Source organism: Streptomyces sp. NPDC001530 (assembly GCF_042894545.1).
Taxonomy (GTDB): Bacteria; Actinomycetota; Actinomycetes; order Streptomycetales; family Streptomycetaceae; genus Streptomyces.
Genome location: NZ_JBIAVS010000017.1, coordinates 1 through 54,805 on the forward strand (window position 1 = coordinate 1; position 54,805 = coordinate 54,805).

Genomic DNA, 54,805 nt, shown 5'->3' on the forward strand with positions numbered 1-54,805 from the left:
AAGGAACGGACGCTTCCTTTGTACTCACCCGAGAGACTCTCTCAGGCTTTCCTCCGGGCGCTTCCCTTCGGTCTTGCGTTTCCGACTCTATCAGACTCTTTCGTGTCCGATTCCCTGTCGGTGAGGGGTTTGTCTTCCGGCTTTGAACGCTTTCGCGTCGCGGCCTTTCGACATTCACTACGCTAGCCGATTCCCTCGCCGATTCATAATCGAGTTCCGCGAGTTTGAATTCAGGCATGCGGACATGCCGAATTCGCCCCCGCTGAGGGGAGGTCGTAGGTAGTGGGTTGGCCACTTCCGGCTGCTGGCTGAACGCAGTACCCGGTTCAAGCGGCTCGGGCTACATTACGGATCCTCCAGGGGCGCGTCAAGTTGAGCGACGGCGGGGCGTATGTGCCCGATAAGGGCTCACCGTCGAGTCGTTGGCGATCCAGAAGCGCCATGGGTGGACGCCTCCGTCGCCGGAGACACCGGTGCGGGGACCGCTGCGTACCTGGTCGGGGTGGACGGGGGTGCCCGTCAGGAGGGTCAGTGGGGAACCCTCGGGGGCACAGGCGTCGGTGCCGTCGAGGGACCGGTCCACCCCGAGTGCCATGGCGAGGCGTGCGGGCCCTTTGGCCAGTTCTTTGTCATTTCGGGCCGAGAGTCGACGTTTGCGAGCGAGCTCCGCGCCCTCGGTGATCTCGCCCGCCCGGAGCAGGACCGCGCTGGCCCTGCCCTCCGGACCGCAGACCAGGTTCATGCAGTGCCACATGCCGTAGGTGAAGTAGACGTACACGTGACCGGGCGGACCGAACATCACGTCGTTGCGGGCTGTGTGGCCGCGATAGGCGTGGGAGCCGGGGTCGTTCGGGCCGTCGTACGCCTCGACCTCTGTGAGGCGGAGTTCGATCGGACCGTCCGGGGTGGTACGCACGAGGAGGCGTCCCAGGAGGTCGGGGGCGACGTCCAGTACGGGGCGGTCGAAGAACTCGCGTGGGAGGGGCGTACGGTCAGGGGCCGCGATCATGACGTCCGAGCGTAGTCCACTAGTACGGAGTAGTCCGGAGTAGTCCGGACCAGTACGGAGTAGTCCATACGGATGCGTGTCGATGGGGTGGTCAGGGGTCCTCTCCCTTGGAAGGGTGAGGACGCGGAACCGGCCGCGGTCGGATCGCGTTTGTAGGGATCAGGAATACAGACGGACACGGCAGATGGAAACAGGCGTTGCCTGGGGAGGAAGTGACATGGGGTTCAAGCGGCTGCTTGCGAGCCTGGGGGCCGGTGGGGCTTCGGTCGAGACGGTGCTGACGGAGGTCAACACCGTTCCGGGCGGCGTCGTCCAGGGTGAGGTGCGGATCCAGGGCGGGTCGGTGAACCAGGCGATCGAAGGTCTGTCGGTCGGTCTGCAGGCCAAGGTCGAGGTCGAGGGCCACGACGACCAGGAGTACAAGCAGGACGTCGAGTTCACCAAGCTGCGGCTCGGTGGGGCCTTCGAGCTCCAGGCCGGCGCGGTGCACGCGGTGCCGTTCAGTCTGGAGATCCCGTGGGAGACGCCGATCACCACGATCGACGGGCAGAGCCTGCGCGGGATGCACATCGGTGTGACCACGGAGCTGGAGATCGCGCGCGCCGTGGACTCCGGTGACCTGGACCCGATCAACGTGCACCCGCTTCCGGCGCAGAAGGCGATCCTGGACGCCTTCATCCAGCTGGGCTTCCGCTTCAAGAACGCGGACATGGAGCGCGGCCACATCCGGGGTACGCGGCAGAAGCTGCCGTTCTACCAGGAGATCGAGTTCTTCCCGCCGTCGCAGTACCGCGGGCTGAACCAGGTGGAGCTGAGCTTCGTCGCGGACGACCGTGCGATGGACGTCGTCCTGGAGATGGACAAGAAGCCGGGCCTCTTCAGTGAGGGCAGCGACTCGTACCGGTCCTTCCAGGTGGGTCTGCACGACTACCAGGGCACGGACTGGGCCGCATACCTGAATCAGTGGCTGTCGGAAGTCGGCAGCAAGCGCAGCTGGTTCTAGGCTCGGGGAATTCGGAAGGAACCGATCAGGAGGTACCGAGGTGACCGAGCTCAAGAGGCGGCCGCTCCCCCACGACTTCCACCCGCCCGTGCCGTCGTTCACGGTCACGAGCGAGGACATCGAGGAGGGTGCGACGCTCAAGGACGCTCAGGTCTATGCGGGCGGCAACACCTCGCCGCAGCTGCGGTGGGAGGGCTTCCCGCCCGAGACCAAGAGCTTCGCCGTGACCTGCTACGACCCGGACGCCCCGACGGGCAGTGGGTTCTGGCACTGGGTGCTTTTCGACATCCCGGTCTCCGTGACGGAGCTGCCGGCGGGTGCGGGCAGCGGCAAGTTCGAGGGGCTGCCCGAGGGTGCCGTGCAGGTGCGCAACGACTACGGCACGAAGGACTTCGGTGGTGCCGCGCCGCCGCCCGGGGACGGGCCGCACCGGTACGTTTTCACGGTGTACGCCGTGGACCAGGAGAAGCTCGGTCCGAACGCGGACGTGTCTCCCGCGGTCGTCGGCTTCAACCTGAGGTTCCACGCGATCGCGCGCGCCCAGCTGATCGGTGAGTACGAGAACCCCGCGAAGAGCTGAATAAGCCGAGCGTTCATGGAACGTTTGCCCGCCTCTGGTCTTGGAAGTGATCGGGGGCGGGCATTTTTTATTGCGTTGTCCATCTCGGCGTGCCCGGCCAGAGTTGATCCAAGCCCGTCCGCCAGGGGGTGGGCCGGTGCACACGGGAGGTGGGCTGGATGCGGGACACGCTGGTACTGAACGCGAGCTTTGAGCCGCTGTCGACGGTGACGTTGAACCGAGCCGTCGTTCTGGTGCTGCAGGACAAGGCCGTCGTGGAGCAGGCCCACCCCGAACTGCGTATGCGCGGAGCCGCGCTCGACATACCCGTGCCCCGGGTGATCAGGCTCTGCCGCTATGTCCGGGTGCCGTTCCGAAGACAAGCACCGTGGTCGCGGCGTGGTGTGCTGGTGCGTGACCGGCACAGGTGCGCGTACTGCGGTCGGCGCGCCACGACCGTGGACCACGTGGTGCCGCGGGCGCAGGGCGGCCGGGACTCCTGGCTGAACACGGTCGCCTCGTGCGCGGAGGACAACCACCGCAAGGCGGACCGTACGCCGGAGCAGGCGGGTATGCCGCTGCTGCGGCAGCCGTTCGAGCCGACGCCCGCGGACGCGATGCTGCTGGCGCTGGGGCAGGACGACTTCGACGCGCTGCCGGAGTGGCTGGCACAGCCGGCCGCCTAGCTCGTACGACGATGGGGCCCACCCCCCGGCGGAGGTGGGCCCCATCGTCGTACGGTGTCAGTCGGTGACGGACGGCTTCTCGCGGCGTTCTGTGCCGCCGTTGCCCGAACCGCCGCCCATCGGGCCGAAGTTGCCCATGGCGCCGCTCAGGCCCTTGAGGGCGTCGCCGATCTCGCTGGGCACGATCCAGAGCTTGTTGGCGTCGCCTTCGGCGATCTTGGGGAGCATCTGGAGGTACTGGTAGGCGAGGAGTTTCTGGTCCGCGTCGCCGGCGTGGATGGACTCGAAGACCGTACGGATGGCCTGGGCCTCGCCCTCGGCGCGCAGGGCTGCCGCCTTGGCCTCACCTTCGGCGCGCAGGATCGCGGACTGCTTCTCACCTTCGGCGGTGAGGATCTGCGACTGGCGGATACCTTCGGCGGTGAGGATCGCGGCGCGCTTGTCACGGTCGGCGCGCATCTGCTTCTCCATCGAGTCCTGGATGGAGGTGGGCGGCTCGATCGCCTTGAGCTCGACACGGTTGACGCGGATGCCCCACTTACCGGTTGCCTCGTCGAGGACGCCGCGCAGGGCCGCGTTGATCTCCTCGCGGGAGGTCAGGGTCCGCTCCAGGTCCATGCCGCCGATAATGTTGCGCAGCGTGGTGACGGTGAGCTGCTCGATCGCCTGGATGTAGCTGGCGACCTCGTACGTGGCCGCGCGGGCGTCCGTCACCTGGTAGTAGATGACCGTGTCGATGTTGACGACCAGGTTGTCCTGGGTGATCACCGGCTGCGGTGGGAACGGCACGACCTGTTCGCGCAGGTCGATGCGGTTGCGGATGGAGTCGATGAACGGGACGACGATGTTCAGGCCGGCGTTCAGCGTCCGCGTGTAGCGGCCGAAGCGCTCGACGATGGCGGCGCTGGCCTGTGGGATGACCTGGATGGTCTTGATCAGGGCGATGAAGACCAACACCACCAGAATGATCAGGACGATGATGATCGGTTCCATCGTTGCTCCCCGTACCCTTCTCCGCCTCGGTGTTTCCGAAAGATCTTATGGTTGTTGAAGATCTTGCTGGACGAGTCTGACAGACCGCCGTCTGCCACGTGGGGCGTTCGGTTCACTTGCGTCGTACGAGGTCACATGACGATCGCCGTGGCCCCGTCGATGTCCACGACGTCCACTTCCTGGCCTACCTCGTAGGCCTGTCCGGCGTCGAGGGCGCGCGCCGACCAGATCTCTCCGCCGAGTTTGATCCGGCCACCGCCCGAAGCATCGACCCGTTCCAGGACGACGGCCTGCTTGCCCTTCAGCGCCTCGATGCCGGTGGCGAGTTGGGGCCGCTGGTCGCGGTGCCGGGCCGCGATGGGGCGTACGACGGCGATGAGCGCGACCGAGACGGCGGCGAACACGACGACTTGGAGGACGACATCGCCGCCGAGTCCGGCGACGACGGCGGCGGCGACCGCGCCGACTGCGAGCATGCCGAACTCCGGCATCGCGGTCACGACGAGCGGGATGCCGAGTCCGGCCGCGCCGATCAGCCACCACACCCATGCGTTGATGTCGTTCACATGGTCATGGTAGGACCGCGTTCCTCTGGCGGACAGGGCGCGCGATCAAGTGGGGCACGCCCGGTCCGCGGCGTGGGTCCGGGAGCGCCCTTGTTCCGGCCGGGCGCCGCAGTGTTCCGTCCGGGCGCCGGTGTTCAGGCCATCGGCAGGCCCTGCGCGGTCCAGCGCTCGCCGTTCTGCTCGACGACGAGGGGGAGGCCGAAGCAGAGGGAGAGGTTGCGCGAGGTGAGTTCGAGCTCCAGCGGGCCCGCGGCGAGCACCTTGCCCTGACGGATCATCAGGACGTGGGTGAAGCCGGGGGCGATCTCCTCGACGTGGTGCGTGACCATGATCATGGAGGGTGCGATCGGGTCGCGGGCGAGGCGGCCGAGGCGGCGGACGAGGTCCTCGCGGCCGCCGAGGTCGAGGCCCGCGGCGGGCTCGTCGAGCAGGAGCAGCTCGGGGTCGGTCATCAGGGCGCGGGCGATCAGGGTGCGCTTGCGCTCGCCCTCGGAGAGCGTGCCGAACTTGCGGTCCAGGTAGTCGCTCATGCCGAGGCGGTCGAGGAAGGCGCGGGCGCGCTGCTCGTCGATGTCCTCGTAGTCCTCGTGCCAGCCCGCGGTCATGCCGTACGCGGCGGTGAGCACGGTCTGCAGGACGGTCTGGCGCTTGGGGAGCTTCTCGGCCATGGCGATGCCGGCCACGCCGATGCGTGGGCGCAGCTCGAAGACGTCGACCTTGCCGAGGGTCTCGCCGAGGATGGTGGCGGTGCCCTGGCTGGGGAAGAGGTAGCTGGAGGCGACGTTCAGAAGGGTCGTTTTTCCGGCACCGTTCGGGCCGAGGATGACCCAGCGCTCCCCCTCCTTGACCGACCAGGAGACCTGGTCCACCAGAGCCCGGCCCTCGCGGACCACGGATACGTCCTCCAGCTCCAGTACATCGCTCATGAGCGCGTTGTCTCCCATTGCAGTCTCGGCCGTCGCTTACGTCTGTGGACGCAGCCCCCAGGGAAAACCTACGCCACCGGTCGGTCGCTCCATTCCATCGGTCGGTCCTTAGGGTGGGGGCATGCTCTCGGAACCACGCTCAGGACGGCTGGCCGCATGGGGAAATGCCCTTTTGGCCGGACTTGTTTCGCCGGATGACGCGGTGCTCACCATCGTCGGTGAGGACGCGGTGCACCGGGTCGAGGGGCTGCCGAGCGAGTCAGGGCCCGTGGGCCTCACGCTCGCCCTCGGCCGGCTGCGCGCGCTCGGGGTGACCGGGCTGCGGGTCGCGCTGCCCGCGCCGGGGCATCCGCTCGGGCTGAGCGGGCCGCCGGACTTCAATGCGCGGGCCCTCGATGCCGAGGAGGCCGTCGTCTGTCACGGGGCGGCGCTCGGGCTCGTCCCCGAGGTGTACGAGGCCGGGCCCGACGGTGATGTGCACGTGGAGGTCGTCTGGCACTGTCTGCCGGTGCGGGAGGCGCCGCCCGCCGATGTGCCGTCGCTCGGTGAGGCCGAGCGGGAGCTGGCGGAGGCGCTGCGCGAGGCGACGGAGGTGTTGTCGTGGCTGGATGTGGCGGGGTCGGGGCCGGTTGCCGAGGCCGCGATCGATGCGTATCGGGCGCGGGCGGAGCGGGGGCGTGAGGTGCTTGCCCCCGGGTATCCGCCGCGGGCGGTGCGGGTGTTGGAGCTTGCTCAGCGGGTGGGGCTGCTGATTTCCGTCGCGTACGAGAACGGGCACGGTGGGGCTGTGAGTGCCTCGGAGATGGCCGCTCGGGCGGAGGCCTTGCGGCCGGTGGAGCGGACGGCTCGGCGGGCGCAGGTGGCCGCGTACAACGCGTTCGTGGAGGAGCGGGAGCGGGGGGTGCGCTGAGCGGGGCGTTCCCGTTGCCCCCCGGGTGGGGCTGAGCGCGGGGTGGGAGTGCTTGCCGCCGCTTGCAGGGTGCCTCCTCCCAAGCAGCACGCATGCCCGCGGCTGGGACAGGTGGGAGGCAGGCTCTCGCTGCACGTGTGCCCACAGCTACCGAGGCGACGAAGGCGCCCGGCGGCGCGCATGCCCCCACCACGACGGGGCTGCGAAAGGCCCCCGCGAAGGAAACCTTCGCGGGGGCCTTTCGCAGCTGGTGCGGGTCAGTCGTTTACGCCCATGTTGCCGAAGGCGGGGTTCAGGCCGCCGATGACGTTCACGCTGTTGCCGACCGCGTTCACGGGGACGTGGACCGGGACCTGGACGACGTTGCCCGAGCCGACGCCGGGTGACTGCATGGCCGCGCCGTCGGCACCCGCGTCGGCAACAGCGGCACCGGCGGAAGCGCCCGCGGCGATACCGGCGACGGTGAGGGCCAGGGCGGCCTTCTTGGCGATGTTCATGGGAAAGGTTCCTCCTGTGTGTGCGGATCCGACCCGGCCGCGGGTCGTACGCTGAGCAACGCCAGGGGGATCACTGACGGCACGGGAGGCCGCCCGAAGGGCCCGTTCGACGCAGTCGGCTCATGAGCCGACAACCTGACCGGCCTCCCAGGCAGTCCCTGGAAGGCCGGTGGTCATGATGGTTCCGGTACGGAACTCAGTGGTTGATGCCGACGTTGCCGAAGGCCGGGTTCAGAACGCCGATGACGTTCACGCTGTTGCCGACCGCGTTGACCGGGACGTGGACCGGGGCCTGGATCAGGTTGCCCGAGACGACGCCCGGGGAGCCCTCGGCGTTGCCGCCCGCCCACGCACCATTGGTGGCGGAGGCCATACCGGCACCGGCGGCAACCAGGCCACCGGCCACCATCGCGACAGCCGTGGCCTTCTTCAGGTTCTTCACTTCTCAAACCCCTCCTTGCGATCACTGCGGCAAGTCGCCGCAGCACGCATTGGAGAACGGCCGGGATCCACGAAGGATGCGCCATCCGGGGGACATACACACGACGGTATGAATCTCATCCCGGAGGGGAACCCTCCGAATTGCCGCGCGCCGACGGCCCCGAGGCGTGCGCCGGAGCGCGGATCCGCCGCGTATCCGCTGGTGATCAGCCCGCCACCCCGTGCCGTACGGCCCAGAGCGCGGCCTGGGTGCGGTCCGCGAGGTCGAGCTTCATCAGGATGTTCGAGACATGCGTCTTGACGGTCTTCTCGGAGAGGACGAGGGCGCGGGCGATTTCGCGGTTGGAGCGGCCGTCCGCGATCAGGCCGAGCACCTCGCGCTCCCGCTCGGTGAGCGAACCGCCTCTCCCCTGGCCCGAGTTGGCCTCCTCCTGGGACAGCAGCGCACCCGCGACCTCGGGCTGCAGCAGGATGTGCCCGGCGTGCACGGAACGGATGGCGCCTGCCAGAGCGTCGGGGTCCACGTCCTTGTACACATACCCGGCGGCGCCCGCGCGCAGGGCCGGGACGACTGTGCGCTGCTCGGTGAAGCTGGTGACGATCAGCACGCGTGCGGGGTTGGCTAGTTCGCGGAGCTTGCGCAGCGCGTCGATGCCGTCCATGCCCGGCATCTTGACGTCCATGAGGACGACGTCGGGCTTCAACTCCTCGGCGCGGGCAACTCCTTCGGCGCCGTCGGACGCCTCTCCCACGACCTCGATGTCGTCCTGCACTTCGAGGAAGGTGCGCAGTCCCCGGCGGACCACTTGGTGGTCGTCGACGAGCAGCACCTTGATTGCGTCAGCCACCAGGGACCTCCATCTCGATCGTGGTGCCCTTTGCGGGCGCCGATTCCACGGTGAGCGTGCCGCCGACTCCGCTCGCCCGGTCGCGCATCGACACGAGCCCGAGGTGGCGGCCCGCGCTGCGTATCGCCGTGGGTTCGAAGCCGCTGCCGTCGTCGGTGACGCGCAGCACGGCGCCCGGTCCGCGCTTCTCCACGGTCACGTCGACCCGGGCGGCCCCGGAGTGCCGTAGCGCGTTGTGCAGGGCCTCCTGGGCGACGCGCAGCATGGCCTCCTCCTGGGCGGCGGGCAGCGCCCGCACGCCACGGCTGGCGAAGGTGACGCGCGCGGAGTGGGCGCGGTCGAGGACCTGGACATGGGTGCGCAGGGTGGCGACCAGGCCGTCCTCGTCGAGGGCGGCGGGGCGCAACTCGACGACGGCGGCGCGCAGTTCGTCGGCGGCCTCCGCGGCGAGGGCGGCCACCTGCTGCAGTTCGCCCTTGGCGCGCGACGGGTCGCGGTCGACGAGGGTGGCGGCGGCCTGCGCGGTGAGGCGCAGGGAGAACAGCTTCTGACTGACCGCGTCGTGGAGTTCGTGCGCGAGCCGGGAGCGCTCCTCGGCGATGGTGAGTTCGCGGCTGCGCTCGTAGAGCCGGGCGTTGGTCAGGGCGATCGCGGCGTGCTGGGCGAGGATGGTGAGGAGTTCCTCGTCGTCCTTGGTGAAGCCGCACATGCCCTCCGGCTCGGTGCTTGGGGGGTGTCCCCCCACAGGACGCAGCTTGTTCGCGAGAAACAGTGCGCCGATGACCTCGTCGCCGTCGCGGATCGGCAGGCCCAGGAAGTCGGACATGTCGGGGTGGGCCGAGGGCCAGCCCTCGAAGCGGGGGTCCTTGCGCACGTCGGCCAGGCGCTCGAGGCGGGCTTCGTGCAGCATCGCGGCGAGGATGCCGTGCTGGCGCGGGAGCGGGCCGATGGCCTTCCACTGCGCGTCGCTGACGCCGTCGACGACGAACTGGGCGAAGCCGCCGTGGTCGTCGGGCACGCCGAGGGCCGCGTACTGCGCGTCGAGCAGCTCGCGGGCCGAGGCGACGATCGTCTTGAGGACGTCGCGCACTTCGAGGTGCCTGCTCATGGCCAGCAACGCGGAACTCACCGCGTACAGGCCCGACCGGGGTCCTTGACTCATGACCCCAAAGTACCGGCGGGGTGTGACAACGCGTATCAGACCTGTGATGGCCGTCGCCTAGGCCGGTGGGACTAGGACGAAGGACCCCGCATCATTGCGGCCCGCGCACGAGGCGGCGGGGCGGCCCCGTTCCTACCTTGAAGACACCCGCCAGAAACGGCGGTCAAGGGACGAGGGGACGGTTGTCATGCCGGTAGCGATCATCACGGGGGCTTCGAAGGGGCTGGGGCGGGCGCTCGGTGCGGCCCTGGCGGAGCGCGGCTGGGATCTGGTGCTCGACGCCAGAACGGCCGGGGTTCTGGAGGAGACGGCGGTGGCACTGTCCGCGTACGGGACGCGCGTGGAGGCGCTGCCCGGGGACGTCACGGACACCGGGCACCGCGCCGAGCTGGTGGCGGCGGCCCGGAAGCTCGGCGGCGTCGACCTCCTGGTGAACAACGCGAGCGCGCTGGGCGCCGAGCCGCTGGTGCGCCTGGAGGACCTGACCCTGGACGGACTGCGGCAGGCCCTGGAGGTCAACGTGGTCGCCGCGCTGGGCCTGATCCAGGAGGCGCTGCCGCTGCTGCGGGCCGCGGAGGCGGGCACGGTCATCGACATCAGCTCGGACGCCGCCGCCGAGGCGTACGAGACGTGGGGCGGCTACGGGGCGTCGAAGGCGGCGCTCGACCACCTCTCCGCGGTCCTCGGCGAGGAGGAGCCGGGGCTGCGCGTCTGGGCCGTCGACCCCGGGGACATGGGCACGGACCTGTACGCGGCGGCCGTACCGGAGGACGACGATCCACGGCCGACGCCGGACAGTGTGGTTCCGGCCTTTCTGCGGCTGATCGACGAGCGGCCGGCCAGTGGGCGGTACGCCGCTCCGGCCCTGCTGGAGGAGCGATGACGACGGCGGTGCGGGTTCCGGAGGAGCTGTCGGCGCGGGTGCCGGCCGAGCAGCGTGGGCCCGGGCTCGACCGGGACTCCGTACGACTGCTGGTTTCGCGTGGCACCGAGGTGTCGCATCACGCGTTCGTGGAGCTGCCCCGGCAGCTGAAGGCCGGGGATCTGCTCGTCGTCAACACCTCCCCCACCCTGGCGGCCGCCGTCGACGGGTACATAGGGCACGCGCGCGTGGTGGTGCATTTCTCCACGCGCGGCGATGACGGGCGGTGGGCGGTCGAGCTGCGGGATCCCGACGGGACGGGGACCACGCGTGCGCGTGCGGGCGGGCCCGCGGGAACAGAGGTGTGCCTCCCCGGGGGCGTACGACTCGTCCTGGAGGAGCCGCTGACCTCGCGGAGCCCGCGGCTGTGGTGGGGGCGGGTGTCGGACGCGGACGTCCTGGGGCTGCTGCGGCGGCACGGGCGGCCCATTCGCTATTCCTACACGGAGAGGGACCAGCCGCTGTCCGTGTATCAGACGGTGTTCGCGCTGCCGTCCACCGACGGCGCGGGCAGCGCGGAGATGCCGAGCGCGGCGCGCCCCTTCACGTCGCGTCTGGTGGCGGAGCTGGTGAGCCGGGGTGTGCAGTTCGCGCCGATCACTCTGCACACCGGGGTGGCGTCGGCGGAGGCCCATGAGCCGCCGTATCCGGAGAGGTACGAGGTGCCGGCGGCGTCGGCGCGGCTGATCAACGCGGCGAAGGCCGGAGGCGGGCGGATCATCGCGGTCGGTACGACAGCCGTGCGCGCCGTCGAGTCGGCGACGGGCCCCGACGGGGTGGTCCGGGCGGCGCGGGGCTGGACCGATCTCGTGGTGACTCCGGAGCGCGGGGTGCGGGTCATCGACGGGCTACTGACGGGGTTGCACGAGCCGGAGGCCTCGCATCTGCTGATGCTGGAGGCGATCGCGGGAGGCGCGGCGATCGACCGCAGCTACGACGAGGCGCTGCGCGGGCTCTACCTCTGGCACGAGTTCGGCGACGTCCACCTCATCCTTCCGGACGAGGATCCTCACTCAGAGCATCGCTCCAGCAACTTCTGGTGAGTTTGATGCACGACCGATGTGAGCCCGAGCATAGGGCGCACATCACGTACTAACGGACATAGGAGATAAAGGGAACCTGCATGAGCGGGGCAGACGTGACAGTCTGCCCCGTTTTGCCCTTTCCGGGTCCACTATCCGGCTTCGTACGTCACACCTTTGCCACACGATTTTGCGGCCGCTAAGAATTGCCTCCGTCGCTCAACGCCGCGGGTTCCGCCCCGCGGCGTTTGTTCCGGAAACACCCTGTCCCCCACCGGACCGAGAGCGACCTCCGCGCTATTCGAAGAGGTCCATCAGTTATGCCCAAGAACACCACCACTCCTGGACATAGTCCGAAGCTGACCAAGACCCACAAGCTCGCGATCGCCGGTGTCGCCACCCTGAGCGCCGCCGCTCTAGCGTTCACGCTGGTGCCGGGCGACTCCCAGACCACCACGACCGACGCCGCCTCCATGGCCCAGGTCGCGTACAGCGAGCAGCCGATCAAGGACGTGAAGGCCAGCATCACCGACCGCCTGGCCGGCGCCGACCTGAAGGCCCAGGCCATCGCGGCGAAGAAGAAAGCCGCTGCCGACGCCGAGGCCGCCGCCAAGAAGAAGGCCGCCGAGGCCGCTGCCGCCGCCAAGAAGAAGGCTGCCGACGCGGCTGCCAGCAAGAAGGCCGCAGCCGAGGCCGCCGCGAAGAAGAAGGCCGAGGAGGCGCGCGCGAAGGCGCAGGCCGCGAGCCGCTCCGCACAGCGCCCCATGGTCCAGACCGTCGCCATGAAGACCTACGCCAACAACCTCGACGGCTGGATCCGCCAGTCCCTCGACATCATGGCGAAGCACGGCATCCCGGGTTCGTACAACGGCCTGTACCGCAACATCATGCGTGAGTCCTCGGGCAACCCGAACGCGATCAACAACTGGGACATCAACGCCATCAACGGCATCCCGTCCAAGGGCCTGCTCCAGGTCATCCCGCCGACGTTCAACGCCTACCACGTGCCCGGCACCTCGTGGAACATCTACGACCCGGTCGCGAACATCACGGCCGCCGCCAACTACGCGGCCGACAAGTACGGCTCGATGGACAACGTCAACAGCGCGTACTGAGGGCCGAGCGCGGAGCTCCGACACAGACGCCGAAGGGCGGCACCCCTGCTGGGGTGCCGCCCTTCCGTCGTGCTCACTCGATTACTTGCGCATGACTTCGGGCTCGTGGCGGCGCAGCAGCCGCGCGACCACGAAGCCGCAGATCACGCCGATGCCGATCAGCACGCCCATGTCGACGAACCACTGGCTCAGCTCGTGGTCCCACAGCGGGTCCCCTGGACCCTTGGGCTGATACGGCAGCAGGACGTTGAGCTGCGCCGTCGCGCCTGCTGCGGCGACCGCCCAGCGCGAGGGCATCAGCCATGCCAACTGCTCGACGCCGATCTTGTCGAACAGCTGGAAGAGGCAGCCCGTGAAGACGACCTGAACGATCGCGAACATCACCAGCAGGGGCATGGTCTTCTCGGCCGTCTTCACGAGCGACGAGATGATCAGGCCGAACATCATGGAGGTGAAGCCGAGCGCCATGATCGGGAGGGTGAGCTCAAGGGCGGGCGCGCTCTTCAGCAGCAGGCCCTCTTCGGGCAGCTTGTCGCCACGCGAGAACAGGCCGATGGCGCCGATGATGCCGCCCTGCAGGATGGTGATCACGCCCAGCACGATGACCTTGGACATCAGGTACGCCGAGCGGGACAGGCCGGTCGCCCGCTCCCGTTCGTAGATCACCCGTTCCTTGATCAGCTCACGCACCGAGTTGGCCGCGCCGGCGAAGCAGGCGCCCACCGCGAGGATCAGCAGGATCGTACTGCCGTCCCGGTTCGAGAACGGCGGGTTGCCGTTCTGCGGGCCGAGGGCGAGACCGAACTTGGCAGGGATCAGCACGCTCACGACGCCGAGAACGGCAGGCAGGATCACCATCAGGCCGAGGAAGCCCCGGTCGGACACGATCACCGACGTATAGCGGCGGACCAGCGTCATCAGCTGCGAGCCCCAGCTCTGCGGCTTCGGCGGCTTCATCGCCTGCGGCGGCGGCATCTGCGTCGACTGCGGGGCGACCGCGTCGATGTCCGCGGCGTACATCTGGTAGTGCTGCGAGCCCTTCCAGCGGCCCGCCCAGTCGTAGTCGCGGTAGTTCTCGAAGGCGGAGAAGACGTCGGCCCAGGTCTCGTAGCCGAAGAAGTTCAGCGCCTCCTCCGGCGGGCCGAAGTAGGCGACGGAGCCGCCGGGCGCCATCACCAGGAGCTTGTCGCATATCGCCAGCTCGGCCACGGAGTGCGTGACGACGAGGACCGTACGGCCGTCGTCGGCGAGGCCACGCAGCAGCTGCATGACGTCGCGGTCCATGCCGGGGTCGAGGCCGGAGGTCGGCTCGTCCAGGAAGATCAGCGACGGCTTGGTGAGCAGCTCCAGGGCCACGGAGACGCGCTTGCGCTGGCCGCCGGAGAGAGAGGTGACCTTCTTCTCCTTGTGGATGTCCAGCTTCAGCTCGCGCAGTACCTCATCTATGCGGGCCTCGCGCTCCTCGCCCGTGGTGTCGGCGGGGAAGCGCAACTTTGCCGCGTACTTGAGGGCCTTCTTGACGGTCAGCTCCTTGTGCAGGATGTCGTCCTGCGGGACCAGACCGATGCGCTGGCGCAGCTCGGCGAACTGCTTGTACAGGTTCCGGTTGTCGTAGAGGACGTCACCCTGGTTGGCGGGGCGGTAGCCCGTGAGCGCCTTCAGGAGCGTCGACTTGCCCGAGCCGGAGGGGCCGATGACCGCGATGAGCGACTTCTCCGGGACGCCGAAGGAGACGTCCTTGAGGATCTGCTTGCCGCCGTCGACCGTGACCGTCAGGTGGCGGGCCGAGAAGGAGACCTCACCGGTGTCGACGAACTCCTCGAGGCGGTCGCCGACCAGACGGAACGTCGAGTGGCCGACGCCGACGATGTCGTTCGGGCCGAGCAGCGCCGAGCCGCCCTTGGCGATCGGCTGACCGTTGACGTACGTGCCGTTGTGCGAGCCGAGGTCGCGGATCTCGAAGCGGCCGTCCGGCGTCGCGTGGAACTCGGCGTGGTGGCGCGAGACCTGCAGGTCGGAGACGACCAGCTCGTTCTCCAGCGCACGACCGATACGCATCACGCGGCCGAGCGAGAACTGGTGGAACGTGGTGGGGCTGCGGTCGCCGTAGACCGGCGGCGCCCCCGCGCCACCACCGGGTCCCTGCTGCGGCGGGATCTTCGCCGCCTGCTGCGGCTGCTGCCACCCCTGCTCCGGCGCCTGCTGCTGCGGCGCCTGCTGGGCCCAGCCGGGGCTCGCGCCCTGCGCCGCGTACGGCTGCTGCTGGGGCTGCGCGACCGCGGCCGCGGCGCCCGAGAGGTTCAGGCGCGGTCCGTCGGTCGCATTGCCGAGGTGCACGGCCGAGCCGGGGCCGATCTCCATCTGGTGGATCCGCTGCCCCTGCACAAAGGTGCCGTTGGTGCTGCCGTGGTCCTCGATGACCCAACTGCGGCCGCCCCAGCTGATCGTGGCGTGACGCCAGGACACCCTGGCGTCGTCGAGCACGATGTCTCCCTGCGGATCACGTCCGAGGGTGTATGGCCTGGACGCATCAAGCGTCCAGGTCCGTCCATTCAATTCCAGTACGAGTTCCGGCACTCCATGCCCCACTGAGTTGTCCCCCGAGTTACCCCCATCACAGGGAGTCTAGGGATGTCGAACATCGTGGGGAACTATTTCAGTAGGAGCCCCCTGACCGAAAGTCGGGCCTTGTGAAGGATGAGTACGGGCGGGTTGCCCGTTTCCGTTGACGGGGTTGAAACCGGCCCGGAGAGTGGTAATCCCACGCGAGGGGGACATCCGCGGTGGATCGCCGCGGCGCGGATCGGGGGGTCTGACGATGAGCATCGAGACCGCGGACCACGGCGGGAGGGCCAGGAGTGTGCCCTGGGGGGATGTACTGCTGTCCGCGATCGCCTCTGTGAGCTGGGCGTTGATCGGAATGGCGGGCACGGCCGCGCTCGGCCTGCATCTGCTCGAGGCGGACACGGCGGGCTCGCTCGGGCCAATGACCGCGGCGGTGGTGGCACTTGGGGCCAATGGTGCGGTCAAGCCGTCCGGCGATGTGTCGGCCTTCGGCCTGAAAGGAGCGGAGGCGCATACGGCCATCGAGATCACGCCACTGGGTGTCGGCCTTGTGGGCGCACTCCTGCTCTCCTGGTTCTTCTTAAGGTCCTTGCGGGGGGCGGGAGTTGTGATCGCGCCGTCCGAACTCCTCGCGCGCGCTGGCACGGTGGTCGTGCTCTTCGTGGCGACGCTGGGCGGGCTCGCCTGGGCCGGGCACGACGTCATCACGATCGACGGGAGCAAGCTCGGGCTCGACAAGGCCGCGGGCGGCGGCGGGCTCGGTGGCATCACGGACAAACTCCCCGGCGGACTCGGGGACCTCGGGGGGCTGCTGCCCGACAAGATCGGCGACCTCGTGAACGCGAAGGCGGCCGTGGGCTTCACCGTCGACACCGTGCCCACGCTGCTCGGCGGCGCGGCCTGGGCGGCCGGAATTCTGCTGATCTCCCTGCTGGCCTCCCGGCGTACGCCACTGCCACGCGGGTGGGAGGCCGTGCACCGGGTGGTGCGCCCGGCCGCGTCCGCGCTCGTCACGGTGTTGCTGGTGGCGGTCGCGGCCGGGCTCGCGGCGGCGGCCTACGCGGCGATCGGCGATGCCCATCCCAAGAGGATCGCGGGCGCGGCGCTGCTGGGGGCTCCGAATGGTGTGTGGTTGGGCATCCCCATCGGGCTCTTCGTGCCCTGGGACGGCAAGGCCACGGGCGAGCTCGCCAAGCTGCTGCCCGACCCGCTGGACAAGCTGCTGAGCGTCGACTCCGACCAGCCCGTCACTCTCGGCCGTCTCGCCGAACTCGACGGACGTGTGTGGCTGTTGGGGGTCGCGACCGCGCTCATGATGCTGTTCGCGGGTGTGCTGACGGCCGCGCGTACGCCTTTTGTACGGGGGGCGGATGCCGCCGTCGCGGGAGGTGCGGATGCCACAGATGTACGGGGCGGGGGTGCCCTCGGCTTCGCGGGGCGCTGCGCTCTTCGGCTCGGGGTCGTGACGGCGTTGGCACTGCCGCTGCTGGCGTGGCTGACGGAGGTGTCCGCGGACGCCTCGCTGTCGGTGCTGGGCTTCGACGCGTTCGGTGCGGGGATCGAGCTGCACGGGCACCTGGGGATGGCGTTGCTGCTGGGCGCCGCTTGGGGTGCGGGTGCGGGGGCGGCGGGGGCGGTGCTGGCGTACGCGAGCGGGGCGGCGGGGCGGCGGGCGGCGCCGCTGGCATGGGGTGACGGGGGAGGCGCGGTTCCGGCGGCCGAGTACCCCGTGCTCGCCGGGGAGCCCGGACCGTACAGCCCCCAGGCCTCGTATCGGCCGCCCAACCCTGACACGAATCCGTATCTGCGGCTGCCGGAGGAGTTGCGGGGGCCGGAGGGTGCGGGGCCGCCCCGGGGCGGGCGGCCGCCTGGTGACGTGTATGGCGCGCCGACGGTGGTGGGGCCGATTGGGCAGCCTCCGCCGCGGAGGCCGCGGTCGCGGGGCGGGGCGGGTACGCCTTCACCGCCTCCGCCTCCGGCCTCGCCTCCGCCGGACGAGGGGGCGCCGCCGCCTCGGAGGCCTCGGGGGGGTCGGTGAAACGCCTCCGCCCGGTGGTGGGGCGGGGCCGTGCCGGTACATCCGCCCGTCGCCGGTGGATCAGACGTTGGGTTGTGAGGAGCCGTTTCCAGATCCGAACGTAAGCGACGGGCATTTGATGTACCGGCACGGCCCCTTCCGTGGTCTGGCGACTGCGGGTTGTCGTCTGGCGACTGCCGGTGGCCCGCCGTCTGGCGGTGGCCGTCTGGCGACTGCGGGTGTGTGGATCTTTCAGCCCGTCCGGCGTTTGAGGCCGAGGCCGTTCAGGCCGATACGGGGTCTGGGGGGCGGAGCACCCCAGGGACGGGACGGGTAGGGGCGGAGGGGGCGAGAAAACCCGGGGTTCGCGGCGGCGGGCAGGGCCACCCGTCGACGTACGGTGGCGGCTACAGCGGCGTCACCCAGAGTTCACTGTCCGCAAGGCGGACCGCGTGGGCGGAAGGCACTGGGTGCCGGATACGGTGGGAGGCACCATGAGCGCTTCGCAGACCTCTGACGTCCCCACTCTCCTCGTCAAGATCTTCGGCAAGGACCGGCCCGGCATCACCGCCGGACTCTTCGACACCCTCGCCGCCTACTCCGTCGACGTGGTCGACATCGAGCAGGTCGTCACCCGTGGCCGGATGGTGCTGTGCGCGCTCGTGACCGAGCCGCCCGCCGGGGTGGAGGGTGATCTGCGGGCCACCGTCCACAGCTGGGCGGAGTCGATGAAGATGCAGGCGGAGATCATCTCCGGCCTGGGCGACAACCGGCCGCGCGGACTCGGACGGTCGCTCGTCACCGTGCTCGGCCACCCGCTCACGGCGGAGTCGACGGCCGCGATCACCGCGCGGATCACGAAGACCGGCGGCAACATCGACCGAATCTTCCGGCTCGCCAAGTACCCGGTGACGGCGGTCGAGTTCGCCGTGTCCGGTACGGAGACGGAGACGCTGCGCACCGCGCTGGTGACCGAGGCCTCGGCACTCGGTGTCGACATCGCGGTGGTCGCGGCCGGGCTGCACCGGCGGGCCCAGCGCCTGGTCGTCATGGACGTGGACTCGACGCTCATCCAGGACGAGGTGATCGAGCTCTTCGCCGCGCACGCCGGCTGCGAGGCCGAGGTCGCCGAGGTGACCGCGGCCGCCATGCGCGGGGAGCTGGACTTCGAGCAGTCGCTGCACGCGCGCGTGGCCCTGCTGAAGGGGCTGGACGCCTCGGTGGTGAACAAGGTGCGCGAGGAGGTGCGGCTGACGCCCGGTGCGCGCACGTTGATCCGTACGCTGAAGCGGCTCGGCTTCCAAGTCGGCGTCGTCTCCGGCGGGTTCACCCAGGTCACAGACGATCTCAAGGAACGGCTCGGGCTCGACTTCGCGCAGGCCAACACGCTCGAGATCGTCGACGGGAAGCTGACCGGCAAGGTCACCGGGGAGATCGTGGACCGCGCGGGCAAGGCGCGGCTGCTGCGCCGGTTCGCCGCCGAGGCGGGCGTGCCGCTCGCCCAGACCGTGGCGATCGGCGACGGCGCCAACGATCTCGACATGCTCAACGCGGCCGGTCTCGGTGTCGCGTTCAATGCCAAGCCGGTGGTGCGGGAAGCCGCGCACACCGCGGTGAACTTCCCCTTCCTCGACACCGTGCTGTACCTGCTCGGGGTCACACGCGAAGAGGTCGAGGCGGCGGACATGCACTTGGACGACCACTGAGCTCACGCTCACGGAGGAGGCCCGGCACCGCCTTGGTGCCGGGCCCCCTCCTCGTACGGATGGGTTACTCGGTCGGCGCCCAGTAGTCGACCAGGGTGGCCACTCCGGGCTCCAGGGACTTCCAGGAGCCGTCGAAGGAGAGCACCGCGAAGGCGGCGGTGGGGAAATCGCGGCTGTTCATCCGGGTGCGGGTGTCGCCCTCGGTCTGGCCGGCCAGGATTTCGGCGAGGCCGTGCACGCCGGGGTTGTGGCCGATCAGGACCACGTTCTGCGCGTCGTCGGGAGTCTCGTTGAGCACGGCGATCAGCTCGCCGGGCGAGGCTTCGTAGAGCCGCTCCTCATAGACGGTTTTCGGCCGGTGCGGGAGCTCGTGGACGGCGAGCTTCCAGGTCTCGCGGGTCCGGGTCGCGGTGGAGCAGAGGGCCAGATCGAAAGGGATGCCGGTGTCGGCCAGCTTGAGTCCGGCGGCGGCGGCGTCCTTGCGGCCCCGGTCGGCGAGCGGCCGCTCGTGGTCGGACACCTGTGGCCAGTCGGCTTTCGCATGCCGGAAGAGGACAATCCTGCGGGGTTCTGCGACGCTCATGCGTCCCAGCTTCGCATGAAACAGGCCATGGGGCGCAGGGAGTTGACGGGCTCCCCCGGCAGGGGCGACGGGGTGGTCCGGAACGGCCGGACGGGGGTGCTCAAGGTGCCTGGTGCAGCACCGTGTGCTGGACTCGCTCGAAGACCTGGGTGATCGCCGCGTCGCCGCCCGCGGCGTGCGCGTCCACCGGGTTGAGTATCAGGAGCAGCAGGGTGACGAAGGCGAGTGTCGGCAGGGCGAGGGCCCACCAGGGCAGCCGGATGTCGACGCGGCCCGACGTCGCCGGGTGGGGCCGGGTGTGCGTACGGGCCGACATGACGCCTCCGTGGGTCTTCGAGTCCTCCGTGGTCCGCGTCCTCGCGGCCACATCTCGAAGCTACGGAATCCGAAGCCCTCAACCCATCCGGTGATCCACCCACTTGACCCTGACACTCGCCCCCTAGGGGATGGGGGGTTAGCCCCACCATCGGGCCGCCATCGGGGTGGGGCGCGCGTCTTGGGGTCCGGCGTCGGCAGCGCTCAGGGCGAAGGCGTCAGCCCGACGGTGCCGCCGCACACGGCGAAGGCGTCAGCCCGACAGTGGCGCACGGCGAAGGCGACGCCCGGGCGGCGCCGACACTCACCGCGAGGCGATGGTAATGACGCTCACGGCGAGGCGATGGTCGCGATGATGCCGATGATCACGGTGATGGCGAGGAACGTGCCGAAGACGAGCAGCATCTTCTTCTGGCCGTTCGGGGGGTTCGGGTCGAGCACAGGCATGACGTCAGTCTCGCACCCTTCGTCCGAGCCCTCACCGGTGGGGTCGGCCCCCAAGAGGGCGCCTCACGCGTGGGGGCGGCGCGCGGCCTCCTCCTCCACCGTGCGGTTGCGGCCCGCCAGGATGCCCACCGCGATCTGCGGGATCATCAGCCCGGCCATGAGCGCGAGCGGCAGACCCCAGCCGCCGCTGTGCTGGTAGAGCACGCCCACGAGCAGCGGTCCCGGGATGGAGAGCAGATAGCCGGTGCTCTGGGCGAACGCCGACAGCTTGGCGACGCCCGCGCCGGTCCTGGCCCGCATGCCGACCATGGTGAGGGCCAGCGGGAAGGCGCAGTTGGAGACGCCGAGCAGCAGGGCCCAGGCCCAGGCGCCGCTCGCCGGGGCGAAGTAGAGACCCGCGTATCCGGCGAGTCCGCAGGCGCCGAGTGCGACCACGATCGGCCCCTGGTGGGGCAGCCGCGTGGCGAGGCGCGGGATGACGAAGGCGAGCGGCACGCCCATCACCATCGTGACCGCGAGGAGCAGTCCCGCGGTGCCGGCCGCGACGCCCGCGTCGCGGAAGATCTGGGCCATCCAGCCCATCGTGATGTACGCGGCGGTGGCCTGGAGCCCGAAGAAGACGGCGAGCGCCCAGGCGGTACGGCTACGGGTGATGCGCAGCCCGTCGGATTCCTGTCGGGCGGGCGTACCAGTCCCGCCACTGGGGCGCCGACCGGCGGCGCCAGCCCCGGATTCGGAACGCCGACCGTCGGCACCGACCCCGGGTTCGGTACGCCGACCAGCGGCACCACTCTCGGAGTCGGCACCCCGCACGCGTACGAGCGCGATCCACGGCACCACGGCCGCCGCCGCGAGGCCCGCCCACGCCGCGAGCCCGGACTGCCAACTGCCACCCAGGGCGTCGGTCATGGGCACGGTCACCGCGGCCGCGGCGGAGGTGCCGAGCGCGAGGGCCATTGAGTACAGACCGGTCATGGAGCCGACCCGGTCCGGGAACCAGCGCTTGACGATCACCGGCATCAGGACGTTGCTGACGGCGATGCCCATGAGCGCGAGGGCGGTGGCGGCCAGGAAGCCGGCCGTGTTCCCGGCGTACGGCCGGATCGCCAGGCCCGCCGTGATGGCGACCATGCCCGCGCAGACGACCGCGCCGGGCCCGAAGCGGCGGGCGAGCCGCGGTGCCATGACACCGAAGACGGCGAAGCAGAGCGGCGGTACCGAGGTGAGCACGCCGGCGACGCCGCCGCTCATGCCGAGCCCGTCGCGCACCTCTTCGAGGAGGGCGCCGAGGCTGGTGATCGCGGGGCGCAGGTTGAGGGCCGTGAGGACGATACCGACGACCACGAGTCGCGTCGTCCACGCGCGCGTGGACGGCGATGGGGACTCCACGCTCTCGGCGGTGCCGCGTATGGGTGTGGACGTCATCGTCCGGGTCTCCTGGCTAGCCATGTCGCCCATCATAGAATCATGGGATGATTGGCTGTCCAATCCCCTTGCGTTAATCTCCGGAGCCTCCGGCCCCGCGCGACCGACCGCTCCGGGCCCCTACGAAGGACCGCCATGCCGCTGAGCCACCCCCGCCGTTCGGCGCTGTCCGAGCAGGTCATCGCCGAGCTGCGGAACCAGATCACCTCGGGCGAGTGGCCGGTGGGCTCCCGCATCCCCACCGAGCCGGAACTGGTCGAGCAACTCGGCGTCGCCCGCAACACCGTCCGCGAGGCCGTCCGCGCGCTCGCCCACAACGGCCTGCTCGACATCCGCCAGGGCTCCGGCACCTACGTCGTGGCGACCAGCGAACTGGCGGGTGTGATGCACCGCCGCTTCGCGGACGCCGATCCGCGGCACATCGCCGAGCTGCGCTCCACGCTGGAGTCGAGCGCCGCGAAGCTGGCCGCCGAGCGGCGCACCGAGCGCGATCTCAAGCAGTTGGACGCACTCCTCGTACGCCGTGAGGAAGCGTGGGAGTCGGGCGACGCGGAGGCCTTCGTGACCGCCGACGCGACCTTCCATCTGGCGGTGGTGGCCGCGTCCCACAACGACGTCATGACGGCGATGTACGCGGACCTGGGCGAGGTGCTGCGCGACTGGCTGCGCGAGGACGTCGGCGAGGAGCTGACGCCGGAGACGTACATGGACCATGCCCGGCTCGTCGACGCGATCCGCGCGGGCGACACGGAGGCGGCCGCCACGGAGGCCGCGGGCTATCCGTTCCTGTGCCGTCCGGGACGGCTCGACTCCCCGGCCTCCGACAGCTGACGAAAGCCGTCACTACTGGAGCCGCCGACGAGCGCCGTCGCCTCCTTGCAGGTGGCGGAAGCCATCACCTCCAGTGCGGCTGACGAAGCCGTCACCTCTCGTGGCTGATCCAGACCGAGCGGATCTCCTCCCAGCACCGGCCGGTCAGCCGCACCGTCGCCGCGGGCGCGGTGTCGACCGGGACGCTGTCGGTGTCGATGTCCCACCAGCGTGCGCACTCGATGTGCAGGGCGACGCGGTCGGTCTCCGGGTAGGGGTTGTGGCAGTACGCGACCACGTGGGAGCCGGTGACACTGGTGCGGCACTCGGCGCCGAAGGGCTCCGGGTCCGCGGGTTTTCCGGCCTCCACGCGCGCGTGGGGCGTGGCGTCACACGGCAGAGCCATCACCAGAGCGACGGCGGCCAGCACCGGAACGAAGCAGGGGAACAGGCGCACAAGGGAGACCTCCTCGGCCGTGCTGGGGAGGGAACGCGTACGGAACGCGTAATCCAGGGTGCGCAGTTACCCGTCGCCTCCGCCCGGCCGGTGGGCCGAACGGGTGACGCCCCGCTCCCCGCGCGCGGCGGGAAACGGGGCGTCGGCCTCGTACGAGAAATCAGGCAGAAATCAGGCACCGATGGCGTGCAGACCGCCGTCGACGTGGATGATCTCGCCGGTGGTCTTCGGGAACCAGTCGCTCAGCAGTGCGACGACACCGCGTCCGGCCGGCTCCGGGTCCTTGAGGTCCCACTCCAGGGGCGCGCGGGAGTCCCACACCGCGGCGAGCTCGCTGAAGCCCGGGATGGACTTGGCGGCCATGGAGCCGATGGGGCCCGCGGAGATGAGGTTGCAGCGGATGTTCTGCTTGCCCAGGTCGCGCGCCATGTAGCGGCTGGTGGCCTCCAGGGCGGCCTTGGCCGGGCCCATCCAGTCGTACTGCGGCCAGGCGTACTGGGCGTCGAAGGTGAGGCCGACGACGGAGCCGCCGTTCTGCATCAGCGGCAGGCACGCCATGGTCAGCGACTTCAGGGAGTACGCCGAGACGTGCATGGCCGTGGCGACCGACTCGAACGGGGTGTTGAGGAAGTTGCCGCCGAGGGCGTCCTGCGGCGCGAAGCCGATGGAGTGCACGACGCCGTCGAGGCCGCCCAGCTCCTCGCCGACGACGTCGGCCAGGCGGCCGAGGTGCTCGTCGTTGGTGACGTCGAGCTCGATGACCTTGGTGGGCTTGGGGAGCTTCTTGGCGATGCGCTCGGTCAGCGTGGGCCGCGGGAACGCGGTCAGGATGATCTCCGCGCCCTGCTCCTGGGCCAGCTTGGCGGTGTGGAAGGCGATGGAGGACTCCATCAGCACACCGGTGATCAGGACGCGCTTGCCCTCGAGAATTCCGCTCATGGTGATCAGTGACCCATTCCCAGTCCGCCGTCTACGGGGATGACGGCTCCAGTGATGTACGACGCGTCGTCCGAGGCGAGGAACCGCACCGTCGCGGCGACCTCCTCCGGCCGCGCGTACCGGCCCAGCGGCACCTGCGACACGATGTTCGCACGCTGCTCGTCGGTGAGCGCCTGGGTCATGTCCGTGTCGACGAAACCGGGCGCGACGACGTTGAAGGTGATGTTGCGCGAGCCGAGCTCTCGGGCGAGCGAGCGCGCGAAGCCGACCAGGGCGGCCTTGGAGGCGGCGTAGTTCGCCTGCCCCGCTGAGCCGAGCAGGCCGACGACCGACGAGATCAGGACGACGCGGCCCTTCTTGGCGCGCAGCATGCCGCGGTTGGCACGCTTCACGACGCGGAAGGCGCCGGTGAGGTTGGTGTCGATGACCGAGGTGAAGTCGTCCTCGGACATGCGCATCAGCAGCTGGTCCTTGGTGACGCCGGCGTTGGCGACGAGGACCTCGACCGGGCCGTGCTCGGCCTCGATCTCCTTGTATGCCTGCTCCACCTGCTCGGTGTCGGTGATGTCGCACTTGACGGCCAGGAAGCCGGCCGGCGGCTCACCGGAACGGTATGTGATCGCGACCTTGTCGCCGGCGTCGGCGAACGCGCGGGCGATGGCGAGGCCGATGCCCCGGTTGCCTCCGGTGACGAGAACCGAGCGGCTCAACGGATCACCCTTTCGATAGCGGACTGGAACCCCTGCAAAACAGGCGCCTTCCTCGAAAACCTATCGGTCCGATCCGTCGCGCGGAGAATCGGGCACCGACAGTGGGATCGGGGACTCGCTGTCGGATCCCTACAGAAAGTCCTGGCCTCGCGACCGAAAGACGCGGCCCGCGGCGGAAAGACGTGGCCGCCGGGCCCGCCCGCGCGACATGATCGGAGACGACAGGCCACGACAGCAGGGAGACCTCGGTGCCTCATTCCATCGACGAAGCCTTCACGGCGCTACCGTTGCGCGCCCTGGCCGACGCCGCGCTGGCGCGGGCCCGGGCGCTGGGCGCCGAGCACGCGGACTTCCGGTTCGAGCGGGTGCGCAGCGCGTCCTGGCGGCTGCGGGACGCCAAGCCCGCCGGGTCGTCGGACACCACGGACCTGGGATACGCGGTGCGCGTGGTGCACGGCGGGACCTGGGGGTTCGCGTCGGGTGTGGATCTGACGATGGACGCCGCCGCGAAGGTGGCGTCGCAGGCCGTGGCGATGGCGAAGCTGTCCGCCCAGGTGATCAAGGCGGCCGGGTCCGAGGAGCGCGTGGAGCTGGCGGACGAGCCGGTGCACGCCGAGAAGACATGGGTCTCCGCATACGACATCGATCCCTTCTCCGTGCCGGACGAGGAGAAGGCGGGGCTGCTCACGGACTGGAGCGCGCGGCTGCTGGCGGCCGACGGCGTCAATCACGTCGACGCCTCGCTGCTGACCGTGCACGAGAACAAGTTCTACGCCGACACCGCCGGGACCGTGACCACGCAGCAGCGCGTGCGGCTGCACCCCCAGCTCACCGCCGTCTCCGTCGACGAGTCCAGCGGCGAGTTCGACTCCATGCGGACCCTCGCGCCGCCGGTCGGGCGCGGCTGGGAGTACCTGACGGGCACCGGCTGGGACTGGGAGTCCGAGCTCGGACAGATCCCGGAGCTGCTCGCCGAGAAGATGCGGGCGCCGAGCGTCCAGGCGGGCGTGTACGACCTCGTCGTGGACCCCTCGAACCTGTGGCTGACCATCCACGAGTCCATCGGCCACGCCACCGAGCTGGACCGCGCGCTGGGCTACGAGGCCGCGTACGCCGGGACCTCCTTCGCCACCTTCGACCAGCTGGGCAAGCTGAGGTACGGCTCCGAGCTGATGAACGTCACCGGCGACCGCACCGCCGAGCACGGCCTCGCGACCATCGGGTACGACGACGAGGGCGTGGCGGGGCAGTCCTGGGACCTCGTCAAGGACGGCACGCTCGTCGGCTACCAGCTGGACCGGCGCATCGCGAAGCTCACCGGCTTCGAGCGCTCCAACGGCTGCGCGTATGCCGACTCCCCCGGGCATGTGCCCGTGCAGCGCATGGCCAATGTGTCACTGCAGCCGGATCCCGCCGGGATGTCGACGGAGGATCTGATCGGGAGCGTCGACCGGGGCATCTACGTCGTCGGTGATCGCTCCTGGTCCATCGACATGCAGCGCTACAACTTCCAGTTCACCGGGCAGCGCTTCTTCAAGATCGAGAACGGTCGGATCACGGGCCAGCTGCGCGATGTCGCGTACCAGGCGACGACCACCGACTTCTGGGGCTCGATGGCCGCGGTGGGCGGCCCGCAGACGTATGTCCTGGGCGGTGCCTTCAACTGCGGCAAGGCCCAGCCGGGCCAGGTCGCGGCGGTCTCGCACGGCTGCCCGTCCGCCCTCTTCAAGGGTGTCAACATCCTCAACACCACGCAGGAGGCCGGTCGATGAGCGCCCGTACGAACAAGCCGCACGAGGTCGTCGAGCGCGCCCTCGAACTGTCCCGCGCCGATGGCTGCATGGTGATCGCCGACGAGCACTCGACCGCGAACCTGCGCTGGGCGGGCAACGCGCTCACCACGAACGGGGTCACGCGCGGGCGCACCCTGACCGTGATCGCCACCGTCGACGGGCGTGAGGGCACGTCGTCCGGGGTCGTCTCGCGCTCGGCCGTGACCGCCGACGAGCTGGAGCCGCTGGTGCGGGCCGCCGAGGCCGCCGCACGTGGCGCCGGTCCCGCCGAGGACGCCCAGCCGCTGGTCATGGGCGTGCCGGAGTCCCCCGACTTCACGGACGCGCCCGCCGAGACCTCGTCCGCCGTCTTCGCGGACTTCGCGCCGGCGCTCGGTGAATCGTTCGCACGCGCGCGTGCGGGCGGCCGCGAGCTGTACGGGTTCGCCAACCACGAACTCGTCTCCAGCTATCTCGGTACGTCGACGGGGCTGCGCCTGCGGCACGACCAGCCCAACGGCACGCTGGAGCTCAACGCCAAGTCGCCGGACCGCACGCGGTCGGCGTGGGCGGGCCGGTCGACACGGGACTTCAAGGACGTCGACCCGGCGGCCCTGGACGCGGAGCTGGCCGTACGGCTGGGCTGGGCCGAGCGGCGCGTCGACCTGCCCGCGGGGCGCTACGAGACGCTGCTGCCGCCGACCGCCGTCGCGGACCTGCTGATCTACCAGATGTGGTCGGCGGCGGCCCGGGACGCGGCCGAGGGCCGGACCGTCTTCAGCAAGCCCGGTGGCGGCACCCGTGTCGGAGAGAAGCTCGCCGAGCTGCCGCTGACGCTGCGCAGCGACCCGAACGAGCCGGGCCTCGAGACCGCCCCCTTCGTCCTCGCGCACTCCTCCGGCGACGACGCGTCCGTGTTCGACAACGGGCTGCCCCTCACGGCCACCGAGTGGATCCGCGAGGGCGAGCTGACGCACCTGACCAGCACCCGGCACAGCGCGGGCCTGACCGGGCTCCCGGTGACGCCGTCGATCGGCAACCTCGTCCTGGACGGCGGCACGGACCGCTCCCTGGAGGAGATGGTCGCCGGCACCGAGCGCGGTCTGCTGCTGACCTGCCTCTGGTACATCCGCGAGGTCGACCCGGCGACGCTGCTGCTGACCGGGCTCACCCGTGACGGCGTCTACCTCGTCGAGAACGGCCAGGTCGTCGGTGAGGTGAACAACTTCCGGTTCAACGAGTCGCCGGTGGACCTGCTGGGGCGGGCGACGGAGGCGGGGCGGACGGAAAAGACGCTGCCCCGGGAGTGGAGCGACTGGTTCACTAGGGCTGCGATGCCCGCGCTGCGGGTGCCGGACTTCAATATGAGCTCTGTCAGTCAGGGCGTATAACCTCGTACCTGATTACGAGACCGATGAAGGAGATACGAGAACCGTGACGGACATCGTCGACGAGCTGAAGTGGCGGGGGCTGTTCGCCCTCTCCACTGACGAGGACGCTTTGCGCAAGGCGCTCGCGGACGGTCCCGTCACGTTCTATTGCGGCTTCGATCCGACGGCGGCCAGTCTGCACGTCGGTCACCTGGTGCAGGTCCTGACCATGCGCCGCCTCCAGCAGGCGGGGCTGCGTCCGCTGGCCCTGGTGGGCGGGGCGACCGGCCAGATCGGCGACCCGCGCCCGACGGCGGAGCGCACGCTGAACGACCCGGAGACGGTCGCGAACTGGGTGACCCGACTGCGCTCACAGATCGAGCCGTTCCTGTCCTTCGAGGGCGAGAACGCCGCGGTCATGGTGAACAACCTCGACTGGACGGCCGGCCTGTCGGCCATCGAGTTCCTGCGCGACATCGGCAAGCACTTCCGCGTCAACAAGATGCTGACGAAGGACTCGGTCGCCCGCCGCCTGGAGTCCGAGGAAGGCATCAGCTACACGGAGTTCAGCTACCAGCTGCTGCAGGGCATGGACTTCCTGGAGCTGTACCGACGCTACGGCTGCACGCTGCAGCAGGGCGGCAGCGACCAGTGGGGCAACCTCACCGCGGGCCTCGATCTGATCCATCGCCTGGAGCCGCACGCCAACGTGCACGCGCTGGCGACGCCGCTGATGACCAAGGCGGACGGCACCAAGTTCGGCAAGACCGAGGGCGGCGCCATCTGGCTCGACCCCGAGATGACGACGCCGTACGCGTTCTACCAGTTCTGGCTGAACGTGGACGACCGGGACGTCTCGACGTACATGCGGATCCTGTCCTTCAAGTCCCGTGAGGAACTCGAAGAGCTGGAGAAGCAGACCCAGGAGCGCCCCCAGGCCCGCGCAGCGCAGCGCGCGCTCGCCGAGGAGCTGACGACGCTGGTGCACGGCGCCGACCAGACGGCCGCTGTGATCGCCGCGTCCAAGGCGCTGTTCGGGCAGGGCGAGCTGGACGCGCTCGACGACAGGACACTGGCCGCGGCTCTCTCCGAGGTGCCGCACATCCAGGTCGCCGAGCTCGGCCTCGCCGTGGACCTCTTCGCGGAGGTCGGCCTGGTGGCGAGCAAGTCGGCCGCGCGCCGCACGGTCAAGGAGGGCGGGGCGTACGTGAACAACGTGAAGGTCGCCGCCGAGGACGCGGTCCCCGCCAAGGAGGACCTGCTGCACGGGCGCTGGCTGGTGCTGCGCCGCGGCAAGAAGAACCTGGCCGCGGTGGAGGTCACCGGCGGCTGAGCCCAGCATCCACGACGAAGGGGGCGGCTCCGTCACGGGCCGCCCCCTTCGCCGTACCGCCGCGCTCTCTCGCCGGACCGTCACGCTTTCCGGCCGGACCGTCAGGCCTTCACCTTGCTGCCCCGCAGTGCCATGTACGCCATGTCGCCGAGGTAGACGATGATGATCGCGGCCACGAGCTGGAACGCGTGCCGGCTCCAGTCGATGCCTCGGGTGGCGTCGACGCCGAGCGCACGGGCGATCGCGTTGCCCACGATGGCTCCGAGGATGCCGAAGATGGTGGTCAGCCAGAGCGGGCTGTGCTGCTTGCCCGGAATGATCGCCTTGGCGAGCAGGCCCAGCACGAAACCGACGATGATCGCCCACAACCAGCCCATGTCTGCCTCCTAGTACGGCTCCGCGTGAGCAGTAGGCCCAGTCTCGGCCGGTCCGCCATACGGCGCATGTCGGGCGGAGCCATACGCGGTACGGCGCATCATGTCCGGCCGGACGGGACATGACCCGGTCTCGAACGCGACGCAGCCGCGGCGTAACGTTGAACGTGTTCGGGCCTGCTTCCTTGACCGGGTTCGGACCGGGTACGGACGGACCGGGGAGCGTCCGACACAGGCGGGTGGTGGAACGTGATGCGGAAGCAGAGCAACGTCCAGGTCTTCCGGATCACCGGGGCCCGGCAGGGGCTCGACGAGGATGTACGGGGCAGGCAGCGCCGCTATGTCATCTCGATGTCCGTCCGCACGGTCTCCGTGATCCTCGCCGCCACGCTGTGGAACGTCGAGCGGCACGTCGCCATCGTCGCGCTGGTGCTCGGGCTGATTCTCCCCTATATCGCCGTGGTGATCGCCAACGCGGGCCGCGAGAACGCGCCGTCGCTCCCCTCTACGTTCGTCGACGTCCCCACCCGCCCGATGATCGCGCCGCCGCCGCAGGACGGCTCCGCGGAATCCGTCCCGGAGGACGTCGCGGCCGCCCCGGAGGACGTCGCGGCCGCCCCGGGGGACGCGCCCGCGGGGCACGCCGCGCGACCTGACGTGACCCCGACCTGACCACGGAGGATCCTCCGAAAACGGAATCCATCCGTGCACCAAGCTCAAGAAAAGCTCAGATCAATCATGTTGTTCCGGTGCCGAGCGACGGGTTACCCGTGACATACTTCGTACGCGCTCCGCATCCCCCGTCGGAGCGACGGACCGACGCCGGGCAGCTCCCCCCGTGGCTGCTCGGCGTCGCCTTGTTTGCGGCACCGGATTCGAAATGCCGCGAGGCGGCGGCCGCACTCCCCCAGCGCCGCATCCCCTGAGCGCCACATCCCCTGAGCGCCGCGATTCCTCAGCGCCGCACCCGTTAGCGCCGCACCCCTATAGCACAGAGCGTGCGCCAAGCTCAAGAAAAGCTCAGATCAATCATGTGGTTCCGGTGCAGGGCAGGCGTGTGTGCGTGACATACTCCGACCGCGCTCCGCATCCGCCGTCGGAGCGACGGACCGATGCCGGGGAGCGCCCCGCGACTGCTCTGCTGCGCCAGGAGGGTTTCCATGCTCACAATCTGGCAAAATGTCAGGTTTGTCACCGCACTGACCGTCCTCGTCCCCCTGGCCTTCGTCTGTCTGACGCTGCTCCTGATCGGACTGGCCGTGCTGGTCCTGCCGCAGTCGCGCCATCCGAGCGCGTTCCGGGCGATGGGGATCCTGCGGCAGGTCGTCGAGGTGCTGGTGTCCGGGCGTCAGGCGACGGCGCGGAATCGGTGACGTACGGCCTCGGCTAGGGTCGGGAGCGTGAACCTGAACGCCCCCGGCTCCGATCCCGCCTCCCCCATCTGCTCGGCCAAGGGCTGCCGTGCCGATGCCGAGTGGGTGCTCGCCTGGAACAACCCGAAGCTGCACACGCCGGAGCGCCGCAAGACGTGGCTCGCGTGTGAGGAGCACCGCGAGCATCTGTCCCAGTTCCTGGGTGTGCGCGGGTTCCTGAAGGACGTCGTGAAGCTCGACGAGTGGGAGGCCTCCCAGCCGTCGGAGCCGGGCGAGGGCTAGGTCAGCCGCCGATCGCCGACATCGGCCGTTCCGGCTGCAGGAACGACGGGTCGTCCAGGCCCGAGCCGGCCTTCTTGCCCCACATCGCGAGCCGCCATATGCGAGCGATCTCCTCGTCGGGGGCGTCCGAGCGCAGCGCGGCGCGCAGGTCGGTCTCCTCGGTGGCGAACAGGCAGGTGCGGACCTGACCGTCGGCCGTCAGGCGCGTACGGTCGCAGGCCGAGCAGAACGGGCGGGTGACCGAGGCGATGACGCCGACACGCTGCGGGCCGCCGTCGACGAGCCAGCGCTCGGCGGGGGCGGAACCCCGCTCGCCGGCACCCTCCTCGGTGAGCTCGAAGCGGGTGCGCAGGGAGGCGAGGATGTCCCCGGCGGTGACCATGCCCTCGCGCTTCCAGCCGTGCTGTGCGTCCAGGGGCATCTGCTCGATGAAGCGGAGCTCGTAGTCGTGCTCCACGGCCCAGGCCAGCAGGTCCGGGGCCTCGTCGTCGTTCAGTCCCGGCATCAGGACCGAGTTGACCTTGACCGGGGTCAGGCCGGCGGCGCGGGCGGCTTCGAGGCCCTCGATGACGTCCTTGTGGCGGTCGCGGCGGGTGAGGGTCTTGAAGACGTCGGGGCGCAGGGTGTCCAGCGAGACGTTCACCCGGTCCAGGCCCGCCGCTTTCAGGGCGGTCGCGGTGCGCTTGAGGCCGATGCCGTTGGTCGTCAGGGACATCTGGGGGCGGGGCTCCAGGGCCGCGACCCGCTCGACGATGCCCACCAGGCCGGGGCGCAGCAGGGGCTCGCCGCCGGTGAAGCGGACCTCGGTGATGCCCAGGCTGGTGACCGCGATGTCTATCAGGCGGACGATCTCGTCGTCCGTGAGCAGATCGGGCTTGGCCAGCCACTGCAGGCCCTCTTCGGGCATGCAGTACGTGCACCGGAGATTGCACCTGTCCGTCAGTGAGACGCGCAGGTCGGTTGCCACTCGGCCGTAGGTGTCAATGAGCACGTGGGCCCCCTCCCTCGATGCGGATCACTTCTACCAGACACGATCGAGCCTACGTGACGGGACTGACATCGACAGCGGCCGGATCCCACGAGGTACGGCGCGGCCCCGTCGTAGGGACCTACTAGTAGTGATCTACCAGCGGCTACGACGGGGCCGTCAGTGTGCGGTCTCAGTGCGCTCCGGTACCCGTGAGCGAGCGGACCTCCAGCTCGGCGTACTTGCCGGCGTCCGGCTCCTCCTTGGACAGGATCGTGCCGAGCCAGCCCAGCAGGAAGCCGATGGGGATCGAGATGATGCCCGGGTTCTCCAGCGCGAACCAGTGGAAGTCGGCGTCCGGGAACATCGACGTGGGCTTGCCGGAGACCACAGGCGAGAACAGCACCAGGCCGACCGCGGTGACCAGACCGCCGTAGATCGACCAGAGCGCGCCCTGCGTGGTGAACCGCTTCCAGAAGAGGCTGTAGAGGATCGTCGGCAGGTTCGCGGACGCGGCGACCGCGAAGGCGAGTGCGACCAGACCGGCGACGTTCAGGTCGCGGGCGAGGGCGCCCAGGCCGATGGATACGGCACCGATGGCGATCGTCGCGTAGCGCGCGGCGCTGACCTCCTGCTTCTCGGTGGCCTGCCCCTTCTTGATGACGTTCGCGTAGATGTCGTGCGCGAACGAGGAGGACGAGGCCAGCGTCAGTCCGGCGACGACCGCGAGGATCGTGGCGAAGGCGACGGCGGAGATGGAGGCGAGCAGCACGGCGCCCCAGTTGGAGTCGACGCCTCCCAGGTGCAGCGCCAGGAGGGGTGCCGCGGTATTGCCCGCCTTGTTGGAGGCGATGATCTCGTCCGGTTTGATCAGCGCGGCGGCGCCGAAGCCGAGCGCGAGGGTCATCAGGTAGAAGCCGCCGATGAGGCCGATCGCCCAGTTCACGGACTTCCGCGCGGTCTTGGCCGTGGGCACGGTGTAGAAGCGGATCAGGATGTGCGGCAGGCCCGCGGTGCCCAGGACAAGCGCCATGCCGAGCGAGATGAAGTCCAGCTTGGTCGTGGACGTGGCGCCGTACTTGAGGCCGGGCTCCAGGAAGGGTGTGCCCTTGCCGCTGTTGTCGGCCGCCTTGCCGAGCAGGTCGGAGATGTTGAAGTTGAACTTCAGCAGCACCAGGAAGGTGAGCAGCAGGGCGCCGACGATCAGCAGCACCGCCTTGACCATCTGTACCCAGGTGGTGCCCTTCATGCCGCCGATGGTGACGTACACGATCATCAGGACACCGACGAGGGCGACGATGCCGATCTTGCCGCCGTCGCTGGTGATGCCAAGGAGCAGCGAGACCAGGACGCCCGCGCCCGCCATCTGGGCCAGCAGATAGAAGATCGACACGACGATCGTGGAGGTGCCCGCGGCCGTACGGACCGGGCGCTGGCGCATGCGGTACGCGAGGACGTCGCCCATCGTGTACCGGCCGGAGTTGCGCAGCGGTTCGGCGACCAGGAGCAGGGCGACCAGCCAGGCGACCAGGAAGCCGATGGAGTACAGGAAACCGTCGTACCCGAAGAGGGCGATCGCGCCCGCGATGCCGAGGAAGGACGCGGCGGACATGTAGTCGCCGGAGACGGCGAGGCCGTTCTGGAAGCCGGTGAACTGGCGGCCTCCGGCGTAGAAGTCGGCGGCGTCCTTGGTCTGGCGGCCCGCCCAGACGGTGATGACGAGGGTCGCGGCGACGAACACCGCGAACAGGCTGATGATCAGCGGCCGGTGCTCGCTGGCCTCGCCGGCCGCCAGCAGGCTCTGCTGTGCGATGCTCATGCGCCGCCCTCCATCCGGGACTTGATGGCCTCGGCCTTGGGGTCGAGCTTCGCGGCGGCGTGCCGCGAGTACCACCAGGCGATGAGGAACGTGGTGAGGAACTGGGCGAGACCGAGCACCAGGGCGACGTTGATGTTGCCGAACAGCTTGGTGCCCATGAAGTCGCCCGCGTAGTTGGAGAGCAGGACGTACAGCAGGTACCAGGCGATGAAGGCGACGGTCAGCGGGAAGGCGAAGGAGCGGTAGGAGCTGCGCAGTTCACCGAACTCGGCGCTCTCCTGCACCTCGGTGAACTCCTCGGTGGAGGGGAGGGGGGAACCGGATTTCGAGGGTGGCGGTGCGTCGGTGGCCACGGTGTCTCCTCGCGTTGCGGATGCGGTTACGACGGTGGACGGGGGCGAGTCGGGGCTCGCGGACGGGGACGGCTCGGGTACGGACATGCGGCTTTGACCTCACAGTGACGTGGATCACGTAACCAGGAGCGACGATATTGCTCCTCCGCGTGATCCAACAGGGGGCTCGATCGTCCTCGGGCTCCCTGTTCAAGGTCACGGCGCCACGCGTGGACCGGTTCAACTCCCCTGGCTTCTTTCAGAAGTCATCCAGAAGTCATCGCGGGAAGTCATTGCTGGCCAGGTCGGAGGGGGGATAGCTTCGGCCTGCACCACTCCGTCATGTACCTGCCCGAGCACCACCTGTGTTCGGGCAGCTCCGTTTTCCGGATGATGTGGAGATCCCATGGCTCATCTGCGATCCAGACGCCGCCTCGCCCTGGCCGTACCGGTCGTCCTGTCGCTCACCGCCTCGCTCGGCTTCCTGCCGGGCGCCGCGTCGGCCGCCCCGCGCGCGGCGTCCACCGCGACGACCGCGGACGGCCCGAACCTCGCGTACGTGGTCAACACCAAGACGGACCACCGCACCATCGAGTCGGTGAAGAAGGCGATCGCGGCGGCCGGCGGCAGCGTCGTCATCGCCTACGAGAAGATCGGTGTGATCGTCGTCCACTCCGCCAACCCGGACTTCGGGAAGCAGATCCGGGCGGTCCGTGGAGTGCAGTCGGCGGGCGCGACGCGGACGGCGCCGCTGGCGCCCGCGGGGACGACGGACGAGGGCGCCGCGCAGGTGCTGTCGGCCGCCGAGGCCGCCAAGGTCGCGCAGAGCGCCACATCGGGCGAGGAGCCCCTCGAGGCCGACCAGTGGGACCTGCGCGCGATAGGGGCCGACAAGGCCGCGAAGGTCAACCCGGGCAGCAAGGACGTGACGGTCGCCGTGATCGACGTCGGCGTCGACGACACCCACCCGGACATCGCCCCGAACTTCTCCGCCTCGCAGTCCGCGAACTGCGTCGGCGGCAAGCCGGACACCACGTACGGTGCCTGGCGTCCCGTGGACGCCGACCACTACCACGGCACGCATGTCGCGGGTGAGATCGCCGCGGCCCGCAACGGCGTCGGTGTCGCGGGCGTCGCGCCCGGTGTGAAGGTCGCGGGCATCACGGTGGCCGAGCCGGACTCGACCCAGCTGTTCTTCCCGGAGAGCGTCGTCTGCGCCTTCGTCTTCGCCGCCGACCACGGCGTGGAGATCACCAACAACAGCTACTACGTGGACCCGTGGCTCTACAACTGCCTCGACGACCCCGACCAGAAGGCCATCGTCGACGCGGTCAACCGGGCCCAGCTGTACGCCCAGAAGAAGGGCACCCTCAACGTCGCGGCGGCCGGCAACTCCAACGACGACCTCGACGCGGACGCGATCGTCGACGACTCCAGCCCCGACGACACGACCCCGGTCACCCGCACGGTCGACCCGCACCAGTGCTTCGACGTGCCGACCCAGCTGCCGGGCGTCGTCACGGTCAGCTCGACCGGCGTCAAGGGCGCCAAGTCGTACTTCTCCAGCTACGGCGACGGCGTGATCGACGTCTCGGCGCCGGGCGGCGACAAGTACCAGATCCCGGACACGCCGTCGAAGAACGGCCGCATCCTCTCCACGATGCCGAACAACCAGTACGGCTTCCTGCAGGGCACCTCGATGGCGACGCCGCACGTCGCCGCCGTCGCCGCCCTGCTGAAGTCCAAGTACTCCTGGGCCACCCCGGACCAGCTCCAGGTGCTGCTCAAGGCCGAGGCGGACAACCCGGGTTGCCCGACCGCCCCGTACGACGGGGACGGCGACGGCGTCGTGGACGCCACCTGCGTGGGCGGCAAGCGCGTGAACGGCTTCTACGGGTTCGGGATCGTCAACGCGCTGCGGGCGGTCAAGTAGTCGCCAGTGAATGCCAGTTGAGCTACCGCACGGCTCGTACAGCTCGTCCCGCGAATTGAACTGGAGAATTCATGACAGCGCCCTACAAGCGCTCCCGCCGCGCCATAGCCATCCCGTTGGGGATGGCCACGGCGACGGCCCTCGCCTTCCTGCCGAACGTCACCGCGTCGGCCGCGGAGGCGTCGCAGCAGGTTGCCGCCGCCGACGCGACCTCGCTCAGCTATGTCGTCAACGTCCGGCCTGGGCACGGCACTTCCGCATCGGTGAAGAAGGCCATCGCCGAGGCGGGCGGCACGATCGTGACGTCGTACGACCAGATCGGCGTGATCGTCGTGCACTCGTCGAACGCCGACTTCGCCAAGACGATCCGTGGCGTACGCGGTGTGGAGTCGGCCGGGAACACGCGCAACGCGCCGCTGCCCGCGCAGTCGACCACCGACGTGGGCACGCCGCAGGCGCTCACCGCCCGGCAGGAGCAGGTCGCGAGGGCCGAAGCCGCCGACGGGCAGGACCCGTTGGAGCCCCTGCAGTGGGACCTGCCCGCCATCAAGGCGGACAAGGCGCACGAGAAGACGCTCGGCAGCAAGGACGTCACGGTCGCCGTGATCGACACCGGCGTCGACGACACCCACCCGGACATCGCGCCGAACTTCGACCGCGGCGCGTCGGCCAACTGCGTGACGGGCAAGCCGGACACCACCGACGGGGCCTGGCGGCCCACCACCGGGGAGAGCCCGCACGGCACGCACGTGGCGGGTGAGATCGCGGGCGCCAAGAACGGCGTCGGCATCACCGGTGTCGCGCCGGGCGTGCAGGTCGCCGGCATCAAGGTGGCCACGACGGCCGGCTACTTCTACACGGAGGCCGTCGTCTGCGGCTTCGTGTGGGCGGCCGAGCACGGCGTCGACGTCACCAACAACAGCTATTACACCGACCCCTGGTACTTCAACTGCAAGGATGACCCGGACCAGAAGGCCCTCGTCGACGCGATCACCCGCGCCTCGCGGTACGCGGAGAAGAAGGGCGCGGTCAACGTCGCGGCGGCGGGCAACGAGAGCTACGACCTCGCGGCAGACTCGATCACCGACCCGGTCTCCCCGAACGACGGGACCCCCTCGGACCGGGTGATCGACCCTTCCAAGTGCTATGACATTCCGACCCAGTTGCCGGGTGTCGTCACGGTCGCGGCGACCGGCGCGAAGGGCATCAAGTCGTCCTTCTCCAACTACGGCCTGGGCGTCGTCGACATCGCCGCGCCCGGCGGCGACTCGACGCGTTACCAGACGCCGGCCCCGCCCGCGACGAGCGGTCTGATCCTCGGCCCGCTGCCCGGCGGCACTTGGGGCTACATGGCCGGTACGTCGATGGCGACCCCGCATGTCGCGGGCGTGGCCGCCCTCATCAAGTCGACGCACCCGCACGCCCCCGCCGCCGTGGTGAAGGCGCTGCTGTACGCGGAGGCCGACGCCACGCCGTGCACCGACCCGTACGACATCGACAGCGACGGCAAGGTCGACGCGGTGTGCGAGGGCACGAAGAACCGCAACGGCTTCTACGGCTGGGGCACCGCGGACGCGTTGGACGCGGTGACGAAGTAGCACTCACGCGCGCGTGATCGGGCCGGGCGGGGACCACCTGCCCGGCCCTTCCGCATGCTGCGGCAGGATCTCCGCCATGGATGTATACGAAGATCCCGCGACCTGGACTCCGGAGCCGGTCCGGCCCAAGTGGCAGTTGGTGCTCCGTTTTATTGCGACCATGGTGTACGTCCCGGTGCTGTGCGTGGTGTGGGTGGCGACGGCGCTCGCTTTCATCGCCATCGGTCTCCTGGTGGAGGTGGTCGCTGCGTTCAGTGAGCGCGTCGAGCACGACTTCGGAGAGTTCATGGAGCGGACACTGGACCGGCTCGGCGACCTGGCCTCCTGGTGCGTGTGGTGGCCTGAGATGCGGCACGAAGGCAACACCGAGTACTACAAGGCGCGGGTCGACAAGGCGGTCGCCCGGTGGACCGCGGCAGCCTCGGCACCGCCCAAGCCGAAGAAGGCGAAACCGCCGGTCGAGTGCGCGATACCGCTGCACATCTACCGGGGCGTCGGCGGGAGTTACGTCGCCGAGGTCGCCCTCACCCAAGGGTGGGAGCTGCGCCCGACGGACGTGCACAAGGAGGTGCGTCTGTGGTGGGCGGCAGCTTCCCATGTTGATTGAGTCAATACTGCATAGTGCAGTCATGACTGACATCAAGTTCGCATGGGCTGCAATGGGTGGCGATCCCGCTCTGCTCTCGCGTGTCTCGACTGTCGTACGCCGGGGCGCGCTGGAAGCACGTCTGCCTGTACGGGAGTTGGCGCGGACCTGCGCGGCGGCGTGTTCGCTCGCCGGCGCCGAGCTCGGAGCGCGGCGGGCCGGTCTCGCCGACGTGCCCGGGGTGACGGTGGACGACGGGGCCGTGGCCACGGCGTTCGTCAGCGAGCGGCACCTGTTGATCGACGGACGGGCGCCCGTCAACTTCGCGCCGATGTCGCGGTTCTGGCGGACCGCCGACGGCTGGGTGCGGACGCACGCGAACTATCCGCATCACCGGGCGCGGTTGCTGAGCGCCCTGGAGCTGCCCGAGGACGCGTCGGTGGACGCGGTCGCCGCTCATCTCGCGGAGCGGTCCGCCGTGGACGTGGAGGACGCCGTGTACGCAGCCGGGGGCCTCGCCGTCGCACTGCGCACGGCCAAGGAGTGGGCGGCGCACGAGCAGGGGGCGGCGGTGGCGCGCCGGCCGCTGCTGAGCCGGGAGCAGGTCGGCGAGGCGCCCGTACGCGCGCTGGCGCCGCTCGCCGGGGCACCGCTGCTGCCCGCGGCGGGCGTACGCGTCCTGGACCTCACCCGGGTCATCGCGGGCCCGGTCGCCACCCGCACGCTCGCCCTGCTGGGCGCCGATGTCCTGCGCGTGGACGCTCCGCAGCTGCCCGAACTCCCCGACCAGCACGCGGACACGGGCTTCGGGAAGCGGTCGACGACCCTGGATCTGGCGACCGACCGGCGCGCCTTCGAGGAGCTGCTCGCCGCCGCGGACGTCGTCGTCACCGGCTATCGGCCGGGTGCCCTGGACCGGTTCGGGCTCTCACCCGAGGCGTTGGCCGAGCGCGCGCCCGGGGTGGTCGTGGCGCAGCTGTCGGCGTGGGGCGACTACGGGTCGTGGGCCGGGCGGCGTGGCTTCGACAGCCTGGTGCAGGTCGCCACGGGCATCGCGGCGATCGAGGGGTCGCCGGAGCGGCCTGGCGCGCTGCCCGCGCAGGCGCTCGACCACGGCACGGGCTATCTGCTGGCCGCCGCCGTGCTCCGTTCGCTCACCGAGCGGACGGAGCGGGGCGGCACATGGCTCGTACGGCTGGCGCTCGCGCAGACGGCCGCGTGGCTGGTGAACGGACTCGCCTCGGATGAGAGGGCCGGGGATGCCTCGGTGAACGCGGACGAGGAGGGCGCGGGCGTCGCGTACGAACCGGGCCTCTGGCTCGCCGAGACCGACAGCGACCTGGGGCGGCTGCGGTACGCCCGGCCGCCGGTCTCCTTCGCGGGCGGGCCGGACGACTGGGCGCGGCCGCCGGGCCGCTGGGGAGCCGATTCCGCCCGGTGGCTCTGAGCCGCGGGTCGGCTGGAACCGTACCTATGGGCGGAATGCCGTACCGCCAGTTGTTTCACTGCACTTGCCCGGTTCTGTGACACCTGGTGAAGATCTTGAGGTGACGTTGATACGACCGACAGACGAGGTGGCGGACCCGGGCGAGCCGGCGCGGCGCCGGGCCACCGGACGGGCCGTCGCCGTGCTCGTCCTGGTGGCCGTCGCGGCCCTGATCCCGCTGCTCGGCCCGCGCACCGCGCTGCACGGTACGGGCGAGGCCGCGGCGCCCGGCGTCGGTGGCATCGCACTGCTGCGTACGGTTGTGTTCGCGGCGCTGTGCGTCCCGGCGGGGGAACTGTTCGCGGCGCGGCTGGCCCGCCGGGTGCCCGGCGCGCCCCTGGCGGACGCGCCCCGCAGCTGGGCGTCCTCCACCGCTGCCGCCGGGTTCGTCGCCGCGCTGGGGCTCGCCTCGGTCGTGGCGACCGGCAATCTGCTGCCGCACCATCTCTCCGACATGGACGTCGGCGGGCTGTACCAGACGCGGGACGGCAAGCTGGCGCTCCTGGAGGTCAACGCGTTCGCGGTGGCGTGGCTGTGCGCCCGCTCGCGCCGGCCGGCCACCCAAGTGTGGCCGCTGGCCGCGGTGGTGGTCGCGGAGGCGCTGCGCGCCCATCCCACGACGGAGCACGGCCCGCTGGTCGGCTCCGGCCTGACGCTCGTTCACCTGACGTGCGCGGCGCTGTGGGTGGGCGGTCTGCTGCACGTCCTGAGGATGCTGCGCAAGTGGCGTCCTTCGGAGGCGGGTGTCGCGGTTCTCGGCCTCTACGCGCGCGTGGCGGCCGTTCTGTTCGCGGCGCTCACGGCGACGGGCACATGGAGCGCGCTGCGCCGGATGCCTCCTGGCACGGTCCTGGACCAGCTGACGTCGACGGCGTACGGTCGCACGCTGCTCGCGAAGGTGCTCGTCGTGGCCGCCGTCGCCGTCCTCGCCGTGTGGGCGCGCCTGCGCCTGCGGCGGGCGGCGGACCCGCTCAGCGCCTGCACGCCCGCGCGTGCGGAGGTCGTGGCGCTGGGCGTGGTCGTCGCGGTGTCGGGCGTACTGACGGCGCTGCCCCTGCCGATCAGGTGGTGACCGTCAGTCGGAGAGCGTCAGTTGGTGACGAGCACGTGGCCGTCAGTTGGTGACGAGCACCTTGAGCGCGGTCCGCTCGTCCATCGCCTTGTAGCCCTCGGGCACGCCCTCCAGGCCGACGGTCATGTCGAAGACGGGCGACGGGTCGATGGTCCCGTCCAGGACGTCGGGCAGCAGCTCCGGGATGTACGCGCGCACGGGCGCGACACCGCCGCGCAGGGCGATGTTCCGGTCGAACATCACGCTCAGGTCCAGGCCCGTGCCGCTGCCGTGCGGGACCCCGACGAAGCCGATGGCGCCGCCGTCGCGGGTGATGTTCACGGCCGTCCTCATGGACTGCTCGGTGCCGACCGCCTCGACGACACAGTGCGCGCCCTGTCCCCGCGTCAGCTCGCGCACGGCCTCGACGGCCGCGTCGCCGCGCTCGGCGACGACGTCCGTGGCGCCGAAGCGGCGCGCGATGTCCGTACGCACCTGGTGGCGTCCGAGCGCGATGATCCGCTCGGCTCCGAGCCGCTTGGCGGCCAGCACGGCGCACAGTCCGACGGCCCCGTCCCCGACGACGGCGACGGTCGCGCCCTTGCGGGCCCCCGCGCCGAGGGCCGCGTGGTGGCCGGTGCCCATGACGTCGGAGAGCGTCAGCAGGGCGGACAGCAGGTGGTCGTCGGAGGCCGCGTCCTTGGGCAGTTGTACGAGGGTGCCGTCGGCGAACGGCACGCGCACGGCCTCGCCCTGCCCGCCGTCGTACCCGACGGAACCCCAGAAGCCGCCGTGCTCGCACGACGTGGTGAGCCCCTCGCGGCAGTAGTCGCACACGCCGTCGGACCACATGAAGGGCGCGACGACCAGGTCACCGCGCCGCACCCCGCTCACCTCGGAGCCGGTCTCCTCGACGATGCCGAGGAACTCGTGCCCGATCCGCTGCCCCGGCTGCCGGGCCGCCTCGCCGCGGTACGCCCACAGGTCGCTGCCGCAGATGCAGGAGCGCAGCACCCGAACGACCGCGTCCGTGGGCAACTGCACCACGGGCTCGGCCACGTCCTCCACACGCATGTCGTACGGGGCGTGGATGGTGGTGGCGCGCATGGCGAGGGTCCTTCTCGTGCGGGGCGTCGGTGGATGCGCTCAGGGGGTGGTTGAGCGCATCTCACCGTACGCCGCCGACGGCGCGGGGCGCGCGCCGAGGGTGCCCAGCACCCCGCGGACCAGAAGATACTGGGCCGCGGCATAGGTGAGCATGATCCAGAAGTCCGGCCTCGGGAGCTGCGGCCAGTCGGCGACTCCGGTGGCGATGAGCGTGTCCGAGAGCATGAAGAGAGCGCCGCCGAGACCGGCGACGGGCCCGAGCCCGGTGGCCCCGTACGCCATCGCGGTCAGCAGCAGGCTGTAGCCCGCGACGGGGATGCGGAGATCGGCGGGCAGGTCGGGCCACAGGAGGACGACGGTGGCGACGAGGGCGACGGCGTACGCACCGGCGATCCACCCTCCCCGCGCGCGTGACGTTTTCCGGAAGAGCACGAGGTAGCACACGTGCCCCGCCGCGAAGGAGGCCATCCCCACCAGGAAGGCCGGGTCGGCGTCGGACAGCAGCAGGACGTCGCCGCCCCAGCCGCAGAGCAGGGCGGCGACCAGGAGCCGCGGGCCGCCCCGGACACCCACGTGGGCGGCGAGCAGCGGCATCAGGAGCGGCTTGGCGATCCGGTGCCCGAGGTCGAACCCGGCGGCCAGGGAGACGAGGTCCACGACGGTCGCCAGAGCGAACGAGACGAGTAGCACGCGCGCGTGGCGTGGGTTCACGCGACGGGCTCCGTGACCGGCGTCTTCGTGTCGGCCGCCGACGGCGCGGGCTGCCAGCCGGGCCCGCGGAAGACCCGCCCCACCCGCTCACGCCAACTCGCCGCCGTTTTCAGGTCCCTGGCGATGGCGGCGTACTCATGGGTGGCCACGCGCAAGGGGTTGTACGTGGCGATGTTCTTGGTGAGCCCGTAGACGGGCCGCGCGGTCTCCAGGACGAACGATCCGAAGAGCCGGTCCCAGACGATGAGGATCCCTCCGAAGTTGCGGTCCAGATAGCCGCCCTGGGAGGCGTGGTGGACGCGGTGATGGGAGGGCGTGTTGAAGACGAACTCGAAGGGGCGGGGCAGCTTGTCGATGCGCTCGGTGTGGATCCAGAACTGGTAGACGAGGTTCGCGGACGAGCAGAAGGCGAGCGCCGCCGGGTGCACGCCGAGGGCGATGAGCGGGACGTAGAAGGGCCACACGGTGAGGGACGTCCACGGCTGGCGCAGGGCGGTGGTGAGGTTGAACTTCCGGCTGGAGTGGTGGACGACGTGGCAGGCCCAGAGGATGCGGATGACATGGTGCCCGCGGTGCGACCAGTAGTAGAAGAAGTCCTGCGCGAGCAGCATCAGCGGCACGGTCCACCACAGGACGGGCACCCGCAGCGGCGTCAGTTCGTAGATCGCCCCGTAGATCGCGACGATCGGGAACTTCCACAGGAAGTCGAAGAACAGACTGCCGAGCCCCATGCCGACGCTCGTGGCGGCGTCCTTCGTCTCGTACCCCGCCTCGTCGTCGTCGGGATGGAGGCGCACGCTCACAATCTCGATCACTGTGAGCAGCACGAAGGCGGGTATCGACCAGACCACGACATTGGGGAGGTTCGGCATGGGTGCACCGTAGAACCGCTGGTCGGCTGCGGCTAGACGTTGTTACCCACAAGTATTACCGGCGGTACGCGCTTGCTTCTTGGCGATCTCCGCCAACGGGCGCTGTCGCGTCGGCCGGTGCGTTCACACGCCCGCCGCTCCCAGCAGGGTTCCCGCCACGTACGTCACCGCCATCGCCAGCGCGCCCCCGGCCACGTTCCGCAGCACCGCCCGGCCCGCGTCCGCCGACCCCAGGCGCGCGCTGCTCCACCCGGTGAGGACGAGCGCGGCCAGCACCGACACGACCGTGACCCCCAGCCGCCAGTCCGCCGGCGGGAGCACGATCGCCAGCAGCGGCAGCAGCGCGCCCACGGTGAAGGCGAGGAAGCTCGCCCCTGCGGCGTGCCACGGGTTGGTGAGCTCGTCGGGGTCGATGCCGAGCTCCACGCGCGCGTGGGCCTTCAAGGCGTCCCGCTCGGTGAGTTGTTCCGCCGCCTCGCGGGCCACGTCCCGCGACAGGCCCCGCGCCTCCAACAGCTGGGTCAGCTCCTCCAGTTCGGCCTCCGGCTGCTCCTTGAGCTCCCGTTTCTCCATGGCCAGGGCGGCCAACTCCGAGTCCCGCTGGGTGGAGACGGACACGTACTCGCCCGCCGCCATCGACATGGAGCCGGCCAGCAGTCCCGCGAGCCCCGCCGTGAGCAGCGCGGAGTGGTCGTCGGTGGCGCCGGCCACGCCGACGACGAGGCCCGCGGTGGAGACGATGCCGTCATTGGCGCCCAGGACGGCGGCCCGCAACCAGTTCAGCCGCGAGCCGAGCGCGCCTCCATGGGCCTCGTCGTGCGTTGGTTCCGTCACACGGGGAGGATCGCACTCCGGGTGCCGTCAGCGACGTATCGACCCGGCGGGCTTCCGGGCCGTCCGTACGCCCCGGGGCTTCACCACACCCGTACCGAGCCCCCCTTCGCGAACACCGGGCTCGTGGCGTCCGCGGGCGGCTCCCCCAGCGGCTCCGCGAGCTCCTCGACCGTCGGTCCCACCTTCGCCGCGATCGGGTCGAGGAGATCGAGATCGAAGCCGTACACGCGGGCAGCGTTGCCGCCGACCATCGCCGCGATCTCCTCCCGGGGCAGGCCCGCGTACGCGGTGCGCAGGCCCTCCCGGGAGTACGGGTAGGTGCCCTCGTCGTGCGGGTAGTCGCTGCCCCACATGATCTTGTCGAGGCCGATGCGGTCGCGCAGCGGCACCTCGTGCGGGCGCATGAAGCTGGCGCCGACGAAGCAGTTGTCCCGCCAGACTTCCGAAGGGCCCTTGCCCATCGCCGCGGCCAGTCCCGTGCCGAACTTCGCCTCGGCCGTGGACGCCTTCGTGGCGGCCGCCACCAGCCGCCCGTGGTAGTAGTCCAGCATGTCGAGCACCCCGGGGATCCAGCCCGAGCCCTGCTCGGTCAACACCAGTTTCAGGTCCGGGTGACGGCGGAACGCGCCGCCGAACACCAGGTGCCACAGGGCCCGGTGCGAGAACCACGTCGTCTCCACCATGAAGACCGCCCGCGCGGCGGGCTCGTCGCCCAGCGGGGGCGAGGCGGAGCCCGCGTGGTGGTTCACGGGGACGCCCAGCTCCGCGCAGACCGCCCAGATCGGGTCGTACGCCGAGGAGTACAGCTCGGGCAGGCCCGAACCCGGTGGGGTGCCGGGCAGCAGGAGGCCGCCCTTGAGGCCCGCGGCGGCGGCCCAGCGGATCTCCTTCACGGCCTCGTCCACGTCGTTCAGGAGGATCTGGCACACCCCCGCCCGGCGGCCCGGCGCGGCCGCGCAGAAGTCCGCGAGCCAGCGGTTGTGGGCGCGCAGCCCGGCCCAGCGCTGCTCGAACTCCTCGGCTGTGGGCGCCGGCGCCATGAGGGAGGCCGACGGAAAGAACGGCGGGATGGTGTTGGGGAAGACGACCTCCGCGACGATCCCGTCCGCCTCCAGCTCCGCGAGGCGCCGCTCGGAGTTCCAGTTCTTGTCGGCCGTGTCGGCGAGCAGGTCCTCGTACGGGTTGACGTAGGTGGCCGCCCACGCGTCGAACGCCTCGTGGTGTTGCTGCGCCAGGTACGGCTTGTAGTCCAGGAGATCGGCGCCCGCATGGCAGTCGGCCGAGATGACGGTGTAGCGGTCCTCGGCGGTCATCGATCCATCCCCAGTAGTGGTCATCGATCCACCCCCAGTACAGGGAAGTCGTGGTCCGTGAGCCAGTGGCGGCCCACCTCGCGCGAGCGCGCCCAGGACGCCTCGACGGCCGCCTGGTCGGCGGACTGGCCGAGGTCGGCCGGGGTCGGACCGATGCGCCCGGCCAGCGGCGTCAGCTTCTCCACGTCGAAGCCGAAGACCTCCGCGGCCGCGAGTCCCAGCATCCGGCGTGTCTCCTCGACGGGGATGTCGTGGAAGGTTTTCGCCAGCCACGCACGCGTGTCGGGCCAAGTGCCCTCGGGATGCGGGAAGTCGCTGCCCCAGAGGATGTTGTCGACGCCGATCTCGTACCGCTGGGCCAGCTCGCGACGCTTGGTGTTCGTCGCGCAGATGAAGAGCTGCCGGTCGAGGTACTCGTGCGGGGGCCGCTTCAGCTCCGCGAAGGGCGACAGCTTCTTGCCGCCGTGCGCGCCGAGGTAGAGGCGGTCCATGAACCAGAGGAGATTCGGCAGCCACCAGCAACCGGACTCCGCGACACCGAACTTGAGGCCCGGGTGCCGCTCGAAGACCCCCGACCACAGCAGGAACCAGAGGGGGCGGGCGGGCCACCAGGTCACCTCGCTGACGTAAATGCCGAGGTGGTCGCCGTACTCGTGGCGCGGCGCCGCCCCGGAGTGGGTGACCACCGGCATCCCGCACTCGGCGGCCGCCGCCCACACGGAGTCGTAACGGCGGTCGTGGTACGGCTCCTTGTCGACCCACATGGAGGGGATCATCAGGGCGCCGAGCCCCGACTCCTTCGCCCGGTGCACCTCTTCGACGACGCGTGAGGGCTCGGCCGTGATCGGCAACAGAGCGACCCCGCAGTGCCGTTCGGGGTTCTCGGACACGAAGTCGGCCAGCCAGCGGTTGTGCGCCTGCGCGCCCGCCATGCCGAGCTCCGGGTCCTGGTCGCCTGAGAGGCCGAGGCCCACGCCGAAGGGGGCGGCCGTCTGGCTGTCGACGGCGTCGGCGTCCGGGAAGACCACCTCGGCCGCCACGCCGTCGCCGTCCAGCTCCTTGAGGCGCTGCGCGGTATCCCAACCGCCGCGCAGACCCTCCTCGTTGTCCTGGAACCACTTGTTCGCGAACGCCTCGTTGCGGATACCGAGCCGCGTCATCTCCTCGCGGCGCCGGTCGCGGCCCGCGAGGAACTCGTCGAAGTCCCGGTGGAAACGGGCGTCCAGATAGGGCTGGTACTCCTCGGTGGGAAGTCCGGCGTGGCAGTCGGAGGAGATGATCAGGTACGGGTCCTGGCCGGTCATCGCCTGCCTCCTCAGTCCAGAATGAAGTTCTCTAGGTACGACGGGTCGGAGCGGTCGAGCATCGACTGCGACCGCGCCCGGATCTGCCGGTCGCTGTGCTCGCTCTCGGGCAGCAGCCAGAAGCGGCCCGCACGGATCCCCTCGGCGACGAGGTCGGCGACCTCCTCGACGGGCGTGAACCGCACCTCGTGGCCCGCCTCCTTCATCGCGGCCTCCCACTGGTCGAGGCTGCGGTACGGGGTCTTCCTGGGCTTCTGCTTCGCGTACCGCGAGGGCCGGTTGCGGTGCGACTCCCACAGGCCCGTACGGAGCATGTGGGGCCCCGGAAAGAGCACGGACGCGCCCACGCACGCGTGCTCCGCCTTCAGATGGGCATACAGCGACTCGGTCATCGTCACGACGGCCGCCTTGGTGACGGCGTACACGGAGGCGGTGGGCAGCGGGGCGATCCCACCGTCTCCGGAGGAGGTGTTGACGACGTGGCCCGGCTCTCCCCCGGCGATCATCCGCGGGACGAACGCCTGGATGCCGTGGAAGACGCCCCAGACGTTGACGGCGAACGCCCACTTCCAGTCGTTCGGGTCGTGCTCCCACATGCGGCCCTCGGCGCCGGAGCCGACACCGGCGTTGTTGCACAGCACGTGCACGGCGCCGTACTTCTCGTACGCGTCCTCGGCCAGCGCGACGACCTCCGAGCGCTCCCCGACGTCCACCACGCGCGCGTGCACGTCGGCGCCGTCCTCTCGCAGCTCGGCGGCGGCCTTCTCCAGGGCGCCCTCCTCGACGTCCGCGAGGACGACCTTCAGACCGTCCGCCGCGAACCGCCGCGCCATCGCGAGCCCGATGCCGCTCGCCGCTCCGGTGACGACGGCGACCTGACCTTCACGGAGATGCATCAGACGCTCCCCTCCGGCGGTCCGTCGAGGATCTGCTGCGGATCGTCGTAGCGCTGGTGGATGTACGGCAACAGGGCCTGGGCGCTGACCCGTTCGACGACCTTGCCCTTCTGGTCGGTGGTCTTCTCGCCGAGGGTGATCTCGACGAGTTCGCGTACGGGCAGGTCGGCGACCGGGTCGTACATCGACTCGCGCAGGACGACGTCCCCGGTGACGCGCTCCAGCTTGCGCACCTTCTCGTTGCGCAGACAGTGCACGAGGACGGGGTCGGCGTCGAAGCCCGAACCGTCCACCGCGGGAAGGAACTTGAAGTAGAAGTCGGTCTTCTGCGCGGGCTCGGGCAGCGGCAGGTCGCCGCTCACCGCGCCGCGCACCTCGACGAACGCGATGCCGTGCCGGGCGAGTGCGGCGCGCACGACGAGACCGTCGCGCTCGACCGTCACCTCGCCGAGCTTCTTGGGCTCCCCGAAGACCTCGCGGCCGCCGATGAGGGCCCGCTCGTGGGTCATCGGCATGACGAGCGGGTACCACCCCTCGACACCGTCGTGCGCCGCGGCGACGGCGAACGAGCCCGCGCCCAGCGGATATCCGGGCAGGTCGACCTTGCTGATGTTCACCCGCACCAGCGGCCGCCCGGTGGGTTTCAGCGGAGGCGGCAGGACCGCCGCGACCGCGTCCGGATCGCTCTCCCAGACGGCCACCACGCCGGTGGACCAGATGTCGGGGAGCTGGGAACTCGCGGTGCGCGCGGCGGCGATCTCCGCCTCGGTCCGTGCGCCGTACCTCACTCGTGCCATGTCGTACCGCCCCTCACCGAAGGCATCGAAGGTTCGGGCTTCGAAGGTCTGGGCTTCGAAGGTTTCTGATGGTCCGTCACTGGCGCCTGTAACACAGTTACAGCAGACTGCGCTCAGGGTAAATACGTGTGCGGACACGGACCTGGGAGCACCATGGGGAGACCGGCACTCACACGCGACGAGGTCCTGGAGACCGCCGCCGGGCTCGTGAAGCAGCACGGCCCGGACGCCCTGACGATGCGCAAGCTCGCCGCCGAGCTGGGCACCGCGGTCACCTCGATCTACTGGCACGTCGGCAATCGCGAGTCCCTGCTCGACGCACTCGTGGAGCGGACCGTCGCGGACCTCGGCGTGATCCGCCCCACCGGGCGCACGCCGGCGCAGCGCATCCTCTCGGTGGCCCGCGCCCTGCGCCGGCAGCTGCGCGACCATCCGCACCTCGTCGCGATGGTGCACGAACGCGGCCTGACCGAGCGGATGTTCCTGCCCGCGCAGCGGGCGCTGGTGCACGAGGTGCACGCGGCGGGGCTGCGGGGGGCGCGGGCCGCCGAGGTCGTGCGCGCGGTGCAGTTCCAGGTGGTGGGCTTCGTCCTCGTCGAGCGCAACCGGGAGCGGGCGCCGGTGCAGCGGCCGGCCGAGCAGGAGCTGTGGGGTGCCGAGGCGGCGGAGGATGACCCCGGCCTCGCGCGGGCGCTCGCCGGGCCGGTGGACGAGGAGAGGCTGTTCGTCGCCTCCGTAGGGGCGTTGGTGGGGGCGCTGCTCGGGCGGTGACACGGTGACGGGGCCGGGGGGGAGGTTTTTCGCCCCCTCCGCCCCTACCCGTCCCGTACCTGGGGGGCTCCGCCCCCCAGACCCCCCGTATCGCGCTGACGCGCTCGTCCTCAAACGCCGGACGGGCTGAAAGATTCAACCCCTCCGGCGTTTGAGGAGCGGGGGTTTGGGGGCGGAGCCCGGGGGCGAAAAACCCGGGACCTCGTGGCCCGGGGCCGCCGGCGTCAACTCCTGGAAGGCGGCGGCCGGGCTGTCAGTCGTGGCCCGTATCCTCATGGACCATGCTCGAAGACCTCACGACCGCAGCGTCCCCAGCCTCCTGGCCGGCCGCGTATCCGCAGGGGTACGCGGTCGTTGACGTGGAGACCACAGGCCTGGCCCGCGACGACCGGATAATCTCGGCCGCCGTCTACCGGCTGGACGCGCGCGGTGAGGTCGAGGACCACTGGTACACGATGGTCAACCCGGAGCGGGACCCGGGCCCGGTCTGGATCCACGGCTTGACGAGCGAGATGCTCGAAGGGGCGCCGCTCTTCCAGGACATCGCCGAGGAGTTCGCCGCCCGGCTCGCCGACCGCGTGCTGGTCGCACACAACGCGGTCTTCGACTGGTCGATGATCGCGCGGGAGTACGCGCGCGTGGAGCGCGAGGCGCCGGTGCGCCAACGGCTGTGCACCATCGCGCTCTCCAAGGAGCTGGGGCTGCCGCTGCCCAACCACAAGCTGGAGTCGCTGGCCGCGCACTTCGGGGTCGTACAGCAGCGGGCGCACCACGCGCTGGACGACGCGCGCGTACTGGCCGAGGCGTTCCGGCCGAGCCTGCACACCGCCGCGCGCGGCGGGGTGCGGCTGCCGCTGCTGGAGTGCCGGCCGCTCAAGGAGTGGTCCGACAGCCCCGCCGCGCCGCGGATCGGGCGACAGTCCGGCGGCTACCCCTCCGGGGGCGGCTACCCGTCCGGGAGTTGGCGCCCCTCGCGCAAACGTCCCGCATGCCCCTATCCCAACCCAGGCCGGTACGAAGAGGGCAAACCGCTCAAGCAGGGCATGCGGGTCGCGTTCTCCGGGGACACCTCCGTCGACCGCGAACTGCTGGAGGACCGCGCCATCGAGGCCGGGCTGCATGTCGCGACGAGCCTGTCCCGGCTGACCAGCCTGCTCGTCACCAACGACCCGGACTCCAGTACGTCGAAGGTGGTCAAGGCCAAGCAGTTCGGGACCCCGGTCATCGACGAGGCGGCGTTCGGCCAGCTGCTGCGGGACGTGGAGCCGGCGTCGGCGAAGTGACAGGGGGCCGCTGACGGACGTACGGGTGATTGGCGGGCGACTCGCCCGGCGCCCACTCGCCCGCGCCGCGTCGGCGCCCCACCCTGTGGCGCATGGCGAGATGCGAAGTATGTGGCAATGACTACGGCATGACGTTCGAGGTGCACGCGCAGGGTGCGGTGCACGTCTTCGACTGCTTCTCCTGCGCGATCCACCGGATGGCCCCCATCTGCGAGCACTGTCGCGTCCAGATCATCGGCCAAGGGGTCGAGGTCGAGGGCCACTGGTTCTGCGGCGCGCACTGCGCCCGGGCGGAGGGGAAGGTGGGGATCATCGACAAGGTGTGACCCCCGGTCCCGAGCCCGGCATGGGACATCGTCCCGCACCCGGCACGGGGCATCGTCCGAACCGGCACGGGCATGGCCCCGAGGCCGACACGGCATCGCCCCGAGGCCGACACGGGCATCGTCCCAAGCCCGGCACAGCGCATCGGACGGCCCTCGGCGGGACCCTCCCGTCGAGGGCCGAATCGTGCCGAGTACCGTCAATGGGGTGTACCGCTTCCTGTTGTCCCGGCAGTGGGTGATCCTCACCCTTGTGACCCTCGCGCTCATCCCCACGATGATCCGACTGGGCTTCTGGCAGCTGCACCGCCATGAACACAAGGTCGCGCTGAACACGGTGATCTCCGAGTCCCTGGCCGCGAAGCCGGTGCCCGCCGAGTCGCTCACCGGGCCGGGGCAGCACGTCAAGCACGACGACCTGTACCGCCGGGTGACCGCGAAGGGTCACTTCGACACCGCGCACGAAGAGGTCGTACGCCGCCGCACCAACTCCGACGGCGAGGTCGGCTACCACGTCCTGACCCCGTTCGTCCTGGACGACGGCCGGGTCCTCGTCGTCAACCGGGGCTGGGTCCCGGCGGACGGCGCGCAGACCGCGTTCCCGAAGATCCCGGCGCCCGCGCAGGGCGAGATCACCGTCACCGGCCGGCTGATGGCCGACGAGACGACCGCCGACAGCGGCATCAAGAACGTCCAGGGTCTGCCCGACCGTCAGGTCATGCTGATCAGCAGCGAGCAGGAGGCACGGCGGCTCGGCAAGCCGGTCCTCGGCGGCTACATCGAGCAGACCGCGCCGGAGCCCAAGGGCGACTCCCCCGAGCTGATCCCCGACCCCGAGCACAGCGACATCGGTCCGCACATGGCGTATGCGATCCAGTGGTGGCTGTTCTCGGCGGGCGTCCCCGTCGGCTGGGTGATCCTGGTCCGCCGCGAGCGCCGCGACCGCGCGGAGGCGGCCGCGGCGGAGGCCACGCCGGAGACGGCCGCGGCGGCCGTCTGACGCCGGGGACCGGCCCCCACGGGCGACCGGCCGGCCTGAGCCATTCCGGCACCCCGCCCGCGGGCGAGCACCCCGCACCACCCCGGCAGTCCCACCCCACAGGCGAGCACCCCGCACCACCCCGGCAACCCCACCCCACCCAGCCACCGCCCCGCGCCACTCTGGCGGCCCGATTGGCCGCTGCCCCCCTCGGGAACCCGTCCAGCGTGCACCAACGCATCGAGGACTACGCGCTCATCGGGGACGAGCAGACCGCCGCTCTGGTGGGCCGCGACGGCTCAGTCGACTGGTTGTGTCTGCCCCGGTTCGACTCGGCGGCCTGCTTCGCGGCGCTGCTGGGCGACGAGGACAACGGGCACTGGCGCATCGCACCGAAGGGGGCGGGCCCCTGCACGCGGCGCGCGTACCGTCCCGACACGCTCGTGCTCGACACCGAGTGGGACACCGACGAGGGCTCGGTCCGGGTGACCGACCTGATGCCGCAGCGCGACCGCGCCCCCGATCTCGTACGGATCGTCGAAGGGCTGAGCGGCCGGGTGACGATGCGCGGCCTGCTGCGGCTGCGCTTCGACTACGGCTCGATCGTGCCGTGGATGCGCCGGTCGGACGGCCATCGCGTGGCGGTCGCGGGCCCGGACTCGGTCTGGCTGCGCAGCGAGCCGCCCGTGCACACCTGGGGCAAGGACTTCGGTACGCACTCGGAGTTCACGGTCGCGGCGGGCGAGAAGGTCGCCTTCGTACTGACCTGGCATCCCTCGCACGAGCCGCGCCCGCCGCTCGTCGACCCGCACGAGGCACTGCGCACCAGCGTCGAGGACTGGCAGGCGTGGGCGGCGCGCTGCCGCTACGACGGCCCGCACCGGGACATCGTCATGCGCTCCCTGATCACCCTCAAGGCCCTCACCTACGCGCCGACCGGCGGCATCGTGGCCGCCCCCACCACCTCCCTGCCCGAAGATCTCGGCGGCGTCCGCAACTGGGACTACCGCTACTGCTGGCTGCGCGACTCCACGCTCACGCTCGGCGCGCTCCTGGCGGCCGGCTACCACGAGGAGGCCGAGGCCTGGCGCGACTGGCTGCTGCGCGCGGTCGCCGGCGACCCGGCGGACCTGCAGATCATGTACGGCCTCGCCGGCGAGCGCCGCCTGTCCGAGTACGAGGTGCCGTGGCTGCGCGGCTACGCGGACTCGTACCCGGTCCGGGTCGGCAACGACGCCGTCAAGCAGCTGCAGCTCGACGTGTACGGCGAGGTCACCGACTCGCTTTCGCTGGCCCGGCGTTCGGGCCTGCCGTCCAAGCCGCACATGTGGCGGGTGCAGGTCGCCCTGATGGAGTTCCTGCGCACCGCGTGGCACCAGCCCGACGAGGGGATCTGGGAGGTGCGCGGCCCGCGCCGGCACTTCGTGTACTCGAAGGTGATGGCGTGGGTGGCCGCCGACCGCGCGGTACGCGCCGTGGAGAGCAACCCCAAGCTGGAAGGCAACCTTGAGGGCTGGCGCGCGATGCGCGACGAGGTGCACCGGGAGGTGTGCGAGCGCGGCTACGACCCCGAGCGGCACACCTTCACACAGTCCTACGGTTCACGCGAGCTGGACGCCTCACTGCTGCTGATCCCCCGCGTCGGCTTCCTGCCGCCCGACGATCCGCGGGTCCTCGGCACCATCGACGCGGTCCACCGGGAACTCGGCCGCAACGGCCTCCTGCGCCGCTACAGCACCGAGGGGCCCGACATCGACGGGGTCGCGGGCGGCGAAGGCACCTTCGTGGTCTGCTCGTTCTGGCTCGCGGAGGCGCTGCACATGACGGGCCGGACGCGGGAGGCCCGCGAGATGTTCGAGCGGCTGGTGGGGCTGGCCAACGACGTGGGCCTGCTCTCCGAGGAGTACGACCCCGGCTCCGGCCGCCAGCTCGGCAACTTCCCGCAGGCGTTCAGCCATATCGGCCTGGTGGGTACCGCCCTCGCCCTGTTCGGGGGCGAGCAGGCAGGATAGGGGCCATGGATCTTGGACTGAAGGACCGTGTGTACGTCGTCACGGGAGCCACCCGTGGCCTGGGCAACGCCGCCGCTCGCGAACTCGTCGCCGACGGAGCGAAGCTCGTGGTGACGGGGCGCGACGAGAAGAGCGTCGCCGATGCCGCGTCCGCGCTCGGCCCGAACGCGGTCGGGGTCGCCGCCGACAACGCCGCCCCGGGGACCGCGCCCCGGCTGATCGCCGCCGCCCGTGAGCACTTCGGCGGCTTCGACGGCGTCCTGATCAGCGTCGGAGGCCCGCCGCCCGGGTTCGTCGCGGACAACACGGACGAGCAGTGGACGGCCGCGTTCGAATCGGTCTTCCTGGGCGCGGTGCGGCTGGCCCGCGCGGCCGCCGCGGAACTCGGCGAGGGCGGTGTCATCGGCTTCGTGCTCTCCGGTTCGGTGCACGAGCCGATCCCGGGACTCACCATCTCCAACGGTCTGCGCCCCGGCCTCGCGGGCTTCGCCAAGTCCCTCGCGGACGAGCTGGGCCCGCGCGGCATCCGTGTGATCGGCCTGCTCCCGTCCCGTATCGACACCGACCGCGTGCGCGAACTCGACAGCCTCTCCGCCGATCCGGAGGCCACCCGCGCGGCCAACGAGGCCCGCATTCCGCTGCGCCGCTACGGCACCCCGGAGGAGTTCGGCCGCGCGGCCGCGTTCCTGCTCTC

At 70.4% G+C, this 54,805-nt stretch carries 55 protein-coding genes (1 of these 55 cut by a window edge); 27 read left to right on the forward strand and 28 right to left on the reverse strand.

The genetic code is table 11. The annotated features are described in order from the left end of the window. Positions 1-367: 367 nt before the first annotated feature. The gene (locus ACFY0T_RS31980; RefSeq protein ID WP_388878254.1) at positions 368-1,009 is read right to left on the reverse strand and encodes a DNA-3-methyladenine glycosylase; all 642 of its coding nucleotides are present in this window, start codon (positions 1,007-1,009) and stop codon (positions 368-370) included. Positions 1,010-1,226: 217 nt separating this feature from the next. Between ACFY0T_RS31980 and ACFY0T_RS31985 the strand changes: the two genes are divergently transcribed. From ACFY0T_RS31985 to ACFY0T_RS31995, 3 genes are all read left to right on the forward strand, one after another. Further along, entirely contained in the window at positions 1,227-2,012 is a 786-nt protein-coding gene (locus ACFY0T_RS31985; protein ID WP_388878257.1) for a sporulation protein, read from the forward strand. A gap of 40 nt (positions 2,013-2,052) precedes the next feature. Beyond that, a complete protein-coding gene (locus ACFY0T_RS31990; RefSeq protein WP_388878260.1) occupies positions 2,053-2,592 on the forward strand; it encodes a YbhB/YbcL family Raf kinase inhibitor-like protein in 540 nt (179 codons plus the stop codon). 158 nt (positions 2,593-2,750) lie between these two features. Continuing rightward, complete coding sequence (locus tag ACFY0T_RS31995; RefSeq protein ID WP_388878263.1) at positions 2,751-3,257, forward strand: HNH endonuclease; 507 nt, start codon at positions 2,751-2,753, stop codon at positions 3,255-3,257. Positions 3,258-3,314: 57 nt separating this feature from the next. Here ACFY0T_RS31995 and ACFY0T_RS32000 read toward each other — a convergent pair whose 3' ends face one another. The 3 genes from ACFY0T_RS32000 to ACFY0T_RS32010 form a co-directional block, all read right to left on the reverse strand. After that, positions 3,315-4,250 (reverse strand): SPFH domain-containing protein, encoded by a 936-nt coding sequence (locus ACFY0T_RS32000; RefSeq protein ID WP_362517106.1) that lies wholly within the window; start codon positions 4,248-4,250, stop codon positions 3,315-3,317. 131 nt (positions 4,251-4,381) lie between these two features. After that, entirely contained in the window at positions 4,382-4,816 is a 435-nt protein-coding gene (locus ACFY0T_RS32005; RefSeq protein ID WP_388878267.1) for an NfeD family protein, read from the reverse strand. Between the two features lie 134 nt (positions 4,817-4,950). Next, positions 4,951-5,742, reverse strand: a complete 792-nt coding sequence (locus tag ACFY0T_RS32010; RefSeq protein WP_388878269.1) for an ABC transporter ATP-binding protein — start codon at positions 5,740-5,742, stop codon at positions 4,951-4,953. A 121-nt stretch (positions 5,743-5,863) separates the two neighbouring features. On the opposite strand from ACFY0T_RS32010, the gene ACFY0T_RS32015 reads away from it, so the two are divergent. After that, a complete protein-coding gene (locus tag ACFY0T_RS32015) occupies positions 5,864-6,652 on the forward strand; it encodes a hypothetical protein (RefSeq protein ID WP_388878272.1) in 789 nt (262 codons plus the stop codon). Between the two features lie 257 nt (positions 6,653-6,909). Here the strand turns inward: ACFY0T_RS32015 and ACFY0T_RS32020 are convergent, their stop codons facing one another. From ACFY0T_RS32020 to ACFY0T_RS32035, 4 genes are all read right to left on the reverse strand, one after another. Next, positions 6,910-7,149, reverse strand: a complete 240-nt coding sequence (locus tag ACFY0T_RS32020; protein ID WP_388878274.1) for a chaplin family protein — start codon at positions 7,147-7,149, stop codon at positions 6,910-6,912. Between the two features lie 196 nt (positions 7,150-7,345). After that, a complete protein-coding gene (locus ACFY0T_RS32025; RefSeq protein ID WP_388878277.1) occupies positions 7,346-7,591 on the reverse strand; it encodes a chaplin in 246 nt (81 codons plus the stop codon). A 205-nt stretch (positions 7,592-7,796) separates the two neighbouring features. Continuing rightward, the gene (locus ACFY0T_RS32030; RefSeq protein ID WP_189187395.1) at positions 7,797-8,438 is read right to left on the reverse strand and encodes a response regulator transcription factor; all 642 of its coding nucleotides are present in this window, start codon (positions 8,436-8,438) and stop codon (positions 7,797-7,799) included. Continuing rightward, positions 8,431-9,600: a GAF domain-containing sensor histidine kinase gene (locus tag ACFY0T_RS32035; RefSeq protein WP_388878280.1), complete on the reverse strand. Its 1,170-nt coding sequence runs from the start codon at positions 9,598-9,600 to the stop codon at positions 8,431-8,433. The genes ACFY0T_RS32030 and ACFY0T_RS32035 overlap by 8 nt, the downstream gene beginning before the upstream one ends. A gap of 187 nt (positions 9,601-9,787) precedes the next feature. On the opposite strand from ACFY0T_RS32035, the gene ACFY0T_RS32040 reads away from it, so the two are divergent. From ACFY0T_RS32040 to ACFY0T_RS32050, 3 genes are all read left to right on the forward strand, one after another. Next, on the forward strand, positions 9,788-10,483 hold the full coding sequence (locus ACFY0T_RS32040) for an SDR family NAD(P)-dependent oxidoreductase (RefSeq protein ID WP_388878282.1): 696 nt from the start codon (positions 9,788-9,790) through the stop codon (positions 10,481-10,483). Continuing rightward, positions 10,480-11,565, forward strand: coding sequence for an S-adenosylmethionine:tRNA ribosyltransferase-isomerase (locus ACFY0T_RS32045; protein ID WP_388878285.1), 1,086 nt, complete (start codon positions 10,480-10,482; stop codon positions 11,563-11,565). The genes ACFY0T_RS32040 and ACFY0T_RS32045 overlap by 4 nt, the downstream gene beginning before the upstream one ends. Positions 11,566-11,864: 299 nt before the next feature. Beyond that, positions 11,865-12,659, forward strand: coding sequence for a transglycosylase SLT domain-containing protein (locus ACFY0T_RS32050; protein WP_388878288.1), 795 nt, complete (start codon positions 11,865-11,867; stop codon positions 12,657-12,659). A gap of 81 nt (positions 12,660-12,740) precedes the next feature. On the opposite strand, the gene ACFY0T_RS32055 is transcribed toward ACFY0T_RS32050, so the two are convergent. Continuing rightward, positions 12,741-15,236, reverse strand: a complete 2,496-nt coding sequence (locus ACFY0T_RS32055; protein WP_388878291.1) for an FHA domain-containing protein — start codon at positions 15,234-15,236, stop codon at positions 12,741-12,743. A gap of 241 nt (positions 15,237-15,477) precedes the next feature. On the opposite strand from ACFY0T_RS32055, the gene ACFY0T_RS32060 reads away from it, so the two are divergent. Then, positions 15,478-17,262: a streptophobe family protein gene (locus ACFY0T_RS32060; RefSeq protein ID WP_388878294.1), complete on the forward strand. Its 1,785-nt coding sequence runs from the start codon at positions 15,478-15,480 to the stop codon at positions 17,260-17,262. Positions 17,263-17,735: 473 nt separating this feature from the next. After that, positions 17,736-18,947: a phosphoserine phosphatase SerB gene (gene serB / locus ACFY0T_RS32065; RefSeq protein WP_388878297.1), complete on the forward strand. Its 1,212-nt coding sequence runs from the start codon at positions 17,736-17,738 to the stop codon at positions 18,945-18,947. 64 nt (positions 18,948-19,011) lie between these two features. On the opposite strand, the gene ACFY0T_RS32070 is transcribed toward serB, so the two are convergent. The 4 genes from ACFY0T_RS32070 to ACFY0T_RS32085 all read right to left on the reverse strand — a co-directional run bounded on the left by ACFY0T_RS32070 (position 19,012) and on the right by ACFY0T_RS32085 (position 21,741). After that, on the reverse strand, positions 19,012-19,530 hold the full coding sequence (locus ACFY0T_RS32070; protein ID WP_388878300.1) for a SixA phosphatase family protein: 519 nt from the start codon (positions 19,528-19,530) through the stop codon (positions 19,012-19,014). 100 nt (positions 19,531-19,630) lie between these two features. Continuing rightward, positions 19,631-19,846: a hypothetical protein gene (locus tag ACFY0T_RS32075; protein WP_388878842.1), complete on the reverse strand. Its 216-nt coding sequence runs from the start codon at positions 19,844-19,846 to the stop codon at positions 19,631-19,633. Between the two features lie 329 nt (positions 19,847-20,175). Beyond that, positions 20,176-20,292 (reverse strand): SGM_5486 family transporter-associated protein, encoded by a 117-nt coding sequence (locus tag ACFY0T_RS32080; RefSeq protein ID WP_266825491.1) that lies wholly within the window; start codon positions 20,290-20,292, stop codon positions 20,176-20,178. 63 nt (positions 20,293-20,355) lie between these two features. Further along, positions 20,356-21,741 carry a CynX/NimT family MFS transporter gene (locus ACFY0T_RS32085; protein WP_388878303.1) on the reverse strand — a complete coding sequence of 462 codons (1,386 nt, stop codon included), beginning with the start codon at positions 21,739-21,741 and terminating at the stop codon, positions 20,356-20,358. Between the two features lie 111 nt (positions 21,742-21,852). Here ACFY0T_RS32085 and ACFY0T_RS32090 point away from each other — a divergent pair, with 111 nt between their 5' ends. Beyond that, positions 21,853-22,548: a FadR/GntR family transcriptional regulator gene (locus ACFY0T_RS32090; protein WP_388878306.1), complete on the forward strand. Its 696-nt coding sequence runs from the start codon at positions 21,853-21,855 to the stop codon at positions 22,546-22,548. A 91-nt stretch (positions 22,549-22,639) separates the two neighbouring features. Here the strand turns inward: ACFY0T_RS32090 and ACFY0T_RS32095 are convergent, their stop codons facing one another. The 3 genes from ACFY0T_RS32095 to fabG form a co-directional block, all read right to left on the reverse strand. Continuing rightward, complete coding sequence (locus ACFY0T_RS32095; protein ID WP_388878845.1) at positions 22,640-22,933, reverse strand: hypothetical protein; 294 nt, start codon at positions 22,931-22,933, stop codon at positions 22,640-22,642. 222 nt (positions 22,934-23,155) lie between these two features. Next, positions 23,156-23,923, reverse strand: coding sequence for an enoyl-ACP reductase FabI (gene fabI, locus ACFY0T_RS32100; RefSeq protein WP_265565844.1), 768 nt, complete (start codon positions 23,921-23,923; stop codon positions 23,156-23,158). 5 nt (positions 23,924-23,928) lie between these two features. Next, entirely contained in the window at positions 23,929-24,633 is a 705-nt protein-coding gene (gene fabG, locus ACFY0T_RS32105) for a 3-oxoacyl-[acyl-carrier-protein] reductase (RefSeq protein WP_388878310.1), read from the reverse strand. 248 nt (positions 24,634-24,881) lie between these two features. Here fabG and ACFY0T_RS32110 point away from each other — a divergent pair, with 248 nt between their 5' ends. The 3 genes from ACFY0T_RS32110 to tyrS are packed head-to-tail and all read left to right on the forward strand — an operon-like array spanning position 24,882 to position 29,108. Further along, positions 24,882-26,405 (forward strand): TldD/PmbA family protein, encoded by a 1,524-nt coding sequence (locus ACFY0T_RS32110; protein ID WP_388878313.1) that lies wholly within the window; start codon positions 24,882-24,884, stop codon positions 26,403-26,405. Then, entirely contained in the window at positions 26,402-27,796 is a 1,395-nt protein-coding gene (locus ACFY0T_RS32115) for a metallopeptidase TldD-related protein (protein WP_388878316.1), read from the forward strand. Before ACFY0T_RS32110 ends, ACFY0T_RS32115 begins: the two co-directional genes overlap by 4 nt. A gap of 43 nt (positions 27,797-27,839) precedes the next feature. Continuing rightward, positions 27,840-29,108 (forward strand): tyrosine--tRNA ligase, encoded by a 1,269-nt coding sequence (tyrS, locus tag ACFY0T_RS32120; RefSeq protein WP_388878318.1) that lies wholly within the window; start codon positions 27,840-27,842, stop codon positions 29,106-29,108. A gap of 101 nt (positions 29,109-29,209) precedes the next feature. Here tyrS and ACFY0T_RS32125 read toward each other — a convergent pair whose 3' ends face one another. Next, a complete protein-coding gene (locus ACFY0T_RS32125) occupies positions 29,210-29,485 on the reverse strand; it encodes a GlsB/YeaQ/YmgE family stress response membrane protein (protein WP_388878321.1) in 276 nt (91 codons plus the stop codon). A 249-nt stretch (positions 29,486-29,734) separates the two neighbouring features. Between ACFY0T_RS32125 and ACFY0T_RS32130 the strand changes: the two genes are divergently transcribed. The 3 genes from ACFY0T_RS32130 to ACFY0T_RS32140 all read left to right on the forward strand — a co-directional run bounded on the left by ACFY0T_RS32130 (position 29,735) and on the right by ACFY0T_RS32140 (position 31,137). Next, on the forward strand, positions 29,735-30,154 hold the full coding sequence (locus ACFY0T_RS32130) for a DUF3099 domain-containing protein (protein ID WP_388878324.1): 420 nt from the start codon (positions 29,735-29,737) through the stop codon (positions 30,152-30,154). Between the two features lie 488 nt (positions 30,155-30,642). Continuing rightward, positions 30,643-30,855, forward strand: a complete 213-nt coding sequence (locus ACFY0T_RS32135; RefSeq protein WP_388878327.1) for a hypothetical protein — start codon at positions 30,643-30,645, stop codon at positions 30,853-30,855. A 27-nt stretch (positions 30,856-30,882) separates the two neighbouring features. Further along, a complete protein-coding gene (locus tag ACFY0T_RS32140) occupies positions 30,883-31,137 on the forward strand; it encodes a hypothetical protein (protein ID WP_388878330.1) in 255 nt (84 codons plus the stop codon). A 1-nt stretch (position 31,138) separates the two neighbouring features. Here ACFY0T_RS32140 and moaA read toward each other — a convergent pair whose 3' ends face one another. From moaA to ACFY0T_RS32155, 3 genes are all read right to left on the reverse strand, one after another. Continuing rightward, complete coding sequence (gene moaA, locus ACFY0T_RS32145; RefSeq protein WP_388878332.1) at positions 31,139-32,128, reverse strand: GTP 3',8-cyclase MoaA; 990 nt, start codon at positions 32,126-32,128, stop codon at positions 31,139-31,141. A gap of 169 nt (positions 32,129-32,297) precedes the next feature. Beyond that, a complete protein-coding gene (locus tag ACFY0T_RS32150) occupies positions 32,298-33,923 on the reverse strand; it encodes a cation acetate symporter (RefSeq protein WP_388878335.1) in 1,626 nt (541 codons plus the stop codon). Next, positions 33,920-34,276, reverse strand: coding sequence for a DUF485 domain-containing protein (locus tag ACFY0T_RS32155; protein ID WP_388878337.1), 357 nt, complete (start codon positions 34,274-34,276; stop codon positions 33,920-33,922). The genes ACFY0T_RS32150 and ACFY0T_RS32155 overlap by 4 nt, the downstream gene beginning before the upstream one ends. Before the next feature lie 385 nt (positions 34,277-34,661). Between ACFY0T_RS32155 and ACFY0T_RS32160 the strand changes: the two genes are divergently transcribed. The 5 genes from ACFY0T_RS32160 (at position 34,662) to ACFY0T_RS32180 (ending at position 40,930) form a co-directional block, all read left to right on the forward strand. Beyond that, positions 34,662-36,188 carry a S8 family serine peptidase gene (locus ACFY0T_RS32160; RefSeq protein WP_388878340.1) on the forward strand — a complete coding sequence of 509 codons (1,527 nt, stop codon included), beginning with the start codon at positions 34,662-34,664 and terminating at the stop codon, positions 36,186-36,188. 71 nt (positions 36,189-36,259) lie between these two features. Next, positions 36,260-37,786, forward strand: coding sequence for a S8 family serine peptidase (locus ACFY0T_RS32165; protein WP_388878342.1), 1,527 nt, complete (start codon positions 36,260-36,262; stop codon positions 37,784-37,786). Positions 37,787-37,862: 76 nt separating this feature from the next. Beyond that, positions 37,863-38,393, forward strand: a complete 531-nt coding sequence (locus ACFY0T_RS32170; RefSeq protein ID WP_388878345.1) for a hypothetical protein — start codon at positions 37,863-37,865, stop codon at positions 38,391-38,393. A 22-nt stretch (positions 38,394-38,415) separates the two neighbouring features. Beyond that, on the forward strand, positions 38,416-39,819 hold the full coding sequence (locus tag ACFY0T_RS32175; RefSeq protein WP_388878347.1) for a CoA transferase: 1,404 nt from the start codon (positions 38,416-38,418) through the stop codon (positions 39,817-39,819). 100 nt (positions 39,820-39,919) lie between these two features. After that, entirely contained in the window at positions 39,920-40,930 is a 1,011-nt protein-coding gene (locus ACFY0T_RS32180) for a CopD family protein (protein WP_388878350.1), read from the forward strand. Positions 40,931-40,972: 42 nt separating this feature from the next. Here ACFY0T_RS32180 and ACFY0T_RS32185 read toward each other — a convergent pair whose 3' ends face one another. The 8 genes from ACFY0T_RS32185 to ACFY0T_RS32220 form a co-directional block, all read right to left on the reverse strand. Beyond that, positions 40,973-42,016, reverse strand: a complete 1,044-nt coding sequence (locus tag ACFY0T_RS32185) for a zinc-dependent alcohol dehydrogenase family protein (RefSeq protein ID WP_388878353.1) — start codon at positions 42,014-42,016, stop codon at positions 40,973-40,975. A gap of 39 nt (positions 42,017-42,055) precedes the next feature. After that, positions 42,056-42,727, reverse strand: coding sequence for a lysoplasmalogenase (locus ACFY0T_RS32190; RefSeq protein ID WP_388878355.1), 672 nt, complete (start codon positions 42,725-42,727; stop codon positions 42,056-42,058). Next, the gene (locus tag ACFY0T_RS32195) at positions 42,724-43,599 is read right to left on the reverse strand and encodes a sterol desaturase family protein (protein ID WP_388878358.1); all 876 of its coding nucleotides are present in this window, start codon (positions 43,597-43,599) and stop codon (positions 42,724-42,726) included. The genes ACFY0T_RS32190 and ACFY0T_RS32195 overlap by 4 nt, the downstream gene beginning before the upstream one ends. Before the next feature lie 123 nt (positions 43,600-43,722). Then, the gene (locus tag ACFY0T_RS32200; RefSeq protein ID WP_388878361.1) at positions 43,723-44,433 is read right to left on the reverse strand and encodes a VIT family protein; all 711 of its coding nucleotides are present in this window, start codon (positions 44,431-44,433) and stop codon (positions 43,723-43,725) included. An 80-nt stretch (positions 44,434-44,513) separates the two neighbouring features. After that, positions 44,514-45,770 (reverse strand): amidohydrolase family protein, encoded by a 1,257-nt coding sequence (locus tag ACFY0T_RS32205; protein WP_388878364.1) that lies wholly within the window; start codon positions 45,768-45,770, stop codon positions 44,514-44,516. Beyond that, positions 45,767-47,050, reverse strand: coding sequence for an amidohydrolase family protein (locus ACFY0T_RS32210; RefSeq protein ID WP_388878367.1), 1,284 nt, complete (start codon positions 47,048-47,050; stop codon positions 45,767-45,769). Before ACFY0T_RS32210 ends, ACFY0T_RS32205 begins: the two co-directional genes overlap by 4 nt. A gap of 11 nt (positions 47,051-47,061) precedes the next feature. Continuing rightward, positions 47,062-47,946, reverse strand: coding sequence for an SDR family NAD(P)-dependent oxidoreductase (locus ACFY0T_RS32215; RefSeq protein WP_388878370.1), 885 nt, complete (start codon positions 47,944-47,946; stop codon positions 47,062-47,064). Beyond that, on the reverse strand, positions 47,946-48,743 hold the full coding sequence (locus tag ACFY0T_RS32220; protein WP_388878373.1) for an acetoacetate decarboxylase family protein: 798 nt from the start codon (positions 48,741-48,743) through the stop codon (positions 47,946-47,948). The genes ACFY0T_RS32215 and ACFY0T_RS32220 overlap by 1 nt, the downstream gene beginning before the upstream one ends. Positions 48,744-48,896: 153 nt before the next feature. On the opposite strand from ACFY0T_RS32220, the gene ACFY0T_RS32225 reads away from it, so the two are divergent. The 6 genes from ACFY0T_RS32225 to ACFY0T_RS32250 all read left to right on the forward strand — a co-directional run. Next, positions 48,897-49,514 (forward strand): TetR/AcrR family transcriptional regulator, encoded by a 618-nt coding sequence (locus ACFY0T_RS32225; RefSeq protein ID WP_388878375.1) that lies wholly within the window; start codon positions 48,897-48,899, stop codon positions 49,512-49,514. Between the two features lie 281 nt (positions 49,515-49,795). After that, positions 49,796-50,797 carry a DEDDh family exonuclease gene (locus tag ACFY0T_RS32230; RefSeq protein ID WP_388878378.1) on the forward strand — a complete coding sequence of 334 codons (1,002 nt, stop codon included), beginning with the start codon at positions 49,796-49,798 and terminating at the stop codon, positions 50,795-50,797. A gap of 92 nt (positions 50,798-50,889) precedes the next feature. Further along, the gene (locus ACFY0T_RS32235; RefSeq protein ID WP_054232337.1) at positions 50,890-51,123 is read left to right on the forward strand and encodes a hypothetical protein; all 234 of its coding nucleotides are present in this window, start codon (positions 50,890-50,892) and stop codon (positions 51,121-51,123) included. A gap of 205 nt (positions 51,124-51,328) precedes the next feature. Next, positions 51,329-52,120: an SURF1 family protein gene (locus ACFY0T_RS32240; protein WP_388878847.1), complete on the forward strand. Its 792-nt coding sequence runs from the start codon at positions 51,329-51,331 to the stop codon at positions 52,118-52,120. Positions 52,121-52,326: 206 nt separating this feature from the next. Then, complete coding sequence (locus ACFY0T_RS32245; protein ID WP_388878381.1) at positions 52,327-54,111, forward strand: glycoside hydrolase family 15 protein; 1,785 nt, start codon at positions 52,327-52,329, stop codon at positions 54,109-54,111. A 5-nt stretch (positions 54,112-54,116) separates the two neighbouring features. Continuing rightward, positions 54,117-54,805, forward strand: the 5' portion of a protein-coding gene (locus tag ACFY0T_RS32250) for an SDR family oxidoreductase (protein WP_388878383.1). The gene runs 67 nt beyond the window's last position; the window shows 689 of its 756 coding nt (coding positions 1-689); the start codon lies at positions 54,117-54,119; its stop codon lies off the right edge, out of view.

Excerpts from the sequence above, each read along its gene's own strand:
- ACFY0T_RS31980 (WP_388878254.1), bottom strand. The coding sequence starts at position 1,009 with ATGATCGCGGCCCCTGACCGTACGCCCCTCCCACGCGAGTTCTTCGAC.
- ACFY0T_RS31985 (WP_388878257.1), top strand. The coding sequence starts at position 1,227 with ATGGGGTTCAAGCGGCTGCTTGCGAGCCTGGGGGCCGGTGGGGCTTCG.
- ACFY0T_RS31995 (WP_388878263.1), top strand. The coding sequence starts at position 2,751 with ATGCGGGACACGCTGGTACTGAACGCGAGCTTTGAGCCGCTGTCGACG.
- ACFY0T_RS32000 (WP_362517106.1), bottom strand. The coding sequence starts at position 4,250 with ATGGAACCGATCATCATCGTCCTGATCATTCTGGTGGTGTTGGTCTTC.
- ACFY0T_RS32010 (WP_388878269.1), bottom strand. The coding sequence starts at position 5,742 with ATGAGCGATGTACTGGAGCTGGAGGACGTATCCGTGGTCCGCGAGGGC.
- ACFY0T_RS32015 (WP_388878272.1), top strand. The coding sequence starts at position 5,864 with ATGCTCTCGGAACCACGCTCAGGACGGCTGGCCGCATGGGGAAATGCC.
- ACFY0T_RS32020 (WP_388878274.1), bottom strand. The coding sequence starts at position 7,149 with ATGAACATCGCCAAGAAGGCCGCCCTGGCCCTCACCGTCGCCGGTATC.
- ACFY0T_RS32035 (WP_388878280.1), bottom strand. The coding sequence starts at position 9,600 with ATGAGTCAAGGACCCCGGTCGGGCCTGTACGCGGTGAGTTCCGCGTTG.
- ACFY0T_RS32040 (WP_388878282.1), top strand. The coding sequence starts at position 9,788 with ATGCCGGTAGCGATCATCACGGGGGCTTCGAAGGGGCTGGGGCGGGCG.
- ACFY0T_RS32045 (WP_388878285.1), top strand. The coding sequence starts at position 10,480 with ATGACGACGGCGGTGCGGGTTCCGGAGGAGCTGTCGGCGCGGGTGCCG.
- ACFY0T_RS32050 (WP_388878288.1), top strand. The coding sequence starts at position 11,865 with ATGCCCAAGAACACCACCACTCCTGGACATAGTCCGAAGCTGACCAAG.
- ACFY0T_RS32060 (WP_388878294.1), top strand. The coding sequence starts at position 15,478 with ATGAGCATCGAGACCGCGGACCACGGCGGGAGGGCCAGGAGTGTGCCC.
- serB (WP_388878297.1), top strand. The coding sequence starts at position 17,736 with ATGAGCGCTTCGCAGACCTCTGACGTCCCCACTCTCCTCGTCAAGATC.
- ACFY0T_RS32070 (WP_388878300.1), bottom strand. The coding sequence starts at position 19,530 with ATGAGCGTCGCAGAACCCCGCAGGATTGTCCTCTTCCGGCATGCGAAA.
- ACFY0T_RS32075 (WP_388878842.1), bottom strand. The coding sequence starts at position 19,846 with ATGTCGGCCCGTACGCACACCCGGCCCCACCCGGCGACGTCGGGCCGC.
- ACFY0T_RS32080 (WP_266825491.1), bottom strand. The coding sequence starts at position 20,292 with ATGCCTGTGCTCGACCCGAACCCCCCGAACGGCCAGAAGAAGATGCTG.
- ACFY0T_RS32085 (WP_388878303.1), bottom strand. The coding sequence starts at position 21,741 with ATGGCTAGCCAGGAGACCCGGACGATGACGTCCACACCCATACGCGGC.
- ACFY0T_RS32090 (WP_388878306.1), top strand. The coding sequence starts at position 21,853 with ATGCCGCTGAGCCACCCCCGCCGTTCGGCGCTGTCCGAGCAGGTCATC.
- ACFY0T_RS32095 (WP_388878845.1), bottom strand. The coding sequence starts at position 22,933 with ATGGCTCTGCCGTGTGACGCCACGCCCCACGCGCGCGTGGAGGCCGGA.
- fabI (WP_265565844.1), bottom strand. The coding sequence starts at position 23,923 with ATGAGCGGAATTCTCGAGGGCAAGCGCGTCCTGATCACCGGTGTGCTG.
- ACFY0T_RS32115 (WP_388878316.1), top strand. The coding sequence starts at position 26,402 with ATGAGCGCCCGTACGAACAAGCCGCACGAGGTCGTCGAGCGCGCCCTC.
- ACFY0T_RS32125 (WP_388878321.1), bottom strand. The coding sequence starts at position 29,485 with ATGGGCTGGTTGTGGGCGATCATCGTCGGTTTCGTGCTGGGCCTGCTC.
- ACFY0T_RS32130 (WP_388878324.1), top strand. The coding sequence starts at position 29,735 with ATGCGGAAGCAGAGCAACGTCCAGGTCTTCCGGATCACCGGGGCCCGG.
- ACFY0T_RS32135 (WP_388878327.1), top strand. The coding sequence starts at position 30,643 with ATGCTCACAATCTGGCAAAATGTCAGGTTTGTCACCGCACTGACCGTC.
- ACFY0T_RS32150 (WP_388878335.1), bottom strand. The coding sequence starts at position 33,923 with ATGAGCATCGCACAGCAGAGCCTGCTGGCGGCCGGCGAGGCCAGCGAG.
- ACFY0T_RS32160 (WP_388878340.1), top strand. The coding sequence starts at position 34,662 with ATGGCTCATCTGCGATCCAGACGCCGCCTCGCCCTGGCCGTACCGGTC.
- ACFY0T_RS32165 (WP_388878342.1), top strand. The coding sequence starts at position 36,260 with ATGACAGCGCCCTACAAGCGCTCCCGCCGCGCCATAGCCATCCCGTTG.
- ACFY0T_RS32170 (WP_388878345.1), top strand. The coding sequence starts at position 37,863 with ATGGATGTATACGAAGATCCCGCGACCTGGACTCCGGAGCCGGTCCGG.
- ACFY0T_RS32175 (WP_388878347.1), top strand. The coding sequence starts at position 38,416 with ATGACTGACATCAAGTTCGCATGGGCTGCAATGGGTGGCGATCCCGCT.
- ACFY0T_RS32185 (WP_388878353.1), bottom strand. The coding sequence starts at position 42,016 with ATGCGCGCCACCACCATCCACGCCCCGTACGACATGCGTGTGGAGGAC.
- ACFY0T_RS32195 (WP_388878358.1), bottom strand. The coding sequence starts at position 43,599 with ATGCCGAACCTCCCCAATGTCGTGGTCTGGTCGATACCCGCCTTCGTG.
- ACFY0T_RS32205 (WP_388878364.1), bottom strand. The coding sequence starts at position 45,770 with ATGACCACTACTGGGGATGGATCGATGACCGCCGAGGACCGCTACACC.
- ACFY0T_RS32210 (WP_388878367.1), bottom strand. The coding sequence starts at position 47,050 with ATGACCGGCCAGGACCCGTACCTGATCATCTCCTCCGACTGCCACGCC.
- ACFY0T_RS32215 (WP_388878370.1), bottom strand. The coding sequence starts at position 47,946 with ATGCATCTCCGTGAAGGTCAGGTCGCCGTCGTCACCGGAGCGGCGAGC.
- ACFY0T_RS32220 (WP_388878373.1), bottom strand. The coding sequence starts at position 48,743 with ATGGCACGAGTGAGGTACGGCGCACGGACCGAGGCGGAGATCGCCGCC.
- ACFY0T_RS32225 (WP_388878375.1), top strand. The coding sequence starts at position 48,897 with ATGGGGAGACCGGCACTCACACGCGACGAGGTCCTGGAGACCGCCGCC.
- ACFY0T_RS32230 (WP_388878378.1), top strand. The coding sequence starts at position 49,796 with ATGCTCGAAGACCTCACGACCGCAGCGTCCCCAGCCTCCTGGCCGGCC.
- ACFY0T_RS32235 (WP_054232337.1), top strand. The coding sequence starts at position 50,890 with ATGGCGAGATGCGAAGTATGTGGCAATGACTACGGCATGACGTTCGAG.